This window comes from Vreelandella venusta (assembly GCF_007989605.1).
In the GTDB taxonomy this organism is placed as follows: domain Bacteria; phylum Pseudomonadota; class Gammaproteobacteria; order Pseudomonadales; family Halomonadaceae; genus Vreelandella; species Vreelandella venusta.
Map to the genome: position 1 here is coordinate 170,545 of NZ_BJUL01000006.1, position 57,671 is coordinate 228,215.

Genomic DNA, 57,671 nt, shown 5'->3' on the forward strand with positions numbered 1-57,671 from the left:
CAATGGTGTTATTTCAAGGGAAATCAGCCATTAGCCGATGATGCGAAGCGGCTATTGCTCCTTGTCGGTAAAGGTGCCAACACAACACTAGCACTAACCAAAATAGTGTCGCGCGCAGGCCATTATGGGTAGTGGAATAGATCAAGGGCCCGGCCACACCCGCCCAGACATACAGCGGCGCTCGTCGTAACGCGATAACGATCGTCAATAGGAAAAGCCCTAGCCCGGGTAGTCCATAGGCAAATAACATGTTGACGAAAGAGGAGTGAATTTCATGTCCATCATAGGGAGCAAAACGCTGACGCTCAGTCTCCCCCGCGCCTAAAATGGCGTATTCAGGGAAGTTCGTTAACCGATCAAACTTACGCTCTTCATAGACGCTATCTACTTTGCTTGGCGCTCTGTCCATGCGCGCTTCTAAGTTGCGCAATACTTGCCCATCCGAGCTGATATTGGCAAGCAAGACACCCAACAATAGCAATGGAAATAACACTAACAAGCGCGCAAAGTGCTTAATTTGACGGGCATTAGCCATGGCCCACCCGATCAGGACTAAAACACCGCCCCCCATTGCGGCAAGCGATGACGCAGCTAAAATTCCCAACACGCCGGCAGCTAGCCCAGCCAGCCCCAAAAGCCTCATACGCGGATGAAAATCATCAAGCATCAATAACACCACCACACCGCATAATGAAAAATAAGCGAGCTGGTTAGGGTTATTGAAACTTCCCGTTGTGCGATTAACTCCCATAGCTAACTGCAGTAACGCCTGACTACCCGCGATCACCAGCGCGATTGCTACGCCATTACGGATTATTCCCGTAGCGCGTTCGCCATATACGCTAAGAAAACGTAATAACGCCATACCCACTAGGAAATTAAACAGGAAAAACAGAGCGGGTCTAAAAAAACTGGTCGCTCCCAAGACCAGCGTCCAGCTAAGGCAAACCAGCAACACCCACAGCACCATCATTGCCCAGCATATGGCGAAAGGGGAAACTTTCAGATGTTTGTCGCCTAGGGACATCACTAACATCACACCGACGAAACCTGTTAAGCCAATATCAGTCAGCTGCGGTCCACCACTAGGGAACAAATAAAGGCTGCTTAATGAAAGGCTCAAAAACAGTAGTAGTGCGCCGATTAGGTTCATGGCGATACCCTTTTATCTATCTTGGAAGAGACGCCTGGCTAGAGATTCGCCATCATCTGGAAGGTATGGTTACGGCTGGCCAAGTCGTCGTAAGTGCCAGCATCAATTACCTGCCCATTCTCAAGCATATAAATGATGTCGCACTCCTTAACAGTCGCTAGGCGGTGGGCAATCATGATGACCGTCATTTGGCCGGAAAATCGCTGAATGTCTTCCATGACACGGCGCTCGGTAATGCCATCCAGCGCACTCGTTGCTTCATCAAACACCAGTACTTTAGCTTGCTGATAAAGGGCCCGAGCGATTCCCAGGCGTTGACGCTGCCCCCCGGATATCTGAACACCGCGCTCGCCTATGCGTGTTTCAAGCCCCTCCGGAAACCTATCCAGCAGATCGTCCAGTTGCGCCATACGTAGCGATTCCTTGACTCTCTCAACATCAATATCCTTACGCTCGATAGCAAAGGCGACGTTTTCGAGGATGCTGGCATCGGATAAGAATATCTGCTGAGGCACAAACCCCACCCCCGCCTGCCATTGCCGTAAGTTCTCATGGGTTAATGGCACACCATCAATCAGTACTTGACCTTGCTGGGGCTCAATCAAACCGAGTAATAAATCCACCGCGGTACTCTTGCCACTGCCAGAGGTTCCAACTAGCCCTACCATCTGATTAACTGGGATCGTTAGCGTGAGCCGATCAAGCGCCAAGGCGCGCGCTCCTGGATAGTCGAAAACCACATTCTGGATTTTTATCTCTTGCCGAGGCACCCAGGGCGTTATTGGCGCTGCAGGTTGAGCATCGCTAACAGCGATATCAGCGTTTTTTGTCTCATCACGACTGGCAATTAAGTCATCACGAATGGCGTTATAAGCGGCTAAGTTACCGCGAATTTTTGTCAGCGAGGTGTATATCTTTTGAAAACCTGGCAGCATTTTAAAACCTGCCAGCGCATAGATAGAGAGTGCTGGCAAAATTGCCCCAAGATTACCCTCATAAAGGTTAAGCAGATAAATCACCAACACAATAACCGAACCAAAAGCTACCAGTTCAATGGCATAACGCGGGGCTTCACTTAGCCCCTGTGTCACTCCTTCACCACGCGCGATAGCATTGCAGGCATTATCAAAACGTGTAATAAAACTCGCCTGTCGATGCAGTAAAAGCAGATCTTTAATACCTCCGAATCCTTCACTCATCAATTTAAAACGCTTGGATTGCGCTTTAGAAATTCGTCTTCCGTTCATAATTAAAAAACGTCGAACCGTTTGGTAAAGCAGTAAATAAGTCCCAAAAAAGACCACCACACCCACTATCGCCACCAAAGGGTTGTAGAGAAAAATAGCTAAGGTCATCAGTGATAGCATGATCAACTTAGCATTCAGCTCCATAACAGGGCTGATGATCTTGAGAGACACACGCTGGACTTCCGCAGATACCTTAGTAGTCAGAGCACTGGTATTGTGATTGGAATGAAACAACCAAGGCTGGTGCAGGTAATAACGGTAGAGGCGACTTGACAGCTCGGCCCCCACTCGAGCGCTGTAGAGCGCTAGTCGCCACGACGTATAGATAGACAGCAGGGCCGCTATTAGCAGAACGCCGAGCACCATGGCACCCAGTAAACTTAAGAAAGCCCTGGGACTTTGCATGCCGGTAACGCTATAAGCCATAGCAAGCCAGCCATCCCCCTGGAGCTTGCTCATATCCCCCACAACCGCCATAAAAGGCCCAATAGCGACAACACCTGCAATTTGTGCCAGCGCCATACCGATAATCAACACTTGGAGCCTCAACAGTTGGCGCCGCTGTTGCTGCGTCAATAACGAGTAGAGTTCGCGCAATTGCTTCAGCATCTTGGATCACCGGTAAGCATAGAGGTAACTGCCATAGTAGCCATGACGGCTATTGGTCGTTTTCTTAACACCGTTTAGGATTGCACCTTTAACATTTACACCAGCGCTTTCCAGGCGGCGCTTAGCAGCCTTAATTTCTCCAGGGGGGTGGCTGTCGAAGCGGACTACCATCAAACTGGTTCCCGCTAATTTGCCCACTACCGTTGCATCGGTTACCGCCAGTATCGGTGGTGTGTCTATGATCACTAGGTCATAGCACTGACTCATGGTTTCAAGGAAATCGTGAAAGCTTTGCTGCATCAACAACTCCGATGGATTAGGCGGCACACTGCCCCGGGCAACATAATCCAGTCCATCTAAGTCGCTATGGCGAACAGCTTCTTCTGCATCAATTCGCCGTGCTAGCAACTCTGAAAGGCCTTTAACGCCCTTGCTATGAAATGCATGGTGCAGATGACCACGACGCATATCAGCGTCAATCAGCAAAACCCTTTGTCCCGCCTGGGCACAAACTGCGGCCAGATTAGCGGCGACAAAGCTCTTACCAACTCCAGGGCTCGCACCGGTAATCATCAAACGATTATTGTCCGACTCGAGCATCGCAAAATAGAGGCTAGTTCGCAGGCCGCGTAACGCTTCCACCGCAATCTCAGCGGGTTTTTGAATTGCCAGTAAGCCTCGAAAAACTTCCTGAACCTTTTTAGAGTGACGCGGGCGAATACGCTCGGTAAGCCCTGCTTGCTCGCCGGAATCAGGCAGCGTTGCATAAACAGGTAACCCCAACTCTTCCAGTTGCTCGGGAGACTTAATCGCACGACTCAGTAACAACCGCACCACCACCAGCATCGTGGCCAGCAACGCGCCTATTAGTGCACTGACAGCGGTTATCAATGGAATACGCGGCGCGATAGTGCCCGGATTGAGAATAGCGGCATCAAGGATACGTACGTTACCCACCGTACCGGCTTTAACCAAGCGCATCTCTTGAAGCTGGTTGAGCAATTGAACATATACTTGCTGATTGACCTGACTGTCCCGAGTCAGACGCAGCACTTCTTGCTGGGTTTCAGGTAATTCATTGACCTGGGAATTGAGACGGTCACGCTCCGCCACGAGTTGAGAACGTTGCCTTAGCAAGGTTTGGTAGTTGGGGTGCGAGGGGCGGTACCGCTCAGCTAAGTCGGCCTCTCTCATAGCCAACTCGCTGAGTTGATTTTCTACTTCCACCACACGGGTGAGAAGATTTTGTGTTTCAAACGTTAAGTCGACCGAGTCACGCTGCGCACGATAATCATTGAGCATTCCCTCTGCATTGGATAATTGGTCCCTAACTTGTGGAATTTGCTCGCTAAGAAAAGCGATTTGTTTCTCTGCCTCTTCTGAATGACGCTGTACGTTCTGAGTGAGAAAAACCCCAGTTAAGGTATCAAGCGTCGGCTGGATTTTGCTGCGATCCGCACCACTGAGCATCAGTTCATAGACGCCTGAATCTGTGCCTTGTGGCATAACCTCAAAACGACTTTCAAGGTTTTTTATCGCATTAAGAGAGGACATACGTGTCAAGTTGAATTCAGCACCAGGGTGGGCCACTGCTTGGCTAATAAAGAGACGATAACCTAACTGATCATCCTGAGCGGTTTCGCCAACGGTGCCGCTAAGCACCTGCTCATCTTCTAGCCATAACTCAAAGTTACCCTCTTCCTTTATGCGCAATAGGTGCTCGCTACCGATATGTTCGTCGGGCACAGAAAAGCGTGAAACACGCACAGCCTCGTTAGCCCACACATAAGGATTTTGCCAACGACGCTCTTCTCCCATTGATAACCAATCGCGCATAAAGGATGGGGTTAAACTGTCGATTAAATCCTGACTAACCCCATGATTGACAAGAAAGTCCCCTATAACTGGCAATCGGCGCGGTTCAACCTTAATCGCTAGGTCTTGCCGTTCAGCTGTTTCTCCCAGCACCATACGTGATCGCAATATTTCGAGTTCCGCAGCGGTAGGGTTCCCAGGCTGCTGTTCACCCAATGACTCCATAAACGCCAAGTTGGCCCCTCGACTCTCTATCTGAACTAACGCGTCAGCCTGATAGATACGCGGCTGAGAGCTGGCATAAAAATACCCTGCCAGGAGAAAAAGCCCTGTTATCGTGACGATAAACCAGCGATGGTCAGAGAGTGTGTCGACTAGCTTGCGCAGATTAAGATCATCGCTTTCCTGGGGGCCAGACGGTGATGAAGGTGGATGAGGAAAGTAATTCATGGCCATGCCTCGCTATTCAGAAATACTTTTCAAAATAGTCACTTAAAGCTCGCTGGCATCATTGGCTACCGTTACAACATTACCCGGCAGATTGACGGATGGCAGCAGCAGAGAAATGACCGAGTTCCAACGAGCCAATGGCGCTGACGTCACGTACACCACATCCTGAGGCTGGAGAGGAAAGCGAGTTCCAAGCAATAACCGGGTAGCATCTCGGATATCTAACTGATAAACAGTGGCAAACTTTTCACTCCCTGCTGGGTTACCCCGTACAACAAAAATTCCCGAAGGTTCTGCACGGCTTTCATTCACACCACCTGCCCTGCCTAATGCATCCGTCAAGGTGATCCGCTCATTGCCAATAGCAATGGTACCGGGACGGACTACCTGTCCCATCACTACTACGTTCTGGTTCTCCATTGTAGGAACATGAAGCAAGTCACCATCACGCAGCAAACGATTCTGTGTCATGTCTCCCTGGCGCATCATTGCATAAAGCGATATGCGCTCTTCGCTACCATTACGGCTCAACGTTACGTTGCGCCAGTCGGCATTTTCCCGTGCTCCGCCTACGGCACTGATGGCATCAAGAATTGTCATCGGCACAATGGTGAGTGGTAATGTGCCAGGATTTTCAACAGCACCACTGATATAAACTTTCTGAGAGTTAAACGCCGCAATGCCAACTTCAACTTGCGGCTCGTTGATCACATTAGCTAGACGCCGAGTAATCAGGTCACGCACTTCATCAAGCGTCATTCCTTCAACCCTGACACGCCCCACGTATGGATAAAACATGGTGCCATTGGGGCGTATACGATTACCGGTTTCTGCTGCGGAGCGCTCAGAACCTGCCGGAATAGTCAGCTCCGGATGGTCATAGACAATCACACTTAAAATATCGCCAGGCCCTACTCGGTACTCATACCCTGGCACCACTGGATTCAATGCGGGAGATGGAACCCGAGAAGAAACATCTCTTTCAAACATCGCATTCACTAAATTTGGGGTGATTTGCTCCACGTCCACACGCCCATCTAGTGATTGTTCAAGGTTGTCCTGATCAATGTGGCCACCAGGAGCCATAGCGCAGCCACTTAGGGCTCCCAGCAGCACGATCAATACGAGATAGTGGACTAGCCGAATGAGGCTTCTTGAAGATTCCACTCTTGCTACTTCATTGTAATTATTCATGGTTGCTCCCATTGCTTTTGTCTCGCCACGCTACCGCCCGAGGATTTTAATCAGGCGTTTCCCAGAGCCTTATTAAACACATCCCAGACGACGTTAATTCGCTATCGCCATGAGTCAGAGCTACCTACTTGGTAATTATTTTTAATGTTACATAAAAATACAAAAAGATTGACTTTATTTACATAGCTACCAGAGGGTGAAATAACTACTACTTTTGGGAGCAATACGACGTACATCAGTGGTAGTAAAAACAGCAAAATTTCTAGGCTGCTAAGGCAGAGAGAAAGGGAGAAGTGGCATTATTTCAAATAATTATTTTTTAAAATCAATAGCTTAAATAAAATTATAATATATAAACAATATTGTCATTAGATTTTTACAATACTTATATATGGGAAACAGGTGATATTTTGAAATCAGCTTGCCATGTAACATTAACGTTACAAACATAGGATTAACTTAGAGTGGGCTTTTATGTGCACAAACTCTTAATTAGAAAACAATCTAGAGATTAATAACTGCTCGCTGCATAGCTAAAACTTAGCGAAACAGCTTGGATGGAAAAGCTTCAGAGGGAGAAATATAGAAGGCCTCCTAGCGAAGCTTGGGGCCTGCTTACCAAGGGGCCCTACTCAATATGGCCGGCATCAACGTAACGTTTTTGGGAGCTTGTCTACCCACAAAAAGCTCGCATCCTTTAACAGCGTATGCACATGCTCAAAGACATCTAGCGTCTTTCTATACGGATCAGGGATATCTTGTCCTTCACCGTCATTCAGCCAGCGACCAAGCAATAGCGTCTTACCCAACGCATGTGGTGCTTGCTCGCCTAGAGCACGGCGTTGGCCTTCCGTCATCACTAAAATAAGGTCGGCTTCTTGAATCATTGGCACTGTCAGCTGGCGTGCACGGTGGTGAGTAACCTCCAGACCATCCGATTCAGCCAGTTGCTGCGCAAACGATGATACGGGCTCACCTTGCAAGGCACCTAAACCAGCTGAACTGATTTGGCAGTTAGGGAGCTGCTGTCTGAGGATTGCTTCAGCGACAGGGCTACGGCAAATGTTACCTGTACAAACCACCAAAATATGCTTGAACATAAGCTACTTATTTCCTTAACAAGAAGCGTGATGTCGAGTCTTAAAATAGCGTGCTTAAATGCACAAACCTGATAGCAAACCGACCCTGTATTCGATACCAAGATGATAGTCATCATAGCCATGGGGTATCGCTATTGTTACCGCCATGGCATTAATTAGCGTATCCAAAGCGACTCTTCTGCGGAAGCTCCTCTGGAATCTGAACCCATAAGAAAGCCTGCCAGCTAGCATATACGGCTATACCTGCTGGGTAAGCGAAAAAAGAGTAGCTCAAACCAAAACATATAAAGGCGACTGTCAACAGTACCCCAGCGACAGAAAAGGACTTACACAGCGGATTTTCACTGCGCAAACCGGGTAGAAAATGCCATAAAGGGACAAGATAAAGTCCCAGTACTACTAACATGCCAAACAGCCCTCGCCTCGTCCAAGCATCCAGCAGATCATTATGCGCATGCCAGTAACTACCCAATTTCGGGCTTAATACTCCTTCAACTTCTAGTGCTTGCATTGCGGATTGATAGCCGTCATGTCCGTAGCCTACGAAAGGATGCTCGCGTATTAACCACAAGGCGCCACGATACATTTCCAGGCGTGCTCCGATAGAGCCAACATCCGCTCCTTCAATATAGTGGTGCACATCAGCTATCGCCTTATTCACTCGCCTTTCCACTCCGCTTTGCGGGATGACGTATGCCACCGCCAATACTGCAATTACGCTGCTGATTCCTATCCAGCGCCATGTTGCTCGCCACTGGTGCGCATAACTGTAGTAAAACACACCCATTGCTAATGGCAGGGCTAACCACCCTCCTCGCGTGCCGGACAGTGCCGATGCCATTACGCCTCCTGCGGCGCCCCCCAGTAACAGCAAAAACCAACCCAAACGTGACTTTCTCTGATGCCAAGCCCAGCCCAACCCAGCCAGGCATAACAGCGCACTCAATAACGCAAAATTACCGAAAAAAATGGAGTGTAACGGTGGATGTCCTGTCGCGCGTGTCAACCCAATCCCAAATTTTTGCCATGCAGCCCATCCACCAGCCCCCATCCCGCTTAACGCCAACCCCGCCCACCAGGCTGCTGGCCGTGGCTTGACAGCACCAATCATCAACACAACCAGCGCCGCTAGCCAAGCGGCTCCTGCCAATGGAAGCGCCTGACTCAAGCTGTCATGCCACATACCAATTAGGGTATCGACCACACCCAGCCCGACGATCAACACTAATAAAAGGTGGTCACTACGCCCACTCGTATAGGCTATACAGTGCCAATTGTGTGTTTTTCTCCAAGCAAGGTATCCCCATATAAAAGCAACCGCCAATCCTAGCCAATAGCCTAAAGGCACCAACAGCGGGAATGTGGTGATCGCGATAGCTTGCATAAAGCATCTGCCTTGTCAGTGTCACCGGGAAGCAATCTCTAGCTTGTTTACACAAGCCCGATTACCTTTTAAGTATGCGAACACAGTTTTTATTATTTATCTGATTACCGACATAGATTGTAGAGGAGCTTCCCAATTAAAAGAACACTATTGATCAGCTTAACCTTATCGATAATAAAACAAGCTGATGATAGATTGATAACAATCAGCCGGCCATATTGGCTAATAAAGCTGAGTAATATCAGACATACCTGATTACTAATTTAATTATCTTCAAGAGACATAATTCTAAGCGTGGCGATACTCATCGAATACTTGCTAGCAGCCAGCTAACAACATGACAAAACATGCCTGCGCTTTGGCGACAATTGTTTATGGTTGGGCTCAGCAACCCCAAGGCGATTCTATTTTTCTCCTCGCCGTTGCCACAGTTTATAAGCTCTCAACAGAATTCACACATCGCGATTTTACTTCCACTAATTCTGTTGTTTATATTCATCAAACTAATCGTTTCGAGCGCTTACGCTTTAGCCGCACAAACCATGGCGTCTCCACAACCAGTACGGGTACTCGGTGTGCAAGAAATTCGCTGGTTGCTGGAGCATACATAGCACTTTGATCATCGCCGCTGAGGCCGGACGCATACCCGTGGAATGCTGCAAGGATACTAAAGACCTGTAAGATGTTGAGGCTGAGATCGATAAGAACCTATGCGGTAGCCTACTTGCATATGAATTACAGGCGGATTTTTTAGTTATCACCACCGCCGTATCAGCCGTCTTCCTAGGCTAAGTAAAACCTACCCAGAACGCCCTCGACAAAGTAACGTCCCAGGATTCAAGCCAATACGACTTCGCTGCAGGATCAATGGGACCAAAAGCCGAGGCAGCCTGGAGCACAGGTCTATGCTGCCAGCACAGGAAATGTGATTAGCAGTGCTCGCTTAACGCTTGTTGGAATGAAGCCATATTGCGTTAACTATTCACTTATCTGCCAATCCGGTGCCAAAGAAACGTTCTCAATAAACAGTTTTTTTGCTGCTTATCTTTTTTTAAGCCTGCCATAAGTTGGCTCATTTAAGATGATCCATGTGCCAATCGACAAATATGTCTTGCACAGTCACTCCTCATTGAAAAGAGATATTACTTATGCGAACTCACATCACTAAGATTATAACATCGGCATTGCTACTGACTGCTAGCACGGCTGTACTGGCCGAGACTCATTGTACTGATGCCCCAAGTGACGAATGGATCAGTCAAGCTGATATGGAAGAGCGTATCAGCGAAATGGGTTACGAAATCAAAGAATTTAAGGTCACAGACGGAAACTGCTATGAGATATACGGTTGGGACGAACAGGAACGCCGGGTAGAGATCTATTTCAACCCCGTAGATGCCAGCATCGTAAAGCAGGAAGTCGAAGACTAATCAGGAGGTTACCATGGCCGATAATACCCTTATCCGTGTTTGGGACCCGCTAGTCAGGTTAGTACATTGGGCTTTAGTAGCTGGCATAGCCGTCAACCTATGGCTAACCGAAGAAGGGAGCGATATACATCAATGGATCGGTTATGCCTTGGTGGCATTAATCGCCGTGCGCATCCTTTGGGGGTTTATCGGTCCCTGGAGCGCGCGATGGCGTAGCTTTTGGCCTACCATGAGCCGACTTCAATGCGCGCTGCGCGGTCGGCACAGTAAGATAGAGCAAACCAGCATTACCCACACACCGTTGGGTGCCATCATGATGCTGGTGCTGCTTGGGCTAATACTCGGTCTGGGACTTACGGGCTATATGATGGAAGAAACCGATCGTTTCTGGGGGGTGGACTGGGTTGAAGAAACCCACGAGTTCATGGCCAACGCGATTCTTTTTCTAGTACCACTGCATGTATTGGGTGCCGTGGTAGAAAGCATCAAGCAAAGCGATAATTTGATCGCAAGCATGTTGCATGGCTATCGCCGCCGCCCTACCCCTAACCCCAACGCTAAGGCTCATGATGTCCAGTCTTAAGATGCTGGCAAGACTATGATGGGTCACGCGTTAATTTTGCACGAGTGGCCTTTTCATGACTTTTCACGACAGCAGCAATCTCGTTTGATCCAGATAGGTAGGATCAAAACCAACAAGCGTGGTCAGCGCATGGTATCAATCACAAGCTTCCCCGAGCGCGCCGCTGGACGGGCACTGCATAATAGAACTTTCTCCTTGGGTGCTGATACGCCCTCCGGGTAGGTCACTTCACCCGCTTTCAATGTGCACGCGCACTCTCCACAGCTACCGCTGCGGCACGCATAGGTGGGTTGTAGTCCTGCTTTCTCAGCGGTTTCTAACAGGCTTTCGCCAGGCTGCCATTGGGCAACCACACGTTGATGGGTAAAGCTAACGTCTATTGGCTGTTCGGCGACAGGCGCTGTATATGCCTGCGTTAGCGCCGAAGGGCCGAATGCTTCCGTATAGATCTGTTCGGTCAAAAACCCAAGCTCTAGCGCCTCCTGATGGTAGCGCTGAACAAAAGTGGCTGGGCCACAAAGATACAACTGCAACGTCGACAACTCGTGATCAGCAACAACCTGTTGCAGTGAAACCCGGCCTGGAACCCAGCCATTAGGGGCAGCATCTGACCCCGTCACGTGACGCCGCAAATGTAGTCCTCGCGCCTGTAGGTCGAGCAGTTCCTCGCCGAAAGGAGCCTCAGCAACCTCGCGCACGCTCTGAACCAACGTCACCGGACCACGACCTGCATCGGTTAACTCATGGGCTAGGCTGATTAAAGGCGTAATACCGATACCACCACCCAGCAGCACCCAATGGGCGCGCTTCGAGCCGCTGACCACCGCAGTAAACGCCCCCATTGGTTGACTGACGGCTAGCTCCGATCCCACCTTTAGCGCTTTATGTAAGTAACGCGAGCCTTCACCGTCTGCCTTGACACTGATGCGATAGCTTGCTTGGCCGCTACTGCCTGATAGCGTATAGCTGCGCACTAGCGGGGTTCCATCTAAGTACGGTACATGCAGCGTAATGAATTGCCCCGCGCTAAAGGGTGCCAACGCTTCGCCCTGTAAATAAAAAGAACGAATCTGAGGCGTTTCGCATACCACATCCACCACCTGAACGCGCTGCAGAGAGGAAGGGGCAAGCATCTGCCAAGGCCCAAGAGCGCTCGCTTCAACGGCTACTTCACTGGCATGGCTGCGCCAGCGCATGATGCCCGGCCGCCATACGATATGTCTCGGCGTCAAGCACCAGTAACGCTCAGCACCGGGGTAATGCGCCCCCGCTGCTTCCTCATCCACCAACCGTGCCTCGCCGGAGAGGTGCAGCATATCTCCACTGACGAAATCAGGTATTACCAAGGCAGCACGACCGCTGGCCAATACATTACCCAGCGTGTTGAAGAAGCGGTTGCCCGAAAAGTCTGGCAGGATCAGATCAGCCCCCCGACGACGAATGAAGCCCGCTCGACCACCACGATGGGAAGCATCTACCTGAAGGCCCTGCTCGGTATGCGCGTAGCTGCCTACGAAAGCCGTGAGTGCCCGATCAATATGCGCCAGCACCAGCTCAGGTAACTGATCGAGAGTCGAGTCGCGCATGGCAAGCACGGTGCCCGGCTGAGGCAACACCGGCTGCATTGCTGACCAGTCATGGATGTACTGGGGGCAATTGCCAAAGGCGTGGGTTACCTCAAGATGCCATTGGCCGTTTGAGCCCCGCAATAAGCCGTTTACCCGGTTACGGCGGCGCGTGTGTAGCTCGATACCCAGTAGTCCAAGGCTTGCACCGCTGCTAAGCAAGGGTGCAAGGGGATCCCCCGAAGGCGGCGCTACGTTTAACTCGAGCCGGCCTTCATCAGACGCACCAACAAACCCCGGCGCCCCCTCCAATAGAGTCACCCAAGGCCAGCCCTCAGCATCCACCGCTGCTGCCGCCACAAACGGCAACTGAGGAAAGAAGTGCTGAAGCTGTGGCGTTAAGAAGGGCCGCATCACTTTGCTGCCAATCTCTGCCATTTGTTGCTCCGCCCCGATTAAGCGCTGTAGGGTGAGCTCGCCCGCATGCCATGGGCTATTAGTTTCGAGATTACTCACTCTCGACTCCTGACGGGAAGATAACCCGCTCCGTGCTGAGATGCTGTTTAGGCTGGCTTAGCTAGTTAGTCTGTCTTAGCTAGTTAGCCTGACTTAGTTAAGTAGCCCTACCTTGGTAACGCCCATTGGCACGAAACCTTCCAGCGCTTCGATACGCTGAAGCCAGGCGCGAATATGCGGGTAAGGTTCCAGCGATACATTGCCTTCCGGCGCGTGAGCGATGTAACTGTAAAGAGAAACCTCAGCCAGAGTGGCTTGGTCGCTCGCCAGGAAGGGCTGCTGTGACAAATGCGCATCAACAATTGCAAATAGCTCATGCGCATCGGCAATCAGTGGTGCAGGGTCGAACGGGGCATTAAAGACGGTGACCAAGCGAGCCTTCATGGCCGAATTTGCCAACGGCCCAGCCGCCACGGATAACCAGCGCTGCACTTGAGCTTGTTTCAACGGGTCATTCGGCAGCCAGCGACCAGAACCATAGCGCCGTTCGAGATAGACCAAAATGGCATTGGAATCCGACAGAATGACGCCTTGGTCATCGAGCACCGGTACCTGGGCGAAGGCGTTCAGATTTAAGAAAGGCGCTGCCTTATGCTCGCCTGCTGCGAGATCGACATCGATAAAGGTGGCAGGCAACCCGAGCAGCGAAAGCATTAATTCGATGCGGTGGCAGTGACCGGAAAGTGCGTGACGATAGACCTTAATAGCGTTAGACATGCTTGGCTCCTTAATTAGCATCTTTAAGAACAGGTGAGTTTCAGTGTAGGAAGCGACATCACCTATCCTGAGCCAAAACAGGAGCGGCAAGAATAATGATTTCAATCAATAGAAAATTGCGTGAAATGAAATAATCAATCTAACAACTGTGCCCGCAACCAGGGGGTCGCTAGCTCCAAAAAAGCCATAACGCTGGCGGGAGCCCGCAGGCCAAGAGCGTAGGTTAACGCCAGAGAATCAGCCGCTGGCCAAAGGGGGCCGAGGACAGGCTCAAGCAGACCCTGTGCGCAAGCATGACGCGCTTCTAAGTGATAGCAGCGTACGATGCCAGCTCCCTCAATGGCCGCCCGCAGCGCCGCGGTACTGGTGCTAATACTTAGTCTGGGCTGAAAGCGGAGGGTGTGGCCTTCGGCCAACCGCCAAATCGGTGCCTGCCCCTCTTCCGGACAGTGAATGAGCGCGTGGCGAGCCAAGGCTTGCAGGCTATCAGGCCGCCCTGCTTTATTCAGATAACAGGAGCTGGCAAACAGGCCAGTGCGTAAGTCGCCTAGTGATCTGACGTACACCGTTTCAGGAAGAGATCCCCGCATTAGACGGATGTGGATCGGAGCCGCCGCGTCTACCAGGTGGTGATACTCATCAGCTTGCAGGTATACCTTTAACGCTGGATGTGCCGCTTGCACCCTCAACACCAACGGCAATAGTAGTGGTTCTATTAACGCCTGGGGCGCCTGCAAACGTAACGTGCCGCTGAGTTCAAGGTGCTCCTGGCGGGCGTTGGCTTCAGCGTCGGCAACGGCGTGAATCAGCGCGTCGGCATGTGCGTTCAATCGCTCGCCCGCTGGCGTCAATGAACTGCCTTGAGTTGAGCTAATGACTAAAGCAACCCCCAGACGCTGCTCCTGCGCACGAAGCAAGCGGTGAAGCTTAGGTGCCGAGAAGCCACTCGCGTCAGTTGCGGCCTGAACACTGCCGTGTTTGGCAACAGCAGACAGCGCCATTAATGCCTCAAAATGCAGTGGTGATTGTGGGGAGAACGCCATGGTCAGTCACGATAGCCAAGCGCTGGGTCGGCACGTAGCCGCTCGGCAAGCAAATCAACGAAAGTACGTACACTGGCGGCGCGGCCACGACCCGCTGTTACCCAAATATTAATGGGAATGGCTGGTGGCTCAAAGCGCGTTAACACGCGCCGTACTCTGCCTTCCGCTTCGCTGGCAGCCGCCTGATAGGACAACAGCCGAGTAAGTCCAGCACCCGCCTCAACCGCCGTTAACGCCGCGTGAATGGCGCTGATGCGCAGCCGCGGCGATGGCGAAACTTCAATACGTTTACCGTTCTCCTCAAACCACCAATGGTTGCCGAAATGGCTGCCTTCAGCCACCACCGTGGGCAGCGCCTCCAACTCATGCGGGTGCTGCGGCTCGCCGTGCTTTACTAACCATTCCGGGCTGGCACAGACTACCTGCCGCACTTCGCCGACAGGCACGATTAAGTGCTGGCACTCCTTGGGCACATGCCCGATTCGCACCGCCACATCGATGCCCTCTTCCTGCAAGTTAACCGGCCGATCAATCAGCTCGGCGCGAACCTGCACGTCAGGGTATTGTGCTAAGTAGTTAACGATCTGCGGCGTAACGAAGTACTCGCCGAACAGCACAGGCGCAGTTACGCTTAAAAGCCCACGTGGAGTGAGATAGCTGCCGGTAGCTGAGGCTTCGGCCTCAGAAAGTTGCGCAAGTACCTGTTGAGCATCTTCCAGATAACGACGCCCCGCCTCGGTCACGCGCACCTGTCGCGTAGTACGCTGTAATAACGCAACGCCCAAACGCGACTCTAGTGCTGCGACCGCCCGAGTAACCCTAGGAGGTGACAACTCAAGCTGGCGCGCGGCGACCGAAAAGCTTTCCAACTGCGCCACGGAAGCAAAAATGCGCATTTCTTCGAACCTGTCCAAGGCAGCTCCACGATCGATAGTAGAAATCACTCTCAACATTCTACACACCTGCAAGGTGCCAAGGCAGTTGGTGCATTACTATTTTTATTTAAGCCTTAAGGGCAAACCAATGGTTCCAATGAAACTGTCAGCGACGACTCAGCGATCCACACGTTTTAGCGTTAAGCACCAGAAAAGATAGAGAAGTTTTTTACATAGCGTGACGAAGCTTGCGACTATACCTGACACCCCATTTCGTAGAATTACTTCAGAAATAGGTCATGTCACGAAAAAACCGTAGATATATGATTTTGGTTGGAATTTATGTCAAAAACTTGGCAGCGACAGCAGAAATTTGTCGTTTCCACTTATTAATGACATAAAATAAAATGATCGCTCACTATAGTAATAAAGTTCCGTTATTAAAAAACAGTAACATTAGCCTCCCGTTACATTCATAAACCTCACTACCTGAACCTCGCCATCGGTCGTAAAGTGGTGCCGCTCAGGCTTTTTCGTCATCGCCCCCACAATGGCTGATTTTAGGCGCTGGATCTCCCCCGGATAACGTCGCATTACGGCGCGTAAATCTACCGAATGCTCATTGCCCAAGCAGAGGAGTAGCCGCCCTTCCGCCGTCACTCGAACACGATTACAGGCAGCACAGAAATTGTGGCTATGGGGAGAGATAAAGCCAATCCGCGACTGGCTGTCTGCCATGCGATAATAACGGGACGGCCCTAGGGTGGTCTCGGTGGTGGGTAGGAGTGGGTAATGGTTTTCGATGGTCTCGCGTACCGCATCGGTAGAAAGAAAGGTTTCACCACGGTTATGCTCGCTGATAGCGCCCAGGGGCATTTCCTCAATAAAGCTAATATCCACTTGTTCATCCCGGGCAAAGTTTACCAAGTCGATAATTTCGTCGTCATTACGCCCCTTAAGCAATACAGCGTTGAGCTTAATCGACTGAAAACCAGCGAGGCGTGCGGCACGGATACCCGCGATCACTTGGTTTAAGTCACCTGTTCGGGTTAATGCTTTAAAACGCTCGGGCTTGAGCGAGTCCAGGCTAATATTGAGCCGATGTAGCCCGCCTTGGCGCAAAGCATCGGCATGTTTGACCAGCCCTGAACCATTGGTGGTCATCGCCAGCTCGCGCAGGCCCTGCAATTCAGCGAGTTTTTGCACTAGCGTTAGAACGCCCTGGCGTACCAGTGGCTCACCGCCAGTTAGACGGATTTTTTCCACGCCCAGCTCGACGAATGCCTGGGAAAGGGTGGCTATTTCCTCAAGGGTCAGCAATTGGGCTCGAGGCAGGAAGGTCATCTCCTCGGCCATGCAATACACACAGCGAAAGTCACAACGATCAGTTACCGATATGCGCAGGTAACGCACCGTACGGCCAAACCCATCGACTAGCGCACTCATTTTTCGGGCTCCTCTTGGGAACTGGCATTAACGGGCAGCCGAGCAATGAGTCCTTTTACCTCAGCGGTCACTTCGATGATTGTTTGCTCATCATAAAACTGACCCCGCCGCTTGCGCAGGCCGTTTTCATATAGCTTTACGTGCTCTGTGGGTACCACATCCGCGTTGGCGAGACAGTGGCTGGCACAGTGCATCTGGCACCCATCAATGGCTACGATAGGCCGCCCAGAGCGGGTAATGCGCACCAGGCCGGGCACACCACCACCGACACCGGCAATGCACGACATTTCTGCCTCGCCTGCATGATCAAGTCGAAGAGCAACACTATTGGCAAGTTGCGCAACATCAGAGCAGCCGGAACAAGCATAAATCAGTGCTCGGGGTTTGTGATGTGAAGACATACCCTCTCCTATAAAAAGCTGACGAGGTCAGTGGTCACGACTGAAAAGTGATTCAAGCGGCGAACTGATTGATGGGGTAGTAGTGATACGCATCCCCTTCTGCCACCTCGATTTCGGGGTTAATCATTAAATAACCATCAGCTTGGCTAGCCGCACCAAGCATATGCGAGCCCTGCCCGCCCGCTAACTGCGCCACGGGACTCCCCTGTGACCAATCCAACACTACCCGTAATAGCTCACAGCGCCCTTTGGGCCCACGCTTAGAGAAGCCTGCCTTGACTGGAAAACACTGTAGCGAAGCTAAGTGTCGTCCCTGCATAGCATGAATAAACGGCAGCGCCAGCAGTTGCCAGCCCACCAGGGAGGCCACGGGATTACCCGGCAGCGCCATTAACGGCGTGCAAGTGGAAGGCTCCGCGCCTAGATAACCGAATGCGAAGGGCTTTCCGGGTTTCATCGCAACACCATGAAAATGTAGCCCACCGCGCTGCTCGATCACCGGACGAACGTGATCCTCCTCGCCTACCGAAACGCCACCAGTGCATATCACCACATCTGCAATGGTTTGTGCGTGCTCAAAGGCCTGATGCAATGACTCCGGCGAATCAGCGATGGCACCCAGATCCACTACATCGCACTGCGCTTGTGCTAGCAGTACGTTAAGCATGGCGCGATTGCTGTCGTATACCTGTCCCGGAGATCGTACCGTGCCTGGGGCAATCAGCTCATCGCCGGTTGAAAGCAATGCCACCCGTAGGCGCCGCTTGACGGCAACGATATTGATCCCGTGGCTTGCCAAAAGCGCAATCGACGCTGCGTCAAGAAACTTACCAACAGCGAGTAGCGGGGTTCCCATGCGGGTCTCCTCGCCTTGACGGCGAATATTAGCGCCTAGCACCAAGCTATCCTCAAGGTGTATATGCCCACGCTGATCAAGGGTTACCCGCTCTTGAGGCACCACAATATCCGCCCCTATGGGTACCGGCGCGCCGGTAAAAATACGCGCGCAGCCCCCTTCGGCTAGCAGCATGACACCTGCGCCAGCCGGCACGCGCTGGAGAATGGGCAGGCCGGCACCGCGAGGTGCCGTTTGGTAATCAGCCAGACACAGCGCGTAACCATCCATAGCGCTATTGTCCACACCTGGCATATCGAGAGGTGCCACTACCGTTTCTGCCAGCACTCGCCCCGCCGACTGTTCAAGGGAGACATTTTCTACGCCATTAATCGGCGTGGCTGTGTCGATAACTCGTTGGCGTGCATCAAATAAGCCTAACAACCCAGGCGTGACTATGTCTGCGCAGCGACAGTTCATAAGCACTCCGAAACATGAGAGGTCGTTTCTACTTGACGTCCACTACAAGCAGGCGCAGAAGGCAACACCATTGCGACAAAGTTGCAGGGCCGAGTGCGGGAGTCCAGCTGCAATGAGATGATTTTGTCCCACGCCAATTCACATGCCTTGGGCGAACCGGGCATCGCAAACAACAGTGTCTGGTTGGCAACCCCCGCTACCGCCCGAGATTGAATAGTCGACGTGCCAATCGTTTGCAGAGAGTAGTAGCGAAACAGCTCGCCATACCCCTCAATTGCTTTGTCAAAAAGAGGAACTAGCGCCTCAGGTGTGGTATCGCGAGCAGTGAAGCCCGTACCGCCATTCACCAGGATCGTCTGAATCTCTTTACGCGCAATCCATTCCGACACCACAGCGCGAACCTGATAAATATCATCAGGCACGATGCGCCGCTCCATTAGGTTATGGCCGCTTTCAATAAGATGCGCGGCGAGTAAGTCACCGCTGCCATCTTGATCGAATCCACGCGTATCGGAAACGGTTAACACCGCGATGCCAAGCGGAATGAAAAGAGCATCTACAGGAACATGGGACATCAAGCCTCTCCTATTAGCTTTTCTATTGCATCAAACTATTGCATCAAGCTGCCGCCAGCATCGTCATTCAGCACAATCCCTTCGACACCTATTTCGCTCTCTAACGCCAGCAAATAGTGACGCAGCGCGCGTCGAGTTGCCTGTTCCCGCAGACTATGGCGCACCCGGTCAATCACTTGATCGAAAGGTAACGCCCGCCCTTCTCGTCGTTCGTCAATACTGATCACGTGCCAGCCATAGCGGGACGCCAGGGGGCGCTCATGGAGACCTTCGGGCAGGTGCTGCAAAGCGCGATCCAGCTCTGGAACGGTTTGCCCCGGCACTAACCAACCCAAATCACCATCCAGCTCTTTTGAAGGGCACGCTGAGTGGTGTCGAGCAAATTCGGCAAACCGCTCGGGTATCTGATTAAGCTGTTCGAGTAGCTTCTCACCAAGCTGGTAAGCGTCGTCGCGACCCTGGGAATCATCGGGTGCGGCCGCAAGCAAAATATGTCGAACGCGTAACTGCACCGGTTCACTGAAGCGCTCACGGTGGGTGTCAAAAAAGCGCTGGCAATCGGCTTCCTCCGGTTCCGGCACCTCAAGCTCCTGTTCAAGCAAAGCAGCAATCGCCGCATCTTCCTGCGTTTCGCTAATTTCCTGTTCTCCGCCAGCGTCCTGTGTCGATAGTAGCCCCAGAACGCTTGCGCGCTGGCGAAGCAGCTCTCGAACCACCAACGCACGGGCGGCTTGAAGCTGAGCCTCCTCCGCCGTTTCGGCGGGGTGATACTGCATCTCCAACGCAATCGTTGCTTCATCAATAGGGGTGTCACCGACACGTATCGGAGGCGCTGCAACGCCCCCCGGTAGCTGTTCGATATCAATCATCTGCATGTTATTTCTCCTCTATATAAAACCGAGCGTGCGAAGGCCAGACTAGGCGGAGATCGGAGAAAAAGCGGAGTTTACGAGTTTGTAAATGAGCATTTTGATTGAACTCGCACACGAGCCGATCTCCAACAACGTATGGCCGAGCAGTAGCCAGTTTTTAGCCGCGGCGGCGGACAAGCTGATAACGCCGGGTTACATAACCAAACGGCGCGCTCCACACATGCACCAAGCGCGAAAACGGGAACAGCAGGATGATGGTTAAGCCGATAAAGATATGCAGTTTGTAGATCCACGACACTTCCTGCATGTAATCCGCCGCGCCGCCGCTGAAGAACACAATCGACTGCGCCCAGCTGGAGAGTGTCAGCATCATTTCGCCGTCCATATGGCCCAACGAGAAGATGATAGTCACCATACCCAGGCATGCCTGTAAGACAATCAAGCCCAGGATCAAGGTATCCATCATGCTCGACGACGCCTTTACGCGCGGGTTGGCCAGGCGGCGATAGAGCAACATGGCACCACCCACTACGCACATGGCACCGGCAATACCGCCCACCACGATAGCCACTAGCTGTTTAGTACCGGCGTGCAGGAAAGGTTCATAAACCCAGTGCGGTGTCAGCATGCCCACCAGATGGCCGAAGAAAATCACGATAATACCGATATGAAATAGGTTGCTGCCCAGGCGCATATTCTTTGAAGAGAGCATCTGGCTAGAACCGGTCTTCCAGGTGTACTGGCCATGATCAAAGCGGAGCAGGCTGCCAAGCAGAAACACCGTGCCCGCGAGATAGGGGTAGTAACCGTAGATCAGGTGGGTTAAGTAGTGCGCAATCGCGTCATACATGGTGATTCTCCTGTTAACGATCGACGGAAGGAGCGGAAGAAGCATTTAAAGACGGAGCAGGCATAATGCGTACCGGCTGGCTCTGAACGGTGTGTTTGCGCTCAGCCAAGCGACGCCCTTCAGCAGACTGCAGCGCGCAGTCTTCGTCAGAGGTTGCCGAAAAACGCACCGCCTCTTCTTCCCATACGGCGTCCAAGGCTTCGGGGGTGTTGTCCGGCGCTTCTTTTTTGACCTGGGGCCGATGCTCCTCGACATCTCCCTCGGCGCCGATTAACGCCAATAGTGACAACGGCACCAACGCGTGATCTGCTTCCCGCTCCTCCAGCCGCGCGGTCAGCAGCGCCAGAATATGGCGTATTTCGCCCAGCCAGCGGCCAATCTCGGCTTCATCGCACAGCGAAAGGTACTCAAGAAACACCGGTAGATGATCGGGCAGTTCACGGGCATCCAGCTCGAAACCGGCCGCGCTGTACTCGGCCATGAGATCCACCATGGCCTGGCCACGGTCACGTGATTCACCGTGAACGTGCTCAAATAGCAGCAGCGACGTAGCCCGCCCCTTATCAAACATGGCGACGTACTCGGCCTGCAGCTCAAGCAGGTCGCCCTCTTGGAGGCGCTGACACCATCCCATTAGCGACGATTTGAGAGCCGCCCCCAGGCGGCGCTCGGCATGAAGGATTTCGATGAGTTCGCCGCTGGCATCCTGCAGTTCCTGGGTCGGGTAATCGAGCAGACGAGCCAATACGCGTAGGCTACGCATCCCCTGTGGCGGCTCAAACGATGGCTCTACCGGGGTCGGCGATTGGGTAGCGGCTTCAGTCATGACGAGACTCCTCAAGTTGTGGCTGCGGGTCGAAGACCTCTACCGGTTCCACCAACACGCTGGTCTGCTTACGGCCATTGAACAGGTTGGGCTGGCTCTCACCGTGGCAACCGTCACCAAAGGTAAAGCCGCATCCTCCGCGCTCAGGGAAGGCTTCGGTGGCCATTTCCCGGTGGCTGGTGGGGATCACAAAACGATCCTCGTAGTTGGCAATGGCCAAGTAGCGGTACATCTCCTCTACTTGGGCCACGCTCAGCCCAACGGCATCGAGCACTTCGGCGTTGGGGGCGCCCTCCACGTGCTTACCGCGCATGTAGACACGCATCGCCATCAAGCGCTTGAGTGCCAATACCACGGGCTCCTCTTCACCGGCAGTCAACAGGTTAGCCAGGTACTTCACCGGGATACGCAGTGATTCGATCTTGGGCAGGATGCCGTCAAACTCCACATGCCCCGCCTCAGCGGCGGACTGAATCGGCGACAGCGGCGGCACGTACCACACCATCGGTAGCGTGCGATATTCCGGGTGCAGCGGCAGCGCCAACCCCCAGTCGATCGCCATCTTGTAGACCGGTGAGGCCTGGGCGGCTTTAATGACGTTATCCTGGATGCCATCCCGCTTGGCCTGGGCAATCACTTCCGGATCGTTGGGGTCTAGAAAAATCTCACACTGGCGGTGGTAGAGGTCACGCTCATCCGGCGAGCTTGCCACTTCCTCGATACGATCAGCGTCATACAGCAGAACACCGAGATAGCGAATGCGGCCCACACAGGTCTCGGAGCAGATGGTCGGTTGACCGGCCTCGATACGCGGGTAGCAGAAAATACACTTCTCGGACTTACCGCTTTTCCAGTTGTAGTAGATCTTCTTGTAGGGGCAGCCGGAGATACACATCCGCCAGCCTCGGCACTTGTCCTGGTCGATTAGAACGATGCCGTCCTCTTCACGCTTGTAGATCGCACCGCTAGGGCAGGACGCCACACAGGTGGGGTTCAAGCAGTGCTCGCACAGGCGCGGCAGATACATCATGAAGGTGTTTTCGAACTGGCCGTAAATATCTGCCTGCACCTTGTCAAAGTTCTTGATAAAGTTGGCGTCTTTGCGCCGCTTGGCGAACTCGGTGCCGAGAATCTCTTCCCAGTTGGGGCCCCATTCGATCTTTTTCATGCGCTGACCGGAAATCAGCGAGCGCGGACGCGCCACCGGCTGGTGCTCGCCGATCTTGGCGGTATGCAGGTGTTGGTAGTCGAAAGTGAACGGCTCATAGTAGTCATCCATCTCGGGCAGGTCGGGGTTGGCGAAAATGTTCGCCAGCACCCGCCATTTGCCACCAATACGCGGCTCAATCCGACCGTCGTTACGGCGCATCCAACCGCCCTTCCACTTGGCCTGGTTCTCCCACTCTTTGGGATAGCCGATACCGGGCTTGGTCTCAACATTGTTGAACCAGGCGTACTCCATACCTTCGCGGCTGGTCCAGACATTTTTGCAGGTCACCGAACAGGTGTGGCAACCAATACACTTATCAAGGTTGAGAACCATGCCTACCTGGGAACGAATTTTCATTTCACGGCCTCCTGAACGCTGTCATTGCCTTCACCATCCAGCCAGTCAACGTGTTTCATCTTGCGCACTAACACGAACTCATCGCGGTTTGAGCCGACGGTGCCGTAATAATTAAAACTGTAAGAGAGCTGCGCGTAGCCGCCGATCATATGGGTTGGCTTGGGGCAGACACGGGTGACCGAGTTGTGAATACCCCCTCGCGTGCCGGTGACCTCAGAACCAGGCACGTTCACGTTGCGCTCCTGGGCGTGGTACATCATTACCATGCCCGCCTTGACCCGCTGGCTGACCACTGCCCGCGCGGCAATCGAGCCGTTGGCGTTGTAAACCTCGATCCAGTCGTTGTCCTCAATCTCGATCTCTGCCGCGTCCGCCTCGGAGAGCCACACCACCGGGCCGCCTCGGTTGAGCGTCAACATCAGCAGGTTGTCCGAGTAAGTGGAGTGGATGCCCCACTTCTGGTGCGGCGTGAGGAAGTTCAGCGCCTTGCTCTTGAAGCCGTTGTCAGCGGGAAGCTGGAAGCCTTTGGACGCTTTGGTATCGATGGGCGGACGATAGACCAGCAGGCTTTCACCGAAGGCGCGCATCCAGGCATGATCCTGATAGAACTGCTGACGACCACTCACGGTGCGCCACGGAATCAGCTCGTGAACGTTGGTATAACCGGCGTTATAGGAGACGTGCTCATCCTCGAGGCCGGACCAAGTCGGGCTGGAGATAATCTTGCGCGGCTGAGCGACGATATCGCGGAAGCGAATTTTTTCTTCATGCTTGGGCTTCGCCAGATGGGTGTGGTCGCGCCCGGTAATTTTGGAGAGTGCCTCCCAGGCTTTTACTGCTACGGCGCCGTTGGTTTCCGGTGCCAGGGTCAGAATCATCTCGGCGGCATCGATAGCGCTGTCGATCAGCGGGCGCCCTTTATGCGGGCCATCCAGCTTGCGATGGTTGAGTTTGCCCAGCAGCTCGACTTCAGCATCGGTATTCCAAGCGATGCCCTTGCCGCCGTTACCGATGCTTTCCAGCAGCGGCCCTACGGAGGTGAAGCGCTCATAGGTTTCGGGATAGTTGCGCTTGACCTCAATCAGCGATGGCATGGTCTTGCCGGGAATCGGCGCGCATTCGCCCTTCTTCCAATCCATTACCGCCGGTTGAGCCAATTCGCCTGGCGAGTCGTGCTGCATCGGCAGCGTGACCAAGTCGGTCTCTTCGCCCAGGTGGCCGACACACACCTTGGAGAATGCTTTGGCAATACCCTTATAAATATCCCAGTCGCTGCGCGATTCCCAAGCCGGGTCGGTGGCGGCAGTCAAGGGGTGAATAAAGGGGTGCATGTCAGAAGTGTTAAGGTCGTCCTTCTCATACCAGGTCGCCGTAGGCAGCACGATATCCGAGTAAAGACAGGTGGTGGACATGCGGAAATCCAGCGTCACCAGCAGGTCGAGCTTGCCTTCCGGCGCCTCGTCACGCCATACCACTTCTTCGGGCTTCTGGCCGCCGAAGTCGCCCAGATCTTTACCCTGAATACCGTGGCGAGTACCTAGCAGGTACTTGAGCATGTACTCATGGCCCTTACCGGAGCTGCCCAGCAGATTGGAGCGCCAGATGAACATATTGCGCGGGAAGTTCTCTGCCGCGTCCGGGTCTTCCGCGGCAAAACGCAGCTCGCCACTCTTTAGCTGCTGCACCGCATAGTCAGCGGTGGACATGCCCGCGGCTTCGGCTTTCTTCGCTAGGCGCAGCGGGTTAGTGTCCAGCTGAGGTGCTGACGGCAGCCAGCCCATACGCTCAGCGCGCACGTTAAAGTCGATCAGGCTGCCGGGGTAATCCTCGGCCCTGGCCAACGGCGAAAGAATTTCTTTAATCTCTAGCTTCTCGTAGCGCCACTGGGAGGAGTGACTATAGAAGAAGGAAGTAGAGTTCATGTGGCGCGGCGGGCGCTGCCAGTCAAGGCCAAAGGCCAGCGGCGTCCAGCCAGTCTGCGGGCGCAGTTTTTCCTGCCCCACATAGTGAGCCCAGCCGCCACCGCTCTGACCGATACAACCACACATGACCAGCATGTTAATCAGGCCGCGGTAGTTCATATCCATGTGGTACCAGTGGTTCATACCGGCACCAACGATGATCATGCTACGGCCGTTGGTTTTATTGGCGTTGTCGGCAAATTCACGGGCAATGCGGGTGCACTGCTCTGCTGGGACACCGGTGATTCTCTCCTGCCACGCCGGGGTATAGGGGCGAACCTGATCAAACGAGGTCGCGCCATCATCTTCGCCGTCGCCGACAAAACCACGGTCGATACCGTAGTTGGCACACATCAAGTCAAAAACGCTGACTGCCAGCATGTCGCTGCCGTCGGCTCTCTTTAAACGTTTGGCGGGCAAATTGTGGAACAGTAGGTCATCGGCAGCGCCAACACCGGCCCCTTTTACGTGCTCAAAGTGCTCGTGCTCAATGCCGCCGAAGTAAGGGAACGCCACGCGCACCACGCTATCGTGGTGGTTAGCCAAACTGAGTAGCGGCTTGATCTCGGTGCCTGCAGCGTCCAGCGACTCCAGGTTCCACTTGCCCACTTCGTCAGCGGCTTCGCCCCAGCGGAAACCGATGGAACCGCGTGGTACCACCAGCTGGTCACGGGTTTCGTCCCAGGCGACGGTTTTCCACTCGGGATTGTTTTCCTGGCCCAGGGCAGCATCAAAATCACTGGCTCGCAGTTGGCGACCCGGTGCGAAGCTGCCATCTTCACGCGCTTCCAGTTCCACCAGGAACGGCATGTCGGTATAGCGGCGCACATAGTCCGTGAAGTAAGCACTCGGATTATCGAGGTGAAACTCTTTGAGGATGACATGGCCCATGGCCATCGCCAGTGCAGCATCGGTGCCCTGCTTGGCGGACAGCCACTCGTCGGTGAGTTTGGAAACCTCGGCATAATCCGGGGTGATCGAAACTGTCTTGGTGCCCTTGTAACGTACTTCGGTAAAGAAGTGGGCGTCCGGGGTACGCGTTTGAGGCACGTTAGAGCCCCAAGCGATAATGTAGCCGGAATTGTACCAGTCAGCGGATTCAGGTACGTCGGTCTGTTCGCCCCAGGTCATTGGCGAGGCCGGCGGCAAGTCACAATACCAGTCGTAGAAGCTCATGCAGACGCCGCCAATCAACGACAGGTAGCGGCTACCCGCGGCGTAGCTAACCATCGACATGGCGGGAATAGGCGAAAAGCCAATGATCCGGTCGGGGCCGTACTGCTTGGCGGTGTAAACGTTAGAGGCAGCGACCAACTCGTTAAGCTCGTCCCAGTTACCGCGTACGAAGCCGCCCATGCCGCGAGCACGCTTGTACTTTTTGGTCTTGGTGGGGTCTTCGACAATAGATGCCCAGGCATCTACTGGGTCTGGGTTAGCCTTAAGCGCTTCGCGCCATAGCGCCAGCAGCGGCTTGCGCACTAATGGATACTTCAGGCGGTTGGCGCTGTACAGATACCAGGAGTAGCTGGCGCCACGGGGGCAGCCACGTGGTTCATGATTAGGCAGGTCGGGACGGGTACGCGGGTAATCGGTCTGCTGGGTTTCCCAGGTCACTAAGCCGTTCTTAACGTAGATCTTCCAGCTACAGGAGCCGGTACAGTTCACCCCATGGGTGCTGCGTACAACTTTGTCGTGCTGCCATCGGGCACGATAACTCTCTTCCCACTGGCGGGATTCGCTGCGTAGTTCGCCGTGTTCGTTGGCAAAAGGTTCGCGGGACTTGCGAAAGAAATTCAGCCGATCTATGAAATGACTCATGGTCGATCTCCAGACTCCACGGAAATTTGCGTACCCGCTAGGCGGGCTCCATGGAGAGGATTCTGCGTGATCGACAAGGTAATTACTGCGTGATTACCTCCATATACACCCTATCTACCCCCAAGGTGATAGAGCGACCAACGTAAAGGAATAGACGTATGCTCGCAGGCTTTCAACTACGTTTACATTGCAACTCACTGAACATTCATACAATATACTTTTTATCGCTGAATACTATCCGAGCAAAGCGCACTCCATGCATCTCACCCGATTCACAGATTATTCGATACGCGTCTTGATCTTTCTTGCGGCCAAGGGGGAAGAGCGCTCTACGATTAATGAAATTGCCGAGACCTTTAATATCTCACGCAATCATTTGATGAAAATCGTTCAGGAGCTAAGTCAAAAGAACTACGTTACCGCCATTCGTGGCAAGAATGGCGGCTTACTGCTGACACGGGACCCTGCAACCATTAGGCTAGGCGAGTTAGTTCGCGATATGGAGCATGACATGGGGTTAGTGGAGTGCTTTCATAGCGACAACGCCTGCATCATTACACCGGCATGTCGCCTTCAGCCGATACTTAATGATGCCCTATCAGCATTTCTAAGTGTACTCGACCACTACACATTGGCCGACCTGCTGGGCAGTCAACAGTCTCAACTGGCGCAACTTATGCGCATTCCTACCGTCAGCGCTTAGCACCGCTAGCCATCCTGCCCGTCGACTCGCGGCTGCATCAGCGGCCAAGTATAGTGCGCGAGAAATATTGCGTAGGCCAAGCACCAGAAGATGATGCTCAGCGTATAGGTCCAGTGGGTAATCTGGGGAAATAACGCCAGGACGGGTGAGCGCACTAAGGCGGCTATTAGCATTAAGCCCAACGCCACACCAATACCAGGCAATGTGCGTATGGGGCGGCCCGTATGGCCTAGCGCAACCCTGGCCATCATGGCCAGCATCATGGTGCCCATACCACCAATGGTCAGGGCATGTACGGCAATCTCAACGCGCATCAGCCCCATCAGTGCCAAGCCCCACATGATAAGCCCTAGTGGAATGCAGGCGTAGCTACCGTGGAGCCCCCAAAGTAAAGGCTCGCGCCAACTGTGCAGCCCACCCCAGCGCGCCATGCGAACACTATTAGCCAGCGCCGCTAAGAGCATCGCCCCAGCCATTAATGAAGCAGGTATGGCAACACCTAGCATGATGACAAGCTGCAGCACGACGACGCCAGCCGTACTCACCAGCGTCACTCTTTCGAGTAAAGCAATCGGTTCAGGCTTGGTGCGGCTCAAACGATTGGCAGTAAACATGGCAATCACACGCCCGCCAACGACGGCCATCATCAAGGTAATTAACAGCACGGCTAAGTAGGCAGCTTGGCGGATCAGCTCGGCATCACCTTGCATGACTCCTAAGTGCATCGCCAGATTAGCCGTGGCCAACAGCAACAGCACAGGTACAAAGATCAAGTTGCGCCAACGCTTTGCGGTGATAACTAGACGCGCCATAACCATAGCGACAATTGGCAGAAACGCTAGGTCAACCGCCAGCAGCAGCCACTCCGGCAGCCCCATGGGGAAAGCCATCAGCCCCCTACCCAATAGCCATAGCACCACCAGACCCAATAGCGGCCCGCCGTTTAAACTCGGCAACCCTGTCCAGTTACGCACAGCGGTTAGTAAAAATCCCGCTACCACCGCCGCGGCAAAGCCAAACAACATTTCATGCTGATGCCAGAGCACCAGACCGCCATAAGGTCGCAGCAAAATAGTGCCGTGCCAGAAGGCCAACCACACCAAAAGGGACGCCACACTAAACAGCGCGGCCAGCAGAAAGAAAGGCCTAAAAGCCAAGCGCATTAAGGGTAAATGCTCAAGCTTAGAAGCAGGCTGGGATGAGGTGGTCGTTGGCATGGCGTAATCCCGACTAATTTACTTGGAAATATGAGTGTGCGCCTAGCCATCAACAAAGACCATGACATGTATCAAAAATACATCTTATGGCTAGCATTTAAAGGCCTGCGGATTTAAGATGCATTTTTAATACATCTTAAAGTATCGAGGTAGTAACAGTGCTAACACATGAGCAGGAAAAGCTGATTAACGCGACAGCCCCCATCGTGGCCGAACACCTGAATGCGATTACCCAACGCTTCTATCCACTGATGTTCACCCGCTATCCAGAGGTTAAGCCCCTCTTTAATGAGGTACACCAGCAAAGCGGTGGTCAGCCCCGTGCACTGGCCAACGCCGTGTTGGCCTATGTTCAACTACGTGGTAACCCAGCTCAGGCGCGTGCAACTCTTGATGTTGTCGTAAGCAAACACGTCTCGCTAGGCATTCTTCCCGAGCAGTACCCTATTGTCGGTGAGTGTTTGCTGGCCGCCATTGGCGAGGTACTCGGTGATGCCGTGACACCAGAAATAGCCGATGCCTGGGGCGCTCTGTATAACGAACTTGCCGCCCTGTTGATCGACCTGGAAGATCAGCGCTATCGCGAGTTTGAACAGCGCCCTGGCGGATGGCGTGGCGCACGCCGTTTCAAGATTGCCAGTACCCAGCAGGAAAGCGCTTTAATTCGATCGTTTATCCTTGAACCTGAGGATGGCGGTCGTGTGGCTGACCATGAGCCAGGTCAGTATATCGGCGTACGTTTGACCATTAACGGCGAACTGGTCTATCGACATTACAGCCTTTCGGATATACCCAATGGCCGGAGCTACCGGATCTCGATCAAACGCGAAGAACAGGGCCAAGTCAGCCGCCACTTCCACGATGCCTTACAACCAGGCGATACCTTAGAACTGTTACCGCCAGCAGGCGACCTCACGCTGATTGAAGGCGATGAGCCTCTGTTGCTTGCCAGCGGCGGGGTTGGTCAAACGCCCCTGCTCCCCATGGCAAGACAAGCCTTGTCCCTTGGGCGGCAAGTCACCTATCTACACGCGGCCCTGGATGCCGAACATCAGGCCTTTAAAGATGAATTAGACGCACTGAAGAGCGAGTATCCTCAACGCCTTAAGGCTGTCCGTATTCATGAGCGCGGCAACGAAGCCGAACATATTGGACGTATCGACCGCAGCTTATTAGCTCACTACCTGCCTGATCTTAAGGCACGCTGCTATTTCGTCGGCCCTCAAGGGTTTATGACAGCAATTAATAATGCGTTGTCTGAATTGGGAGTCGACGAGGATCGCCGACACTTCGAGCACTTTGGCCCCTCACGCCCACTCGACGCAGCTTAATAACGCTCAGTTAGAGTTATCATTTCGAGATAAGAGCCAAGCTGCTCAGGCCAACCAGGATAGCGGGCTGTGATGAATAGCAGCCCCCACCATATAGGCAAAGGCAGCCACCGCCACTACCGCTGCCAAGACCCGCACCGTTGGCGTCGCCCCGCGCTTAATCGCAATGGTGCCGACACCAATATAGACCAGCAGTGCTAATAGCTTGGCGCCAAGCCAGGGAAGCTGCCAGGGCCATATGGAAAGCAACACCATCAAAGTCACTCCCAGCCCCAACAAAGCCGTATCAATAAGATGGGGCAATACCTTGACCCAACGAGCGTTGAGTCGCGGGCTTTCCTGCACCGACCACCAAGCGCGCACTACGAAGAGCGTGATGCTCAGCGCAGCGGCCGTCATGTGCAAATGCTTGATGAGGAAATAGTGTTCCATGGTAAGCATCCCTAGCCGACGTTAACCGCATTGCCGTGATGATCGAAGGCAAGATAGGTGGCGATAGTACCCATTTGCAGCGACTCCATCATACGCTGAAGCTGGCGTTCAACCTCGGCGTCATCTTTGGGGTCATCCATGGCAGCTGTGAAGACTAGATCCCATTCGATCTCGGTTCGGCGTGACTCCTCGACCAATGCCGCCATACTGGTCAGTTCCTGCGTCGACTTATCTACGCAGACCACCGGCACCAACACACCCCCTTCCCCCTGTTCGAAGCGACGACGCTGATCAGCATCAGGGAAATCAGGCAACTCTGCGCGCACGAACACAAACAGCAGGCGCTGTGGCTGAGGCTGTTTACGTGCTTCATGCAGTAAGTCGGCAAACGTCACTATAGTCACAGAATCGGTGGTCATAAAATGAGCCTTATCGCTAATAGTTAAGAATCAATCGGCAAGAGTGAACAAGTGAGACTAATAGGCGGCATTACTCGGGTGACGCTACGAAAAGCCACAGCAGCAGCATTACTATAAGCAGAGGGATCAGCAGGCTAAGTGGCGCGGCGCGCCAACCATAGGCTTGGACAACCAAAGGTGCTATTCGTAGGGAAAGCCCGACGCCTGCCGCTAACGCTAGAAAAAGGGCGACACAAAGACACACCCAACGATCAGGCATCCAACCTTTGGCGTGGACGATGCCCGTCGTAATCACCGCGCCTCCTAGTCCAAGCCCGGCCCCCACCAACAAAAACTCCCACGGCTGGCTAGCCATCCCAAATCCGCCCAGCGCCAACGCTAGCCCCAATAGTAGCCACTGCATCAAGCGGCAGGTGTCGCCCCGTTTGGCGATATACCAGGCTGGCCACGCCAATAATGCACCACTCATCAACGGTACCAGCACATAGATAGGCTGCTTTGCGAGCAGGCCATAAAGTGTCCAGCTAGCCACCGCTAAAGCGCTTGCTAACGGCATTAGCAGCATGGCTACCAGCAACTGATAACCATTCACTGGCTGTATTGATGTCTCCAACGTGGGAGGCGGCACAGACGATGGCATAGTGTTTCCCAGCGAAGGTATAAAGACATCGGAAGACGTGCCAGAATTGTCGGTAAATACTAGGCGTCGGTCAAAAGGCATCGGAGGTAGACTGGCTAACCCCAAAGGAATAGCCCTCATATCGAAATGCAGACAGTGCCACACGCCCTTACCTCTTCCGCGCTATCGGAAATGCCATGAAATTACTTCAGCGCTCCTTGGTTGCTCGCATTATCGCATCCCTGCTTGCCATTAGCGGGATGGCCTTTATCAGCATTACTTTGACCATGGCAATGTCTAACAGCAGCCGTGGCGATGCTGCCGCGATTAATGTTGCTGGCTCATTACGCATGAATGCCTACCAGATTATGGGAGCCTTGCAACGCCTGGAGTATGCTCCAAAGAAGACAAGCGAGGAGCAGCTCGAAGCACTCATTTTACGCTTCGATCAGCGTTTGCATGGCACAACGCTACAGCAAACGATCCCCCGTGATGATCGTCATGAGCGCCGCCGTCAGTTGGAAAAACTTCAAAACTACTGGCAGCACTCGCTGCGTCCGGCACTTGAAGCTCCAGCCGCTGCCACGGCTCTTGACCTCGATACCCTAGAGATGATGATCGTTGCGATGGTCAGTGATATTGAAGTGCTAGTGACCTATCTGGAGCAAAGCACCGAGGCCAAGGTGCGGCTATTGGGGATGATGCAACTGCTTTTTCTGGCACTCATCGCTATCGTGGTTTCGATAGCCCTTTACGATGTTCGCCATAACTTGGTAGTGCCGCTACGCCAGCTGATGGTACTTGCCCGCGAGGCGGCACAGCGTAATTTCAAGCCGCGTTCAGAGCTACGCGGCAGCGATGAGCTGGCCTTGCTAGGACATACCTTTAATAAGATGTCAGCCGAGCTGGCAACCAGCTACGCCGCATTGGAAGACAAGGTATCGCGCAAGAAACAGGAACTAGAGCGCAGCAATCAGGCGCTGCGAGTCATGCATGATGCTAGCCGTTCGCTTTATGGCGGCGGTAACGACCTTTGCTCTAGCGCAGCACCTATGCTGCGCGAGCTAGAAAAGCTGCTCGATATCGGGCCAATTCGGCTTTCCCTAAACGATCCTTTCGACCAACGGGAAATGCCGGTTTTGGAAACCCACTCACGTACCCGACCAGAGTATTGCCGTGACCAGGAGTGCCACGCTTGCCTAATTGATCCTCGCCCCTTGGAGATGGTGTCCAATAACCAGTCCCAATGTTTACTGCTACCGATCAGCGTCGGTGACACTCTGCTTGGCACCCTGGAAGTGTGGTATCACCAGGAGCGGCTTAACGACAGCACCCGACGGCTGCTCACCATGTTAGCCGACCAGCTGGCCACGGCGGTTTACCTGCAGCGGCGTATCGAGGAGCAGCAACACGTCACGCTGATCAACGAACGGACCATCATTGCCCGAGAACTTCACGACTCGCTAGCCCAATCGCTCTCTTATCTAAAGATGCAGGTTGCGCGGCTCGAACGTATGCAGCAAAAAGATGCCACGCGTGAGATGCAGGCTGAAGTATTCGACGAGCTGCGCACCGGTTTAAACAGTGCCTATCGTCAACTACGTGAACTGCTGACCACCTTCCGGCTCAAGCTAGAGGGGCCAGGGCTGCAATCTGCCTTGCGTCAAACCATCGAAGAGTTTAGCCAACGCATGGAGATAACAGTTGAGCTTGACTACGATGTGCCGCCTTATCTGCTTAATCCCAATGAAGAAATTCACGTGCTACAGATCATTCGCGAGGCGCTGGCCAATACCCACAAGCATGCCCAGGCCCACTGGGCTGGGGTCACTGTGCATTTCGCTGATGCTCGCCTGCTAGTGCGTATTGAGGATGATGGTATCGGCCTAGAAGACGATAGTTCGCCACCTATGCACTACGGCTTGGTGATCATTCGCGACCGAACCACCACCCTGAACGGGGAGCTGAGTATCACCAATCGCCCCACAGGGGGAGCCAGCATTGAGATAGCCTTCACCCCGTTGACCGCTCGCTTAATTCAGCAGCAGCCTGTGACGGCTGCCTCAGACTTTCACTTAGGTACAGGGGCTCCTTAATGACACTAACCACTGCCAACGATACACCCGCCACGCTGATGATTATTGATGACCACCCGCTACTACGGCGTGGCGTCGTTCAGTTGCTTGAACTAGAGGATGATCTTGAACTGATTGCCGAGACCGGCGCTCCTGAAGAGGGCATTGCACTGGCTCTCGAACGGGAGCCTGACTTGGTGTTACTGGATTTAAACATGCCAGGTGTCAATGGCTTAGAAGCCTTGCGTCGCCTACGAGAAGCCAACTATAGCGGCCGTGTGGTGATGTTCACTGTTTCCGACCATGAGGATGATGTGGTTGCGGCGCTGCGCAACGGTGCCGACGGTTACCTGCTAAAGGATATGGAGCCTGAAGATATGGTGCGCCAGTTGCGCCAAGCTGCTTTGGGACGCATGGTCATCAGCGAAAGCCTAACCGCCCTCCTCGCTGAAGCGCTGCGTAATCAGCGCAATGCCCCCACCACTCCGGATATTCATAGTCTAACCCAGCGTGAACGCGAAATTCTGCAACAGCTGGCTGGCGGGCTCTCCAACAAACTCATCGCACGCAAGCTGGATATTACCGAAGGCACGGTCAAGGTTCACGTCAAGCATCTGCTCAAAAAGCTCAACTTACGCTCGCGTGTCGAAGCCGCCGTCTGGGCAGTCCAGGAAGGTATCGATCACTAGCCGATTCTGTGTGGTTACCTCCAAAGACTTCCAAAGTACTTTTGCTCTAACCCACCTTTACCCCCTGTCGTTTTTTTCTCTTTAAAATCAATCAACCCAGACTTTTCAGCGACTACCTCTCAAGAGGTATGTCGCTGTTTTTCATGTCATTTTCACCTATTTCCCAATTTATTCCCCCAGCGTATCTTGCTGTCTGACTGCTAGATGCAGATAGGTTTGATGCCAAGGGGAAATCGCCATGAGCAAGAGAAACGCCGACATTGAGAAGTGGGATGTCGAAGACGCCCAATTCTGGGAACAGAAAGGCAAGCACATCGCCAACCGCAATCTATGGATATCCATCCCCAGCCTGCTGATGGGATTCGCGGTCTGGATGATGTGGGGAATGATTACCACCCAGATGCAGAACCTGGGTTTTTCGTTCACGGTTAACCAGCTATTTTCGCTAACAGCGCTTGCCGGTCTAGCAGGTGCCACACTACGCATCCCAGCATCATTCATGATCCGCATCGCTGGCGGGCGTAACACTATCTTCCTGACCACCGCGCTATTGATGATCCCCGCTGCTGGCACTGGTATCGCCTTGATGAACCCGGGCACGCCGTTGTGGGTATTCCAGGCGTTGGCGCTACTTTCCGGTATCGGTGGCGGTAACTTCGCTTGTTCAATGAGCAACATTTCCACTTTTTATCCCAGCAAGCAACAAGGTTACGCCCTAGGCATGAATGCAGGCTTGGGTAATTTTGGCGTTACTACCATGCAGATTGTCATCCCACTGGTAATGACCGTCGGCATTTTCGGTGCTATGGCGGGTTCGCCAATGGAATTGCAAAGCGCTAGCGGTACGTTGATTGGCCGGATAGAGGCAGGTACCGATACTTGGATCCAGAATGCAGGCTTCATCTGGCTCGTATTTCTGATCCCATTAGCGTTCGCCGGTTGGTTCGGCATGAATAATCTTCGCACTATTACGCCCAACCCTGGCTCACCGCTTGCTGCTTTCAGCAAAATATTAGGTCTCTACGGCGTCGGCATGGTGACCGCGATCATCGGTATGCTGGCTCTTGGCTGGCTTAATATGTGGATTGCCTTGCCGCTAACCATTGTTCTAACCCTAGTGTTGTTGCGCCTGATTCCTGGCGATATCAAGCCTAATATCCAGAAGCAGTTCGCGATATTTTCCAATAAGCACACCTGGTCAATGACCATTCTCTATATTCTGACCTTCGGCTCCTTTATCGGCTTCTCTGCGGCCCTGCCACTCTCAATCAACGTCATCTTCGGCAACATGATGCAGGCCACTGCCGATGGCACGCTGATTCGCGTGGCCAACCCTGAGGCGCCCAGCGCTTTAACCTGGGCTTGGATAGGCCCGTTCGTGGGTGCGCTGATCCGCCCATTGGGCGGATGGATCTCCGACAAAGCAGGCGGCTCCATCGTTACCCAAATAATTTCAGCGATCATGGTGGTCGTCTCTGTCGCCACTGGCTACGTGATGATGCAGGCCTATAACGCCACCGATCCTAATCAATTCTTTTGGCTATTCCTGCTGCTATTCATCGTGTTATTCGCCGCCAGTGGTATCGGCAACGGCTCTACCTTCCGCAGCATCGGGGTGATTTTCGACCAACAGCAGAAAGGCCCGGTTCTTGGCTGGACCTCTGCCGTCGCAGCCTATGGCGCCTTCATCGCCCCGCGGGTAATGGGCGAGCAAATCCAAGCCGGCACACCAGAACTTGCCATGTATGGCTTTGCGGTCTTCTACGCCATCTGCCTGGTCATTAACTGGTGGTTCTACCTCCGCAAGAGTGCCTACGTTAAGAACCCGTGACCCGGATTAACAACGCCTAAATATAGCTTGCTTCTTTGCGCCCGGAGCCAAGCTCCGGGTCTTTACCCCCTACCCCAGTGCGGGAGGACACTATGAAAATCATGATCGCCTATGACGGTTCGCGAAACGCCAAGCTGGCTCTTGCTCAAGTCGTCAATATGTTCCGCTGTAATCAGCCTCTTTTGGTACTGGTCGGCGTAGTGGAAAACCCGCTCGACGCTACCGATAGCAACGAAGTGCTGTTTCAGCAGGAACACAATGAGCTGAAACAGCACCTTCAGGAGGGTGTGGCGTTCGCTATCGGAGAAGGTTTTCAAGCCGAGCAGCTTCTCGCCGAGGGTGACGCACGCAAGATGCTGCTTCAGGCCACTCGTAAACTCACGCCAGATCTACTGGTGATTGCCCGCCATAGCCATCAGCCGGACGGCGGCATCATCGCCAAGTCGTTGACTTATTTTGTTGATGAACTCGACTACATGACGTTTGGCAGCGTCAGCTCGTTCCTAGCCAGACGCGCCGAGTGTCCCTTACTGATCCTACTCAGCCCTTAAGTAGCCTCTACCCCCTGCTTTGGCATAAACCACATTTGGGACACAGGACGATACGACCATGAAAGTTTCCGCTGTATTCAAGTTTCGCAGCCCCGAGATTCGGGCCTTGCACCTGACCTGGATTGCCTTCTTTATTACCTTTTACGTGTGGTTCAACATGGCGCCGCTTGCATCGAGCATGCTCAAGAGCGTCGACTGGCTGACCACGGATGATCTCAAGCTGTTCGCTATCTGCAACGTCGCCTTAACGATTCCCGCGCGCATCATCGTTGGCATGGCACTGGATCGGTTCGGCCCACGACGGGTGTTCTCGGTGCTTATGGTAACGATGTCGCTACCGGCGCTGGCGTTTGCTTTCGGGAATAGCATGACGCAACTGCTAGTGGCACGCCTAGTACTGAGTTCGATTGGCGCCAGCTTCGTGGTCGGTATCCACATGACAGCGCTGTGGTTCAAGCCAAAGGATATCGGCTTCGCCGAAGGCTTCTACGCTGGCTGGGGTAACTTCGGCTCCGCCGTCGCGGCCATGTCGCTGCCGACCATTGCCCTGAGCATGTATGGCGGCGCCGATGGCTGGCGTTGGGCAATCGCCCAGAGTGCTATTGTTATGGCCGCTTACGGTGTTTACTACTGGTTCGCGATTACCGATGGCCCGGATGCTCAGGCGCACCGTAAGCCACGCAAATCCGCCGCCATGGAAGTGAGCTCTTGGGGCGATATGATCAAGCTGATCATCTGGACGATCCCTCTGGTTGGCGTACTCGCCATCCTGGTCTGGCGTATTCAGTATATGGGCTATTTATCAGTTACCGGTGCGACCATCGCTTATCTAGCCATTACTGCCATCGTTATCTATCAAATTGTCCAGATCCTGAGAGTCAACCTACCGATCCTGCGTAAGGGTGTACCGGAAGATGATAGATACTCGTTCAACAGTGTGGCGGCGCTTAACAGCACCTATTTTGCCAACTTCGGCGCTGAACTAGCGGTAGTATCGATGCTGCCCATGTTCTTTGAGGAGACCTGGGGCCTAAATGCCGCTACGGCCGGCCTGATCGCTGCATCGTTCGCGTTCGTCAACTTGGTGGCGCGCCCCATGGGCGGCATGGTTTCTGATCGCATGGGTAACCGGCGTTTTGTGATGCTGTGCTACATGTTTGGCATTAGCGTTGGGTTCTTGCTGATGGCCATGCTCAATGCGAGTTGGCAGCTCATTCTGGCCATTGCGGTGACCATTGGCACCTCGATTTTCGTGCAAGGGGCTGAGGGGGCAACCTTCGGTATCATTCCCTCCATCAAGCGCCGCATCACAGGACAAATCTCCGGTATGGCCGGCGCCTACGGCAATGTTGGCGCGGTGGTTTACCTCACCATCTTTACCTTTGTCACGCCATCGCAGTTCTTCTACATCATCGCGACAGGCGCCTTTATCAGTTGGCTTATCTGCTTGGTGTGGCTCAAGGAGCCAGAAGGTGCTTTCGATGACGAGTACTACGTCTCATCTGTTGATAGAGACATCGAAGAACAGTCTTTACAGAGTGCCAAGCACTAAACGTTAGCATCATCTGTAGCATCACGGCACTGTTCGCGTCGATTGGATTCGGACAGTGCCTCTATTGTGCGGCAACTAACCGAAATGCCATACAGCACACTTAATTTTTTTAGTCATTTTCTCAACTCTGTTGACCACATACTCAACTATGGCTAACTCGCTAATTTAGAACACCTAATCATTGAAATTACACTTCCAAGGGAGTCCTGAAGTGCGAGCACTCACTTTTCTCAAATTACCCTTCAACCATCGTGAAGGCTGGAAAGAGTTACAGACTTCCTGCCCCTCCATTCCTTTACTAGCATGGCGGGTAGTTGTACCTATGTCGCTCTTGCCGCCAATACTGCTCTATTATGCAGGTAGCCATTACAGCGATCCATTTATGACGGGATTTGCTGACCGAGAGTGGCGTTTTATCACCACCATTATTTTCCTTGCAGAGATAGTGAGTTTTTTCGTTATTGGCTGGGTAATCTACGCTGTAGTCAATGGAACAGAAGAGCTATCTATTAGCTATCAAGACGCCTATTTACTTGCCGGGCTTTCACCACTGCCTTTATTTGCCTCGTCGTTGGCACTCCTGGTACCCAACTTATTTTTTAATGTCGTGATTATACTTAGCGGGCTGGGCATCTCTTGCAGCTTGATTTACCACGGCTTACAAGCACTCTGCTCGCAGCAAGAAGTTGATGTTGCAACTATCTCAGCCACTTACACAATTATGGCTACCAGTGCTCTGGGATGGGGTATTTTATTTGCTGTTATCTGGGCTTATTAAGCTATTGCCATTTGCATGCGTGTTAAGGCAAACGGCCTAACGCTGGGAAGTGGGTAACGTGTGCGCTAGGCAAGGAGAGGAGCAAAATTCACGATCACTCGCGTCTTCCTCTGCAAGCGCTAATAGCGTCAGTTCTTTTATTACCGAAAGGTGGGAATCGCCAATTTGACGAGCGGCAGTGAGTAGGGTCACTCGCCCCACTCGTGCGCATCTCATTAAAGGCAGCAGCTTATCAGGGCACGCCTTCAGATCACTTCTGTAGCGCTCAAGAAAGAGCGATTTACTGATTCGTTGCTGACGGTACTGGCGACATAGTTGAAATGTAGGTGCTATCTCAGGGTACCATTCATTCAGTGCAAGGAAACAGGGAGACAGTCCACCAGGATATAACCGATCAACCAACACGCGAATGCCGTCACAATCACCTATCGGCGCATAAATACGTTTAAGCGTTATTTCATAGGACATTGATCACCTGCCTCTGCCAACGTGCTCATGGCTTCAGAAAGTAACTTATATAAATAACAGCCTAGCAGCGATGCCCGACAAATTAACTAAGAGAAAATTAAGTAGATAGTGAGGAATATAGCTTTGCAACAATATAGAGAGCGTCCAGACTGCGTTTCGAAAAACACAACAGCATCTGAATACTTAAAATAAAAACCAGTATCAAACTACGACGACAACAATCAGTACGCTAATAGCCTTTTTGCGCTAACAAGTTTGCAGCGATTTTTGACGCGGGAACGATGGGCATTACTTCCATGAATGGCATCACTATTTCTATAGCAATGTTACCAAGAAATAATCGATATCAGTGGTTTCAGGTAAAAGCAGCACTAGAAATGGAGGCAGCCCCAAAAGCCACATCCCGGCACACGCAGCCACCACTACCGTTGCTCCCTTCCGGGCCTGGCGGGGTTTGCAGTTTAGCGTTGCGGGAGGACCTAAGGGGCCACCATAACGGCACACTCTGTTACTTCTAGGTGAGTGTACTAATGCTGATGTGGTGGCTACGCCCTGATTTGAACAGGGGACCCCATCATTATGAGTGATGTGCTCTAACCAGCTGAGCTACGTAGCCTTTCCCTCATCAACGGGTGCAGATTATGCCTATCTTAACTATGAAAGGCAAGCCAAAAACGACTTGCCCATCATTCAATTGCCCTATTACTTATCTAGTGTGCTTATAAGGCTGCTTGGACTGCTGGCAGTGCTTCTTCACCTGCTCGAGTAGTCACCCCTTCTAGCCATGCTGCTAGCACATCATCGTTTTCATTGAGGTAACTACGCGCTGCCTCTCGAGGGTCTACCCCATCGTCCATAATGGCGCTCATCAATTGGTTTTCCATTTCCAGGGTGAACGTCATATTCTTTAGCAATTCACCGATATTAGGACATGCTTCCACAAACCCTGCCCGAGTATTGGTATGCACGGTTGCGCCCCCCAGGTTGTGACCAAAATAGTCGCCAGCATCAGATAAATACGCCATATCAAAATTAGTATTCATTGGATGCGGTTCCCAGCCTAAAAACACCATCCATTTCTCATTGGGCACCCTCGCGCGCAGTTCAGCCAGCATCCCCGCCTCGCTCGAATCGACGACTTGCCAATCACCTAGCCCATAGGCGTTATCATCAATCATTTGCTCAATCAGCTCGTTACCATCATTACCAGCTTCAATGCCGTGTAAACGCTGCTCAAACTGATCAGTATGCTCTGCCAAATCATTAACAGAGGTCACGCCCGCATCATAGACATACTGGGGCACTGCCAGGGTGTACTTGGCTCCCTCAAGGTTGACCACTAAGCGCTCAACCTCGCCGCGCTCCACATAAGGATCGCTGATAGAGGCCATCGACGGCATCCAGTTGCCTAAGAAGACGTCAAAATCGTTATTACTCATGCCCGCATAAGCAATCGGTACCGAGACAGTATCGACGCGCGTTTCGTAACCAAGCGCTTCCAATACCTCACTGGCCAGTGCTGTCGTTGCCGTGATGTCAGTCCAGCCCACTTCAGCAAAGCGAACACTACTGCACTCATTGGCATAGGCAGCTACCGGTAAACAGGCAGTCAGCAGCAATGTACTTAGGCTTCGTGTATATGTCCGGTTCATATTGATCTTCTCCATTATCGGTTTTGTATGAGTGCGCCCTGTATGCAACATTCGTTCAGCTGTAAAAGCGAGAAAACAGCGCAGACTTTTATTGATTGAACGTTCAATAAAAAAATGCCATCATGATCAGGTAATCATGCCTACTCCTAGTTTTCAAGGACAGGAGCCAATGGGCATTCAACGTCAGTAGGAGATAGCTGTGCCTAAGGTGGGAATGGAACCGATACGCCGCCAGCAGTTAATTAAGGCTACCATGGCGGCCATTGATGAAGTTGGTTTAGCAGAAGCAACCGTCATGCGAATCGCCCGTCATGCTGGCGTTTCGGCGGGCATTATTAGTCACTACTTTGGCGGCAAGGATGGCCTGCTGGAAGCAACAATGCGGCAGATTTTGACCGATCTTAGTGAGGCCGTTGCAGCACGCCGCCGTGCGTTAGAAGACGACTCCCCCCGGGCGCACATTGGCGCCATCATCGAAGGTAACTTTGATCGCACCCAGGTGACCGGCCCCGCCGCCAAAACATGGCTCGCCTTTTGGGCTAGCAGCATGCACAAGCCCGTGCTTCAGCGGCTGCAGAATGTCAACGATCGCCGCCTTTACGCCAATTTATGTCATCAATTCCAGCGCGTCATGCCCCGCGCAGACGCCCGCAATGCCGCCCGCGGTTTGGCCGCGATGATTGATGGTCTATGGCTGCGTGGCGCACTGACACCAGAAGGGCTCGACGCCGCTGAAGCGCGACATCTTGCGCACACCTATCTCGACCAACTGCTTATTCATCATGGGTGTCAGAACCGTGCATCCACTGCAGAGACACAGTAAGGAGACCAACATGGCCGCTCAAGACATTCAGCCACTTTATATTGATGGTCGCCCGGTAGACGCCACTTCAGGCGAGACATTTACCGTTTCAAACCCCTACGATGGCAGCCTGCTTGCCACGATTGGCCAGGCAAGCCAAGCTGATGTTGATAGCGCTGTCGAAGCCGCCCAACGCGGACAGCGTCAATGGGCTTCGATGACGGGCATGGAACGCTCACGCGTTCTGCTGCGCGCTGTTGCACTGTTAAGAGAACGCAACGATGAGCTTGCCGAGCTAGAAACTCACAATACCGGCAAGCCTATTAGCGAAACCGCCAGTGTTGATATTGTGACGGGAGCCGATGCCTTGGAGTATTACGCAGGCCTTGCCCCCGCTATCGAAGGCAGCCAGATTCCGCTGCGCGACAGCTCCTTTGTATATACCCGTCGCGAGCCACTCGGTGTCATTGGTGCCATTGGCGCCTGGAACTATCCCATTCAAATCGCTTGCTGGAAAGCCGCACCTGCGTTGGCAGCGGGCAACGCCATTGTCTTCAAACCTAGTGAAGTTACACCGCTAACCGCCATCAAACTGGCTGAAATCTTCACTGAAGCAGGCCTACCTAACGGTGTTTTCAATGTCGTTCAAGGCGATGGCCGCGTTGGCGCGATGCTGACTGAGCATCCAGGTATCGCCAAGGTATCGTTTACTGGCGAAGTCGGCACGGGAAAAAAAGTAATGGCCGCTGCGGGTGGCTCTACGCTGAAAGATGTCACCATGGAACTAGGCGGCAAGTCCCCGCTGATCGTGTTTGCCGATGCTGATTTAGATCGTGCCGCCGATGCCGCTATGATGGCCAACTTCTACTCCAGCGGCCAGATTTGCACCAACGGCACTCGCGTATTCGTGGAGCGCAGCGTCAAAGATACCTTTGAGGCGAAGCTGGTTGAGCGCGTTCAGCGTATCAAAGCGGGTAACCCGATGGACCCCAGCGTTAACTTCGGCCCGCTAGTAAGTTTTGAACATCAGCAAAAAGTGCTTTCCTATATTGCCTTGGGTAAAGAGCAAGGCGCGCGAGTATTGGCAGGTGGCGATGCGTGGAATAGCGGCGATTGGGCGAAAGGCGCCTGGGCAGCCCCCACCATCTTCACCGATTGCACTGACGATATGCGCATCGTAAGAGAAGAGATTTTTGGCCCAGTGATGTCCGTACTCGCCTTTGAAGACGAAGACGATGTTATTCGTCGCGCCAATGACACCAAGTACGGCCTGGCGGCGGGTGTGTTCAGTGAAAGCTTAAGCCGTGCTCACCGGGTTATTCATCAGTTGGAAGCTGGCATTTGCTGGATCAACACCTGGGGCGAGTCACCTTCTGAAATGCCGGTAGGTGGCTACAAAGAGTCAGGCATCGGCCGCGAGAACGGTGTCGAGACGCTCAATCACTACACCCAGACCAAGTCGGTACAGATCGAGATGGGGCCATTTGAGTCGGTGTTTTAGGCGAAGTAATGGACGTTCCCGGTAGGTATATCGAAGAGAAACATCCCTTTTATACCTACCGGCTAATTCCCCATCATTCGGCTCTTCCAAGGTAAAAGCATGTCTCAACCACGCGAATTTGATTACATCATTATCGGTGCAGGCTCGGCCGGCAATGTACTGGCTACCCGCCTCACCGAAGACAGTGACGTCAGCGTTTTGCTGCTTGAAGCAGGCGGCCCTGATTACCGTTTCGATTTTCGCACCCAAATGCCCGCCGCGCTGGCCTACCCGCTACAAGGCAAACGCTATAACTGGGCATTTGAAACCGACCCCGAACCCTATATGGATGGCCGTCGCATGGAGTGCGGCCGTGGCAAAGGCCTGGGCGGCTCTTCACTGATCAACGGCATGTGCTATATCCGCGGCAACGCTCTGGATTACGATAACTGGGCCAAGCAACCCGGCTTAGAGGAGTGGGATTACCTCAGTTGCCTGCCCTATTTCAAAAAATGCGAAACCCGCGATATTGGCCCTAATGAGTACCACGGCGGCGACGGCCCGGTCAGCGTGACCACGCCGAAAGCTGGCAATAATCCGCTTTACCGCACGTTTATCGAAGCGGGGAAGCAAGCAGGCTACCCTGAAACCGAGGATGTTAACGGCTACCAGCAAGAGGGCTTTGGCCCCATGGACCGCTTCGTCACACCCAAGGGGCGCCGTGCGTCGACTGCACGCGGCTACCTGGACACTGCCAAGCAGCGCAGCAACCTGACCATTGAAACCCACGCAGTCACCGATGTGATTGAATTTGACGGCAAACGTGCCGTTGGCGTGCGTTACGAGCAGAAAGGTCAGCTACACAAGGCCCGCGCTCGCCGGGAAGTGCTGCTGTGTGGCGGTGCCATTGCCTCACCACAGATTCTTCAGCGCTCTGGAGTAGGCAACCCCGAATGGCTTCGGGAATTAGGCATTTCAGTCATCCATGAGTTACCCGGCGTAGGCGAGAATCTCCAGGACCACCTTGAGATGTACATTCAGTACGAATGCAAAGAGCCTATTTCGCTGTATCCGGCGCTGAAATGGTACAACCAGCCGAAAATTGGTGCCGAGTGGTTATTTAAGGGCACTGGCGTCGGCGCCAGCAACCAGTTTGAATCCTGCGGTTTTATTCGTAGCAATGATGCGGAAGAGTGGCCAAACCTGCAGTACCACTTCCTGCCCATCGCGATCAGTTACAACGGCAAAAGCGCCGTCCAAGCACATGGCTTCCAGGCTCACGTTGGCTCGATGCGTTCGGAAAGCCGGGGACGAATTCGATTAACCTCGAAAGACCCACACGCGGCACCTAGCATCTTGTTTAACTACATGGCCAAAGAGAAAGATTGGCAAGAGTTCCGCGATGCGATTCGCTTAACCCGCGATATCATCGCGCAACCAGCGTTTGATAAGTACCGTGGCCGTGAAATTTCCCCTGGCCCTAGCGTGCAAAGTGATGAAGAACTCGATAACTTCGTCAAGCAACACGCTGAAACGGCTTATCACCCGTGTGGCAGTTGCCGCATGGGCGAAGGTGAGATGGCAGTAACCGATAGCCAAGGCCGCGTACATGGGCTCGAAGGCCTGCGCGTCGTCGACGCCTCGCTGTTCCCGGTGATCCCTACCGGCAACCTAAACGCGCCTACTATTATGCTGGCGGAGAAAATTGCTGATCGCATCCGTGGACGTGAACCTTTGCCACGCGCCAAGGTGGATTATTACGTCGCTCACGGCGCACCCGCCAAACAGGCTTCGTAGCTCACTCACACCTGCATGCAACACGCTCAACGCCATGGCCACTCGCCATGGCGTTTTTTTATGGCCTATTTACGCTACAGTAAAGAGACTATAGCGAATGTATAAGAGTGAAATGCTTGCACTGATATAGGTGACTCTGACAATATTCAAACATACGTTTAAATACGTCCACAATTAACCACCCACGGAGAAACATCCATGCTCACCTTACTACTCATTGTGCTTGCCGTTGCAGGCTTGCTCGTGGTGATGCGCCGCGAAGCAGGCGCTACGCCAGCACTCGCCCTGCTTGGCGTACTGGGCTTAGTAGGCTTAGTGCTTGGCGCGAGCGTTATTGGCACGCTGCTATTGATTGCGGCTGCCGCCGTTGCCATTGCTGGTCTACCCGTATTACGCAGCAAGTGGCTGACGCCGCGCATTTTCGCCACCTTCAAAAAGGTAGCGCCGAAAGTGTCCGATACGGAGCGCACGGCATTAGAAGCGGGCAGCGTCTCCTGGGATGGTGAGCTTTTCTCAGGCAACCCCCAATGGGAGTCGTTACTTAACTATAAAGACGACGGGCTGAGCGAAGCAGAACAAGCATTCTTGGATAACCAGTGTGCAACAGCAGCAGGCATGTGTAACGCCTGGGATATCGCCCAAGAACGCGCTGACCTACCCCAACAGCTTTGGGATTACCTAAAGAAAGAAGGCTTCTTCGGCATGATTATTCCGAAGGAGTACGGCGGCCTCGGATTCTCAGCTAAAGCCCAGTCCATGGTACTGCAGAAGCTCTCCGCCAATGAGACGCTGATGGTCACCGTTGGCGTACCAAACTCACTCGGCCCAGGCGAACTGCTGCTTAAATACGGCACTCAACAACAGAAAGACCACTACTTGCCCCGTCTTGCTGATGGTCGCGAAATCCCCTGCTTCGGCCTAACCGGCCCGCGTGCTGGCTCTGATGCCACGTCGTTACCGGATACAGGCGTTGTCTGTAAGCAAGTTATCAATGGCGAAGAAGTGCTTGGTTTACGCCTTAACTTCGAAAAACGCTGGATTACCCTGGCTCCCATTGCCACCGTGGTAGGTCTAGCCTTCCGTCTTTTTGATCCAGAAAAATTGCTCGGTGATGAAGAAGATCGCGGCATCACCCTTGCACTCGTTCCCCGGGATACTCAGGGCATGGATATCGGTCGCCGTCACCATCCTATCGGCAGCCCGTTTATGAACGGTCCGATTAAAGGTAACGACGTGTTTGTGCCGCTGGATACCATTATTGGTGGCCCAGATATGATCGGCCAAGGCTGGCGCATGCTGGTCGAGTGCCTGTCGATTGGACGTTGCATTACCTTGCCTTCTGGTGCGACCGGTACCGCCCGCTACGCGCTAGGCTGGAGCGGTGGTTTTACCCGCGTACGTCGTCAGTTCAACGTACCCGTCGCTGAAATGGAAGGCGTACAGGAGCCGTTAGCACGCATGGCCTCGCTGGCTTACATCTCTGCTGCTACGGTTTACCAAACCGCTAACCTGATCGACCATGGCGAAAAACCCGCCGTTCCTTCAGCCATCTTGAAGAGCCAACTAACCGAGTTCCAGCGTGTGCTGCTTAGCGACGCAATGGATGTTCACGGTGGTAAAGCCGTTACCCTTGGTCCACGCAACTATCTGGGCATTGGCTACAGTGCTAACCCGGTGGCCATCACCGTGGAAGGCGCCAACATTATGACTCGCAACCTGATGATCTTTGGTCAAGGTGCGATTCGCTGCCATCCCTATGTACTGGACGAGCTAGCGGCTAAAGATGCCAACGACGTTAAAGCCTTCGACAAAGCCTTCTTTGGCCACGCAGGGCTGATTTTCGGCAATGCTGCTCGTGCCTTTACGCTTGGGTTTGGCCTGGGCAAAGCCAATGTACCTTTTAGTGGCCCTGCGGCTATCTACGCCCAGGATATTGCACGCATTTCAGCAGGCTTTGGCCTATGTGCCGACGCCGCCATGGCCAGCCTTGGCTCTGAACTCAAGAAGCGCGAAATGCTCTCAGCACGCTTGGGTGATGTTCTGTCTAATCTGTATCTAGCTTCCATGGTACTGAAACAGTGGCACACCGGTGACCAAGTAGAGGGTGAAGAAGCGCTGCTGCACTACAGCCTGAGGTTCCTGCTAAACCGTGCCGAACAGGCGTTCGTTGAAATTTTCGATAACCTACCGAACCGCGCGCTAGGCAAAGTATTGAAAGTCGTTGTAATGCCAACCGGCCGCCGCTGGAATAAACCGCATGACGACTTGGCTCGCGATATCGCACAGCGCGTATCCACACATAGCGCCCTGCGCAGCAAGCTACTTTCCAATACCTGGGATAAAGATGATGGCGCAGAGTCTAACCCGCTGGCGCGCTATAACGCGCTGCTGGTGGATTATGACCGCGCCGAAACGCTCTATCGCACGGTGAACAAAGCCTATGCCAAAGGTGAGCTGCCACAAACGGCACTACACCCTGAAGCACGCATTGAGGCCGCACTGGACAAAGGCATTATCCAAGAAGACGACGCGCAGTTTATGCGCACTTTTGAGGCGGAAGTACTCGAGATGTTAACGGTTGATGACTTCGCCTATGACGCGTTTGCCAATGATAAATCGACCTTGATTAATCACAATGCAGCGCCTGTGGCCGCGCCGCAGCAAGAAGAAACCAGCGTTAAGTAGTTCTATCTCGCTTTAACTAGCCCTGTAACCGGCCTCTCCAGGCCGGTTTTTTTTGCGCATTTTCAAAAACGAAACAAACGAACATTCATATATCTCAATCATCGGCTGCCTTGCTGCTCGGAACGCCCCGTTTTACTGCCAATCTCTCACAAAAATAGCGGCCATTAGATACTCTTAATCGCAGAAGCAGCAAAGATGTACGCCTAAAAGCGAATACCAACAGCTACAAAAGTCGTTGCAAGTTCGCAAATGATCAACTAGCCTTTCGTTATTGAAAATAAAGTGAATAAAAATCCGCTTGATGGTTGACTGACAATAAAGTGCAAACAGCCCAGGCTAACATCTCGAATAAGTGAGTATTGCTTCACTTTTATCAATAGCGATCAACGCCACACCTCTACCAATAACATCAATCTATAACAATGACGTTAGCGAGATCGGCATGTCCTTACATCTGCAAAATATCGACCACATTGTCGGTGGTGAATCCCATATCAGTGGGGTGAACCTCGAGCTGGAGCCGGGTTCCTTCAATGTGCTGCTAGGGCGAACCCTGGCAGGTAAAACAACGCTCATGCGATTAATGGCGGGGTTGGAGCAACCTACCCGGGGGCGAATCTACATGGATGGCAAGGATGTCACGGGCGTATCCGTCCGCAAACGCAATGTCTCCATGGTCTATCAGCAGTTCATTAATTACCCAAGCCTTAACGTTTACGACAATATCGCGTCGCCACTGAAATTGGCTAAGGCATCCAAGCAGGAAATCGACAAGCGTGTGCGCGAAACCGCCGCCATGCTGGGGATTGACCACTTACTGGACCGCTTGCCGCTTGAGCTTTCAGGCGGGCAACAGCAGCGTACCGCCATGGGCCGCGCTTTGGTTAAGGATGCGGACCTGATCCTGTTTGATGAACCGTTGGTCAATCTTGACTACAAACTGCGTGAAGCACTACGCGATGAACTTCGCGGGCTATTTAAGGCGCGAAACTGCATTGCCGTTTATGCCACCACAGAGCCCAACGAAGCGCTAGCGTTAGGCGGCAACACTGCCGTATTGCATGAAGGCAAGCTGCTGCAATATGGCCCAACCGAGCAAATTTATCGCGAGCCTAACGGTATCCTGAGCGCTGAGATGTTTTCAGAACCGCCTATCAATATTGTGCCGGGACATCTTACTGCTAATGAAATCACCTTCGACCAGGATATCCATTTCCCCTGCGATGCGGCGCTGCGCAACCTACCTGCGGGAGCTTACCGATTCGGAGTCCGTGCTTCTCACGTCAGCCTACAGCCGAATGCAGCGGATGATTTAGAGCTTGAAGTTGAAGTTGAAGTGGCTGAAATCAGCGGCTCGGAAACCTTCCTCCACGTGCGACACAGCTTGTTTCCTTTAGTACTCCATTTGCTTGGCATCCATACCCCTAAAGTCAATCAGCGCATAAAGATCTACTTCCCTACCCACAAGCTGTTTGTCTTCGATCAGCAGGGTTCTATTGTTCATACGCCGGAAACACGGGGAGTGAATCAGCATGGCTGAGATCATATTAAAGGCTCTTGCGCATACTTATAGCGCTAACCCGAAATCACCTGAAGATTACGCAATTCGCCAGATGGAGCATATCTGGCACCAAGGCGGCGCTTATGCCCTCCTGGGGCCATCAGGGTGTGGCAAATCCACCCTGCTGAACATTATTTCCGGGCTGCTCGAACCTTCCGAAGGGGATGTGCTATTTGATGGCCAGCGAGTTAACGAACTGCCGCCTGAGGAGCGCAACATCGCTCAGGTTTTTCAGTTTCCGGTGATTTACGACACCATGACGGTGTTTGATAACCTCGCCTTTCCATTGCGTAACATCAACATTCCAGGTCACCGCATCACGCCAAAGGTAGAGGAAGTTGCGGAGATTCTAGAGTTAACTCCTCTGCTAAAGCGTAAAGCCAAAGGGCTAACCGCTGATGAGAAACAGAAGGTTTCAATGGGGCGCGGCTTGGTGCGCGATGATGTCTCGGCAATTCTGTTTGACGAGCCGTTAACGGTTATCGATCCACAGCTCAAGTGGAAATTACGCCGCAAGCTGAAGGAGATTCACCAGCGCTTCAATATCACCATGATTTACGTCACCCATGACCAGTTGGAAGCGGCAACGTTTGCCGACAAAATCGCTGTGATGTATGAAGGTCAGGTGGTTCAGTTCGGCACTCCTCAAGAACTCTTTGAAACCCCCGCGCATACCTTTGTTGGCTATTTTATCGGCAGCCCTGGTATGAACATTCTGGATGTACGCCACCATGCGGGGGAAATCATCTTTGCTGATATACCGCTCCCCATACCGCAGGCGTTTGTTGACGCCATTGCCAATACCAACAGCTCGAATATAAAAATCGGCATTCGCCCCGAGTTTGTAACCGTGCATGCCAGCAAACGTGAAGGTGCCCTGCCCGCTCGTAAACGGCAGGTGCAAGATCTAGGCACCTATTCAATTGTTACCTTTGAGTTGGGTGGTCAGGCGTTTAAGGCACGCTTGCCGGAAGGTCATCCTGAATTCGGAGACGATATTTATCTCACCTTTGACCACGATCAGTTAGGGCTGTTTGTGGACGAATATCGGGTGGAGGTTACCTCATGAATAATAAAGTCTATAACAACCGCGCTTGGCTATTAGTGCTACCAATGCTAGTGCTCGTGGCATTTTCCGCCATCATCCCCTTAATGACAGTGGTCAACTACTCGGTACAGGACGTGCTAGGCCCCAACGCCAGCTTCTTTACCGGTACCGAGTGGTTTCGCACTATGCTCAACGACTCGGAGCTGCAAGCGGCATTTGGTCGGCAAATACTGTTTTCATTGATTATTTTGGCTATCCAGATCCCGTTGGGGATAGGAATAGCGCTGATTATGCCAAAGCAGGGCTGGCAGGCGTCCGCCGTACTAATTCTGATTACCCTGCCCCTGCTCATTCCTTGGAACGTCGTTGGCAGTATCTGGCAGATCTTTACCCGTGGCGATATTGGGCTAATGGGCTGGGGGCTGCGCGAGCTAGGTATTAATTACAATATTACCCGTAATGCCGGTGACGCCTGGGCGACCATTATTTTAATGGATGTTTGGCACTGGACGCCGCTTGTCGCAATGCTTTGCTATAGCGGGCTGCGTTCTATTCCAGAAGCCTACTACCAAGCGGCAAGGATTGACCGTGCTTCTAAATGGGCAGTGTTTCGCTATATTCAGCTACCGAAGCTAACCAACGTTCTGGTCATCGCCGTACTGCTGCGCTTCATGCACTCCTTCATGATCTACGCCGAGCCCTTTGTGTTAACCGGAGGTGGGCCTGGCAGCTCAACTACCTTCCTAACCCAATCGCTTGCCACTATGGCTATCGGCCAGCAGGATCTAGGGCCTTCTGCCGCCTTCTCGATCATTTACTTCCTCGTCATTCTGCTAGTCAGCTGGGTGTTCTATACCACCATCATGCATCTGCAGAAAGACAAGAATTCACAGGGAGGCGCGTGAGATGTCTTACCAACTTGAAAACACCCAGCAGGGTGAAAAATACAACACTATTTTCAGTAAGGTGCCAGCAGCTGAGCGACGCAAGCGCCACTCACGCTCTCGGCTGAGAAAGCGGCTTCTGCTTGGCACCTATATCGTGCTGCTGATACTGCCCCTTTATTGGCTGCTCAATATGTCGCTGCAGACTAACAGCGAAATTCTCGGGTCGATGACGCTGTGGCCGCAGAACCTGACCTTTGATAACTACATCGGCATCTTCACTAACCCAAGCTGGTACATGGGGTACGTCAACTCCATCATGTATGTGGTGATGAATATGATCATCACCATGTTAGTGGCACTTCCGGCCGCCTATGCCTTCAGTCGTTACAAGTTCATCGGTGATAAGCACTTGTTCTTCTGGCTACTAACCAACTTGATGGCGCCACCCGCGGTATTTTTGCTGCCCTACTTCCAGCTTTATTACTCGGTCGGCTTATTCGATACGCACATCGCCGTCGCGCTAGCTCACTGCCTATTCAATATTCCGTTGGCCATCTGGATTCTGGAAGGCTTTATGAGCAGCGTGCCTAAAGAAATCGACGAAACTGCCTATATCGATGGTTACAGCTTTCCCAGGTTTTTCATCAAAATCTTCATTCCCATGATCAGTTCTGGCATTGGCGTGGTGCTGTTCTTCCTGTTCATGTTTTCCTGGGTTGAACTGCTGCTGGCGCGCACTCTGACATCTACAGACGCACAGCCGATCGGCATGATCATGACCAGGACCTCGACAGCATCAGGTATCGACTGGGGCACCCTCGCCGCCGCCGGCATGTTGACCATTGTCCCCGGCATTCTGGTGGTTTACTTCGTACGCAACCATATCGCCAAGGGCTTTGCCCTGGGCCGCACCTGAGTAGGAGGAAACCTCATGTCCTGGATGGTATGGACTTTACCAACGGCTATTTTCTTTTCTTCCATTGCGGCCATGCTCGCTGGCATGACGATCTGGGAACTGCGCTCGCCAAGCATTGAAAGAAAGGGATTTTTGCCCATTAGTACCACCCGTGGTGATCGGCTGTTTATCGGCTTGCTGTCTGCCGCGTTTATTCACTTGGGTTTCATTGGGTTCACGTCACTTTCAATTTGGATTGCACTAGCACTTTCAGCGGTATGGCTGCTGGTGTTAATGCGTTGGGGTTAGCCAACAGTAATTCCAGGAAAACCCTGGCGTTAAGTACGGCAGTATCAAGGACGCTCAAGAGATCAGGGAAGAGCACAACAAAACGAGGTCAACATGCGCAACAACCAGTTCAAACTTACCACCCTCGCCGCCAGCCTCATGCTCGCATCGGGGACACTGATGGCCGACGACCACGATGCGCGGGCAATCGCAGAGCGCTTGGTCGACGAGCACTTCCAAAACTCTACCTTGAGTCGTGAAGAGCAAATCGAAGAACTGCTTTGGTTTGCAAAAGCAGCTGAGCCTTTCCGCGGCATGGACATTCAAACTGTCGCCGAAGGCTTGACCACTCACGTCTATGAAAGCGAAGTGCTGGCAGAAGCGTTCAGTGAGCTAACAGGAATCAATATTACTCACAATATTATCGGTGAAGGCGACGTCGTCGATACGATGCAAAACCAAATGCAATCAGGTAATAGCATCTACGACGGTTTTGTAAATGACACCGACTCTATTGGCACGCACATTCGTTACGGCACCACCATTAACCTCACCGAGGCGATGGAAAACGAATGGGCTGACTACACTCTTCCTACGCTGGACCTAGACGATTTCATCGGCTTGCAGTACGGCACCGGCCCAGACGGCAGCCTCTATCAGCTCCCCACCCAGCAGTTCGCCAACCTCTACTGGTTCCGCTATGACTGGTTCCAGCGTGAAGACCTGCAGGCGCAGTTCCGTGAGATTTACGGCTATGACCTAGGCGTGCCCACCAACTGGACTGCCTACGAAGATATCGCCGAGTTCTTCAGTAAGCATGTTGGTGAAATCGACGGTACTACCGTTTATGGCCACATGGACTACGGCCGTCGTGATCCGTCGCTGGGCTGGCGTTTCCATGACTCCTGGCTCTCAATGGCCGGTATGGGTAGCCCGGGCGTGCCATCAGGCAATCCGGTCGACGACTGGGGCATTCGCGTTAACGAAGATAGTCAGCCGGTAGGTGCCAGCGTTAGTCGTGGCGGTGCAACCAACTCGCCAGCGTCTGTCTTTGCCATGCAAAAAGCCGTTGATTGGCTACGTGACTTCGCACCGCCTGAAGCACAGGGCATGACCTTTGGGGAAGCGGGTCCTGTGCCTGCTCAAGGTCATATTGCTCAGCAAATTTTCTGGTACACCGCCTTCACAGCAGACATGACCGACCCTGCGGTGGCTGTGACCGACGATGAAGGTAACCCACTTTGGCGTATGGCACCTTCCCCTACCGGCCCTTACTGGGAAGAAGGTATGAAAGTCGGTTATCAGGACGTAGGGGCATGGACGTTCTTTGACTCCACTCCAGAGGACCGCCGAACCGCCGCGTGGCTATTTGCCCAGTTTACGGTAGCCAAAACGACCTCTCTTGAAAAACTAATGGCTGGCCTAACGCCGATTCGTGAATCTGACATTTTCTCTGAGCAGATGACCGAAATGGCGCCCAAGCTTGGTGGTTTGGTCGAGTTCTACCGCAGCCCCAACGAATCCAACTGGACGCCTACCGGCACCAACGTACCCGATTATCCACGCATGGCTCCGCTATGGTGGCAAAACCTAGCGCCGGTAATGAGTGGCGAAGTTACCCCTCAAGAGGGCTTGGATAAGCTGGCAGCAGATATGGATAACACCATGTACCGCTTAGCTCGCGCAAACGTCTTCGATAGCTACGCCCCGGCGCTTAACGAAGAGCGCGACCCACAATACTGGCTGGATCAAGAAGGCTCACCTAAGCAAAAGCTTGATGATGAAATGCCCCAAGGAACGACCGTTCCTTACGATGAAATGATGGAAGCCTGGATGGAAGCGGGTACCCGCTAATCCAGTAAGGGCGGGCCGAAGCCCGCCCTATCAAGGCTCAAAAACTAGGTTTCATCAGCGGCGAGCAAATAACAGCAGGGCTCGCTGGTCTACATAGGCTTATTGCTTTGTTGTCATGTTGAAACCGCTACCTAAACACGGGGCTTTTTCTTTGTTAATTGGAACCGCTATGAAACTGCGTAACCGGAATATCGAGAAATTGCACACTGACGACTTTGACGCATTAATCATCGGTGGCGGCATTAACGGCGCAGCAACAGCAGCCGCGCTTGCAGGCAAAGGTGCTAAAGTCGCCTTAATAGACCGCGGTGATTTTGCGGGAAGCACCAGTATGCACTCCTCCAACTTAGTTTGGGGAGGCATTAAGTATATGGAAAGCAAGGATTTTGCACTAGTACGCAAACTGTGCAAAAGCCGTAATCATTTGATTAAAAGTTACCCTTCTACCGTTCAGGAAATTCGCTTTCTTACTACTATCAGTAAAGGTTTCCGCCATTCACCCTGGTATTTATGGGCAGGCACCTGGCTCTACTGGCTAATGGGAAACGGGTTTACTAAGCGTCCCCGTCTACTATCTCCTAAGAACATTAAGCAAGAAGAACCCATTATTGATACTGCAGGCTCAGTCGGTGGGTTTGAATACTCAGACGCCTACTTACACGATAACGATGCCCGATTTGTATTTAATTTTGTTCGCCATTCGCTTAACTATGGGGCAATTGCAGCCAATTATGTTGAGTCGCTTGGTGCTGAGCGCGAAGGTCAGCACTGGGTAACGAAAGCACGCAATGTTATGGATGGCAGCACGTTCAATATCCGCTCCAAGGTATTAATTAATGCGGCCGGCCCCTGGGTAGACCAGCACAACGCACTTACCGGCGAGAAGACCACCCATCAACATCTTTACTCAAAAGGCATCCACTTGATTGTTCCACAATTGACGGAAACTAAACGGGTACTGGCGTTTTTTGCCGACGATGGACGGCTATTTTTTGTCATTCCCATGGGGAATCGCACCTGTATCGGCACGACTGATACACATATGGAACATCCAGAGGTGGATGTTACCGCTGAAGATATTGAGTTTGTATTGGAAAATATCAATAAGCGCCTAACGTTAGAAAAGCCGCTTAGCCAAGACGACATTATCTCAACACGCTGCGGCGTTCGACCGCTGGCCATTAAAGCAGATCAGAGTGGCGGCGATCGCGATTTCCTCCAGCTGTCGCGTAAACATGTCATCGATACCAATGCGGATAGCGCGCATATTAGTATTTTCGGGGGCAAATTAACCGACTGCTTGAATGTCGGTGATGAAATCGCAGAAGAAGTGGTCCGCCTCGGTGTCAATCTCAGCGATATCAACTATCGTTGGTACGGCGAGCCGCCAGAGCCTGTTAAACAGCAGTTTATGGATCAAGCAAAACGAATGGATCTAGATGCGATGACCGCACCAACGTCTACCGAGCCGCTCTCTTCCCGGTTGTGGCGACGTTATGCAGAGCAGGCCATGCAAATGCTAGAAAAGATTCGTCAGGATCCTGCGGAAGCCGAGATTCTCATTGAAGGTACCGAATATATTCGCTGCGAACTAGAGCATGCCCGAGACCACGAGATGATTACGCAGCTGGAGGACTTCCTGCGTCGAAGAGCCAAAGTGTCACTGGTTGTTCACCATGAACAGCTGCGTCACTCTAAGGGGCTGAAAGAAGCTTGTCGGGTCCTATTTGGAGACCAAGCGGAAGAGCGTTTTGCTACCTACTTTGCTGAAAATCGTGACACCTCGCAGCCCTTTGTGGCACCAGTAGAGCCACAGAACACTCACTGATTAACCATCAACAAGATTAAAAAGCCGCTATCATCGATAGCGGCTTTTGCCTATTGAAAGTCAATAAACGCTTGTTAATTACAACGCACGCGATTCACAGCATCTAACCACCCCTGGTACAACGCTTCACGAGTCGATTCTGGCATTTCAGGGGTGAAGCTCTTTTCGCAACGCCAGAGCTGCTCAATCTCTTCAAGCGTGTCATACCAGCCCAAACGTAAGCCTGCCAAATAAGCGGCCCCAAGCGCTGTTGTTTCAAGAATAGTCGGCCTATCCACCTGAACATCGAGCATATCGGCTAAAAACTGCATCACCCAGCTGTTTTTCACCATGCCACCATCGACACGCAGGTTGCCAGGCGTGGCTTCCATATCGTCGTTCATACAATGCTGAAGATCACGGGTCTGATAACACACTGCCTGGAGCCCCGCCGCAACGATTTCAGCGATACCGGTATCCCGAGTGAGGCCAAAAATCGCCCCTCGCGCTTTAGGGTCCCAATGGGGCGCGCCCAAGCCAGTAAAGGCCGGTACCAAGTAAACGCTATGTCCGCTGCGGGTTTCTTTGGCAAGCGCTTCTGTTTCTGATGCATCCGCAAACAGGTTCAAGCCATCGCGTAGCCACTGCACAGTCGCTCCAGCGACGAAAATACTGCCTTCCACGGCATAAGTCGGCTTGCCATTAATTCGGTAACCAATGGTGGTGAGCAGGCGATTTCGTGATACCGAGGGTGTATCCCCGGTGTTTACGATCATAAAACAGCCGGTGCCATAGGTGCTTTTACCCATTCCTGGCTGAAAACACGCTTGCCCTACTAGCGCGGCCTGCTGATCCCCGGCCACACCTGCAATAGGAATGGGCGCTCCTAACCACTGCGCATCAGTGGTGCCAAAATCATCGCTGGAATCTTTTACTTC

The 57,671-nt window shown here is 52.9% G+C and carries 48 protein-coding genes, 1 tRNA gene and 1 other RNA gene (1 of these 50 running past the window's edge); 22 read left to right on the forward strand and 28 right to left on the reverse strand.

Going from position 1 to position 57,671, the window contains the following annotated elements; translation table 11 throughout:
• Positions 1-13: 13 nt before the first annotated feature.
• The 6 genes from HVE01_RS08855 to HVE01_RS08880 form a co-directional block, all read right to left on the reverse strand.
• Positions 14-1,153, reverse strand: a complete 1,140-nt coding sequence (locus tag HVE01_RS08855; RefSeq protein ID WP_125748478.1) for a hypothetical protein — start codon at positions 1,151-1,153, stop codon at positions 14-16.
• Positions 1,154-1,191: 38 nt separating this feature from the next.
• Positions 1,192-3,009, reverse strand: coding sequence for an ABC transporter ATP-binding protein (locus HVE01_RS08860; protein ID WP_146943613.1), 1,818 nt, complete (start codon positions 3,007-3,009; stop codon positions 1,192-1,194).
• Between the two features lie 6 nt (positions 3,010-3,015).
• Positions 3,016-5,274 (reverse strand): polysaccharide biosynthesis tyrosine autokinase, encoded by a 2,259-nt coding sequence (locus HVE01_RS08865; protein WP_146943615.1) that lies wholly within the window; start codon positions 5,272-5,274, stop codon positions 3,016-3,018.
• 42 nt (positions 5,275-5,316) lie between these two features.
• Positions 5,317-6,468 carry a polysaccharide export protein gene (locus HVE01_RS08870; protein ID WP_125748487.1) on the reverse strand — a complete coding sequence of 384 codons (1,152 nt, stop codon included), beginning with the start codon at positions 6,466-6,468 and terminating at the stop codon, positions 5,317-5,319.
• Positions 6,469-7,115: 647 nt separating this feature from the next.
• The gene (locus tag HVE01_RS08875; RefSeq protein ID WP_125748490.1) at positions 7,116-7,568 is read right to left on the reverse strand and encodes a low molecular weight protein-tyrosine-phosphatase; all 453 of its coding nucleotides are present in this window, start codon (positions 7,566-7,568) and stop codon (positions 7,116-7,118) included.
• 151 nt (positions 7,569-7,719) lie between these two features.
• Positions 7,720-8,952, reverse strand: a complete 1,233-nt coding sequence (locus tag HVE01_RS08880; protein ID WP_146943617.1) for an O-antigen ligase family protein — start codon at positions 8,950-8,952, stop codon at positions 7,720-7,722.
• A 374-nt stretch (positions 8,953-9,326) separates the two neighbouring features.
• Between HVE01_RS08880 and HVE01_RS20110 the strand changes: the two genes are divergently transcribed.
• The 3 genes from HVE01_RS20110 (at position 9,327) to HVE01_RS08895 (ending at position 10,965) form a co-directional block, all read left to right on the forward strand.
• Complete coding sequence (locus HVE01_RS20110; protein ID WP_241006839.1) at positions 9,327-9,563, forward strand: LysE family transporter; 237 nt, start codon at positions 9,327-9,329, stop codon at positions 9,561-9,563.
• A gap of 537 nt (positions 9,564-10,100) precedes the next feature.
• Entirely contained in the window at positions 10,101-10,382 is a 282-nt protein-coding gene (locus tag HVE01_RS08890; RefSeq protein ID WP_125748497.1) for a PepSY domain-containing protein, read from the forward strand.
• Between the two features lie 13 nt (positions 10,383-10,395).
• A complete protein-coding gene (locus tag HVE01_RS08895) occupies positions 10,396-10,965 on the forward strand; it encodes a cytochrome b/b6 domain-containing protein (RefSeq protein ID WP_125748500.1) in 570 nt (189 codons plus the stop codon).
• Between the two features lie 122 nt (positions 10,966-11,087).
• Here the strand turns inward: HVE01_RS08895 and HVE01_RS08900 are convergent, their stop codons facing one another.
• The 13 genes from HVE01_RS08900 to HVE01_RS08960 form a co-directional block, all read right to left on the reverse strand.
• Positions 11,088-13,046 (reverse strand): 2Fe-2S iron-sulfur cluster-binding protein, encoded by a 1,959-nt coding sequence (locus tag HVE01_RS08900; protein WP_146943619.1) that lies wholly within the window; start codon positions 13,044-13,046, stop codon positions 11,088-11,090.
• Positions 13,047-13,139: 93 nt separating this feature from the next.
• Positions 13,140-13,763: a glutathione S-transferase family protein gene (locus tag HVE01_RS08905; protein WP_146943621.1), complete on the reverse strand. Its 624-nt coding sequence runs from the start codon at positions 13,761-13,763 to the stop codon at positions 13,140-13,142.
• Between the two features lie 134 nt (positions 13,764-13,897).
• Positions 13,898-14,806, reverse strand: coding sequence for a LysR family transcriptional regulator (locus tag HVE01_RS08910; RefSeq protein WP_146943623.1), 909 nt, complete (start codon positions 14,804-14,806; stop codon positions 13,898-13,900).
• Between the two features lie 2 nt (positions 14,807-14,808).
• The gene (locus tag HVE01_RS08915) at positions 14,809-15,759 is read right to left on the reverse strand and encodes a LysR substrate-binding domain-containing protein (RefSeq protein WP_240645066.1); all 951 of its coding nucleotides are present in this window, start codon (positions 15,757-15,759) and stop codon (positions 14,809-14,811) included.
• 378 nt (positions 15,760-16,137) lie between these two features.
• Entirely contained in the window at positions 16,138-17,127 is a 990-nt protein-coding gene (moaA, locus tag HVE01_RS08920; protein WP_146943625.1) for a GTP 3',8-cyclase MoaA, read from the reverse strand.
• Positions 17,124-17,528 (reverse strand): putative zinc-binding protein, encoded by a 405-nt coding sequence (locus HVE01_RS08925; RefSeq protein ID WP_146943627.1) that lies wholly within the window; start codon positions 17,526-17,528, stop codon positions 17,124-17,126. Before HVE01_RS08925 ends, moaA begins: the two co-directional genes overlap by 4 nt.
• Before the next feature lie 52 nt (positions 17,529-17,580).
• Positions 17,581-18,843: a molybdopterin molybdotransferase MoeA gene (locus tag HVE01_RS08930; RefSeq protein WP_146943629.1), complete on the reverse strand. Its 1,263-nt coding sequence runs from the start codon at positions 18,841-18,843 to the stop codon at positions 17,581-17,583.
• On the reverse strand, positions 18,840-19,418 hold the full coding sequence (gene moaB / locus HVE01_RS08935; RefSeq protein ID WP_125748521.1) for a molybdenum cofactor biosynthesis protein B: 579 nt from the start codon (positions 19,416-19,418) through the stop codon (positions 18,840-18,842). The genes HVE01_RS08930 and moaB overlap by 4 nt, the downstream gene beginning before the upstream one ends.
• Before the next feature lie 35 nt (positions 19,419-19,453).
• Positions 19,454-20,293 (reverse strand): peptidylprolyl isomerase, encoded by an 840-nt coding sequence (locus HVE01_RS08940; protein ID WP_146943631.1) that lies wholly within the window; start codon positions 20,291-20,293, stop codon positions 19,454-19,456.
• 154 nt (positions 20,294-20,447) lie between these two features.
• The gene (narI, locus tag HVE01_RS08945) at positions 20,448-21,140 is read right to left on the reverse strand and encodes a respiratory nitrate reductase subunit gamma (protein ID WP_039858452.1); all 693 of its coding nucleotides are present in this window, start codon (positions 21,138-21,140) and stop codon (positions 20,448-20,450) included.
• Between the two features lie 13 nt (positions 21,141-21,153).
• Positions 21,154-21,966 (reverse strand): nitrate reductase molybdenum cofactor assembly chaperone, encoded by an 813-nt coding sequence (gene narJ / locus HVE01_RS08950; RefSeq protein WP_125748531.1) that lies wholly within the window; start codon positions 21,964-21,966, stop codon positions 21,154-21,156.
• On the reverse strand, positions 21,959-23,533 hold the full coding sequence (gene narH, locus HVE01_RS08955) for a nitrate reductase subunit beta (protein ID WP_146943633.1): 1,575 nt from the start codon (positions 23,531-23,533) through the stop codon (positions 21,959-21,961). Before narH ends, narJ begins: the two co-directional genes overlap by 8 nt.
• Positions 23,530-27,312 carry a nitrate reductase subunit alpha gene (locus HVE01_RS08960; RefSeq protein ID WP_146943635.1) on the reverse strand — a complete coding sequence of 1,261 codons (3,783 nt, stop codon included), beginning with the start codon at positions 27,310-27,312 and terminating at the stop codon, positions 23,530-23,532. Before HVE01_RS08960 ends, narH begins: the two co-directional genes overlap by 4 nt.
• 256 nt (positions 27,313-27,568) lie before the next feature.
• On the opposite strand from HVE01_RS08960, the gene HVE01_RS08965 reads away from it, so the two are divergent.
• Complete coding sequence (locus HVE01_RS08965) at positions 27,569-28,015, forward strand: Rrf2 family transcriptional regulator (RefSeq protein ID WP_125748540.1); 447 nt, start codon at positions 27,569-27,571, stop codon at positions 28,013-28,015.
• 5 nt (positions 28,016-28,020) lie between these two features.
• Here HVE01_RS08965 and HVE01_RS08970 read toward each other — a convergent pair whose 3' ends face one another.
• Positions 28,021-29,232, reverse strand: a complete 1,212-nt coding sequence (locus HVE01_RS08970; RefSeq protein WP_146943637.1) for an NnrS family protein — start codon at positions 29,230-29,232, stop codon at positions 28,021-28,023.
• Positions 29,233-29,390: 158 nt separating this feature from the next.
• Between HVE01_RS08970 and hmpA the strand changes: the two genes are divergently transcribed.
• Positions 29,391-30,563 carry an NO-inducible flavohemoprotein gene (hmpA, locus tag HVE01_RS08975; RefSeq protein ID WP_146943639.1) on the forward strand — a complete coding sequence of 391 codons (1,173 nt, stop codon included), beginning with the start codon at positions 29,391-29,393 and terminating at the stop codon, positions 30,561-30,563.
• Between the two features lie 45 nt (positions 30,564-30,608).
• Here hmpA and HVE01_RS08980 read toward each other — a convergent pair whose 3' ends face one another.
• The 3 genes from HVE01_RS08980 to HVE01_RS08990 all read right to left on the reverse strand — a co-directional run bounded on the left by HVE01_RS08980 (position 30,609) and on the right by HVE01_RS08990 (position 32,054).
• The gene (locus HVE01_RS08980) at positions 30,609-30,995 is read right to left on the reverse strand and encodes a SirB2 family protein (protein ID WP_146943641.1); all 387 of its coding nucleotides are present in this window, start codon (positions 30,993-30,995) and stop codon (positions 30,609-30,611) included.
• Between the two features lie 11 nt (positions 30,996-31,006).
• Complete coding sequence (locus tag HVE01_RS08985; RefSeq protein ID WP_213017437.1) at positions 31,007-31,414, reverse strand: ribonucleotide reductase subunit alpha; 408 nt, start codon at positions 31,412-31,414, stop codon at positions 31,007-31,009.
• Positions 31,415-31,484: 70 nt separating this feature from the next.
• Positions 31,485-32,054 carry a hypothetical protein gene (locus HVE01_RS08990; RefSeq protein ID WP_240645068.1) on the reverse strand — a complete coding sequence of 190 codons (570 nt, stop codon included), beginning with the start codon at positions 32,052-32,054 and terminating at the stop codon, positions 31,485-31,487.
• Between the two features lie 176 nt (positions 32,055-32,230).
• Between HVE01_RS08990 and HVE01_RS08995 the strand changes: the two genes are divergently transcribed.
• The 6 genes from HVE01_RS08995 (at position 32,231) to HVE01_RS09020 (ending at position 39,509) form a co-directional block, all read left to right on the forward strand.
• Positions 32,231-34,129, forward strand: coding sequence for a type IV pili methyl-accepting chemotaxis transducer N-terminal domain-containing protein (locus HVE01_RS08995; RefSeq protein ID WP_125748555.1), 1,899 nt, complete (start codon positions 32,231-32,233; stop codon positions 34,127-34,129).
• On the forward strand, positions 34,129-34,797 hold the full coding sequence (gene narL, locus HVE01_RS09000; protein ID WP_125748558.1) for a two-component system response regulator NarL: 669 nt from the start codon (positions 34,129-34,131) through the stop codon (positions 34,795-34,797). The genes HVE01_RS08995 and narL overlap by 1 nt, the downstream gene beginning before the upstream one ends.
• A gap of 238 nt (positions 34,798-35,035) precedes the next feature.
• Positions 35,036-36,628 carry an MFS transporter gene (locus HVE01_RS09005; protein ID WP_146943645.1) on the forward strand — a complete coding sequence of 531 codons (1,593 nt, stop codon included), beginning with the start codon at positions 35,036-35,038 and terminating at the stop codon, positions 36,626-36,628.
• Positions 36,629-36,720: 92 nt separating this feature from the next.
• Positions 36,721-37,179 (forward strand): universal stress protein, encoded by a 459-nt coding sequence (locus HVE01_RS09010; protein WP_146943646.1) that lies wholly within the window; start codon positions 36,721-36,723, stop codon positions 37,177-37,179.
• 58 nt (positions 37,180-37,237) lie between these two features.
• Complete coding sequence (locus HVE01_RS09015; RefSeq protein ID WP_146943649.1) at positions 37,238-38,731, forward strand: MFS transporter; 1,494 nt, start codon at positions 37,238-37,240, stop codon at positions 38,729-38,731.
• A 211-nt stretch (positions 38,732-38,942) separates the two neighbouring features.
• Positions 38,943-39,509 carry a YIP1 family protein gene (locus tag HVE01_RS09020; RefSeq protein WP_244973727.1) on the forward strand — a complete coding sequence of 189 codons (567 nt, stop codon included), beginning with the start codon at positions 38,943-38,945 and terminating at the stop codon, positions 39,507-39,509.
• Positions 39,510-39,545: 36 nt separating this feature from the next.
• Here the strand turns inward: HVE01_RS09020 and HVE01_RS09025 are convergent, their stop codons facing one another.
• From HVE01_RS09025 to HVE01_RS09040, 4 genes are all read right to left on the reverse strand, one after another.
• Complete coding sequence (locus HVE01_RS09025) at positions 39,546-39,977, reverse strand: DUF488 domain-containing protein (protein WP_146943653.1); 432 nt, start codon at positions 39,975-39,977, stop codon at positions 39,546-39,548.
• Between the two features lie 387 nt (positions 39,978-40,364).
• An RNA gene (ffs, locus tag HVE01_RS09030) (signal recognition particle sRNA small type) lies at positions 40,365-40,461 on the reverse strand.
• Between the two features lie 55 nt (positions 40,462-40,516).
• Positions 40,517-40,593: transfer RNA gene (locus HVE01_RS09035), tRNA-Met, on the reverse strand.
• A 103-nt stretch (positions 40,594-40,696) separates the two neighbouring features.
• Positions 40,697-41,629 carry a choline ABC transporter substrate-binding protein gene (locus tag HVE01_RS09040; protein WP_146943655.1) on the reverse strand — a complete coding sequence of 311 codons (933 nt, stop codon included), beginning with the start codon at positions 41,627-41,629 and terminating at the stop codon, positions 40,697-40,699.
• A gap of 199 nt (positions 41,630-41,828) precedes the next feature.
• Between HVE01_RS09040 and betI the strand changes: the two genes are divergently transcribed.
• The 11 genes from betI (at position 41,829) to HVE01_RS09095 (ending at position 56,754) form a co-directional block, all read left to right on the forward strand.
• The gene (gene betI / locus HVE01_RS09045; RefSeq protein WP_186808824.1) at positions 41,829-42,452 is read left to right on the forward strand and encodes a transcriptional regulator BetI; all 624 of its coding nucleotides are present in this window, start codon (positions 41,829-41,831) and stop codon (positions 42,450-42,452) included.
• A 10-nt stretch (positions 42,453-42,462) separates the two neighbouring features.
• Positions 42,463-43,932, forward strand: coding sequence for a betaine-aldehyde dehydrogenase (gene betB, locus HVE01_RS09050; protein WP_146943657.1), 1,470 nt, complete (start codon positions 42,463-42,465; stop codon positions 43,930-43,932).
• Positions 43,933-44,031: 99 nt separating this feature from the next.
• Positions 44,032-45,708 carry a choline dehydrogenase gene (gene betA, locus HVE01_RS09055; RefSeq protein ID WP_146943659.1) on the forward strand — a complete coding sequence of 559 codons (1,677 nt, stop codon included), beginning with the start codon at positions 44,032-44,034 and terminating at the stop codon, positions 45,706-45,708.
• Between the two features lie 198 nt (positions 45,709-45,906).
• Complete coding sequence (locus HVE01_RS09060) at positions 45,907-48,393, forward strand: acyl-CoA dehydrogenase (RefSeq protein ID WP_146943661.1); 2,487 nt, start codon at positions 45,907-45,909, stop codon at positions 48,391-48,393.
• A gap of 442 nt (positions 48,394-48,835) precedes the next feature.
• The gene (locus HVE01_RS09065) at positions 48,836-49,933 is read left to right on the forward strand and encodes an ABC transporter ATP-binding protein (protein WP_125748610.1); all 1,098 of its coding nucleotides are present in this window, start codon (positions 48,836-48,838) and stop codon (positions 49,931-49,933) included.
• On the forward strand, positions 49,926-51,023 hold the full coding sequence (locus HVE01_RS09070; RefSeq protein ID WP_146943663.1) for an ABC transporter ATP-binding protein: 1,098 nt from the start codon (positions 49,926-49,928) through the stop codon (positions 51,021-51,023). Before HVE01_RS09065 ends, HVE01_RS09070 begins: the two co-directional genes overlap by 8 nt.
• The gene (locus tag HVE01_RS09075; RefSeq protein ID WP_125748616.1) at positions 51,020-51,907 is read left to right on the forward strand and encodes a carbohydrate ABC transporter permease; all 888 of its coding nucleotides are present in this window, start codon (positions 51,020-51,022) and stop codon (positions 51,905-51,907) included. The genes HVE01_RS09070 and HVE01_RS09075 overlap by 4 nt, the downstream gene beginning before the upstream one ends.
• 1 nt (position 51,908) lies before the next feature.
• Complete coding sequence (locus tag HVE01_RS09080) at positions 51,909-52,805, forward strand: carbohydrate ABC transporter permease (RefSeq protein WP_125748619.1); 897 nt, start codon at positions 51,909-51,911, stop codon at positions 52,803-52,805.
• A gap of 15 nt (positions 52,806-52,820) precedes the next feature.
• The gene (locus HVE01_RS09085) at positions 52,821-53,093 is read left to right on the forward strand and encodes a DUF2160 domain-containing protein (protein ID WP_038484947.1); all 273 of its coding nucleotides are present in this window, start codon (positions 52,821-52,823) and stop codon (positions 53,091-53,093) included.
• 93 nt (positions 53,094-53,186) lie between these two features.
• The gene (locus tag HVE01_RS09090; RefSeq protein ID WP_146943665.1) at positions 53,187-54,926 is read left to right on the forward strand and encodes an ABC transporter substrate-binding protein; all 1,740 of its coding nucleotides are present in this window, start codon (positions 53,187-53,189) and stop codon (positions 54,924-54,926) included.
• A gap of 169 nt (positions 54,927-55,095) precedes the next feature.
• Positions 55,096-56,754, forward strand: coding sequence for a glycerol-3-phosphate dehydrogenase/oxidase (locus HVE01_RS09095; RefSeq protein ID WP_125748624.1), 1,659 nt, complete (start codon positions 55,096-55,098; stop codon positions 56,752-56,754).
• Between the two features lie 74 nt (positions 56,755-56,828).
• Here HVE01_RS09095 and glpK read toward each other — a convergent pair whose 3' ends face one another.
• Positions 56,829-57,671: the 3' portion of a glycerol kinase GlpK gene (gene glpK, locus HVE01_RS09100; protein ID WP_125748626.1), read on the reverse strand. Its footprint extends 642 nt past the window's final position; 843 of the gene's 1,485 nt are visible here — the last part of the coding sequence; the start codon falls outside the window, past its right edge; the stop codon is at positions 56,829-56,831.

Excerpts from the sequence above, each read along its gene's own strand:
- HVE01_RS08905 (WP_146943621.1), bottom strand. The coding sequence starts at position 13,763 with ATGTCTAACGCTATTAAGGTCTATCGTCACGCACTTTCCGGTCACTGC.
- HVE01_RS09075 (WP_125748616.1), top strand. The coding sequence starts at position 51,020 with ATGAATAATAAAGTCTATAACAACCGCGCTTGGCTATTAGTGCTACCA.
- narI (WP_039858452.1), bottom strand. The coding sequence starts at position 21,140 with ATGTATGACGCGATTGCGCACTACTTAACCCACCTGATCTACGGTTAC.
- HVE01_RS09010 (WP_146943646.1), top strand. The coding sequence starts at position 36,721 with ATGAAAATCATGATCGCCTATGACGGTTCGCGAAACGCCAAGCTGGCT.
- HVE01_RS09065 (WP_125748610.1), top strand. The coding sequence starts at position 48,836 with ATGTCCTTACATCTGCAAAATATCGACCACATTGTCGGTGGTGAATCC.
- HVE01_RS08875 (WP_125748490.1), bottom strand. The coding sequence starts at position 7,568 with ATGTTCAAGCATATTTTGGTGGTTTGTACAGGTAACATTTGCCGTAGC.
- HVE01_RS08965 (WP_125748540.1), top strand. The coding sequence starts at position 27,569 with ATGCATCTCACCCGATTCACAGATTATTCGATACGCGTCTTGATCTTT.
- HVE01_RS09095 (WP_125748624.1), top strand. The coding sequence starts at position 55,096 with ATGAAACTGCGTAACCGGAATATCGAGAAATTGCACACTGACGACTTT.
- HVE01_RS09040 (WP_146943655.1), bottom strand. The coding sequence starts at position 41,629 with ATGAACCGGACATATACACGAAGCCTAAGTACATTGCTGCTGACTGCC.
- HVE01_RS08925 (WP_146943627.1), bottom strand. The coding sequence starts at position 17,528 with ATGTCTTCACATCACAAACCCCGAGCACTGATTTATGCTTGTTCCGGC.
- HVE01_RS08940 (WP_146943631.1), bottom strand. The coding sequence starts at position 20,293 with ATGCAGATGATTGATATCGAACAGCTACCGGGGGGCGTTGCAGCGCCT.
- HVE01_RS08970 (WP_146943637.1), bottom strand. The coding sequence starts at position 29,232 with ATGCCAACGACCACCTCATCCCAGCCTGCTTCTAAGCTTGAGCATTTA.
- HVE01_RS08865 (WP_146943615.1), bottom strand. The coding sequence starts at position 5,274 with ATGAATTACTTTCCTCATCCACCTTCATCACCGTCTGGCCCCCAGGAA.
- HVE01_RS08855 (WP_125748478.1), bottom strand. The coding sequence starts at position 1,153 with ATGAACCTAATCGGCGCACTACTACTGTTTTTGAGCCTTTCATTAAGC.
- HVE01_RS09025 (WP_146943653.1), bottom strand. The coding sequence starts at position 39,977 with ATGTCCTATGAAATAACGCTTAAACGTATTTATGCGCCGATAGGTGAT.
- HVE01_RS08960 (WP_146943635.1), bottom strand. The coding sequence starts at position 27,312 with ATGAGTCATTTCATAGATCGGCTGAATTTCTTTCGCAAGTCCCGCGAA.
- HVE01_RS08860 (WP_146943613.1), bottom strand. The coding sequence starts at position 3,009 with ATGCTGAAGCAATTGCGCGAACTCTACTCGTTATTGACGCAGCAACAG.
- HVE01_RS09070 (WP_146943663.1), top strand. The coding sequence starts at position 49,926 with ATGGCTGAGATCATATTAAAGGCTCTTGCGCATACTTATAGCGCTAAC.
- narL (WP_125748558.1), top strand. The coding sequence starts at position 34,129 with ATGACACTAACCACTGCCAACGATACACCCGCCACGCTGATGATTATT.
- HVE01_RS08910 (WP_146943623.1), bottom strand. The coding sequence starts at position 14,806 with ATGGCGTTCTCCCCACAATCACCACTGCATTTTGAGGCATTAATGGCG.
- HVE01_RS08915 (WP_240645066.1), bottom strand. The coding sequence starts at position 15,759 with ATGTTGAGAGTGATTTCTACTATCGATCGTGGAGCTGCCTTGGACAGG.
- HVE01_RS08985 (WP_213017437.1), bottom strand. The coding sequence starts at position 31,414 with ATGACCACCGATTCTGTGACTATAGTGACGTTTGCCGACTTACTGCAT.
- HVE01_RS08995 (WP_125748555.1), top strand. The coding sequence starts at position 32,231 with ATGAAATTACTTCAGCGCTCCTTGGTTGCTCGCATTATCGCATCCCTG.
- HVE01_RS09015 (WP_146943649.1), top strand. The coding sequence starts at position 37,238 with ATGAAAGTTTCCGCTGTATTCAAGTTTCGCAGCCCCGAGATTCGGGCC.
- HVE01_RS08990 (WP_240645068.1), bottom strand. The coding sequence starts at position 32,054 with ATGCCATCGTCTGTGCCGCCTCCCACGTTGGAGACATCAATACAGCCA.
- HVE01_RS09080 (WP_125748619.1), top strand. The coding sequence starts at position 51,909 with ATGTCTTACCAACTTGAAAACACCCAGCAGGGTGAAAAATACAACACT.
- moaA (WP_146943625.1), bottom strand. The coding sequence starts at position 17,127 with ATGAGTGCGCTAGTCGATGGGTTTGGCCGTACGGTGCGTTACCTGCGC.
- HVE01_RS08870 (WP_125748487.1), bottom strand. The coding sequence starts at position 6,468 with ATGAATAATTACAATGAAGTAGCAAGAGTGGAATCTTCAAGAAGCCTC.
- betB (WP_146943657.1), top strand. The coding sequence starts at position 42,463 with ATGGCCGCTCAAGACATTCAGCCACTTTATATTGATGGTCGCCCGGTA.
- HVE01_RS08890 (WP_125748497.1), top strand. The coding sequence starts at position 10,101 with ATGCGAACTCACATCACTAAGATTATAACATCGGCATTGCTACTGACT.
- HVE01_RS09085 (WP_038484947.1), top strand. The coding sequence starts at position 52,821 with ATGTCCTGGATGGTATGGACTTTACCAACGGCTATTTTCTTTTCTTCC.
- HVE01_RS09090 (WP_146943665.1), top strand. The coding sequence starts at position 53,187 with ATGCGCAACAACCAGTTCAAACTTACCACCCTCGCCGCCAGCCTCATG.
- moaB (WP_125748521.1), bottom strand. The coding sequence starts at position 19,418 with ATGTCCCATGTTCCTGTAGATGCTCTTTTCATTCCGCTTGGCATCGCG.
- narJ (WP_125748531.1), bottom strand. The coding sequence starts at position 21,966 with ATGACTGAAGCCGCTACCCAATCGCCGACCCCGGTAGAGCCATCGTTT.
- HVE01_RS08980 (WP_146943641.1), bottom strand. The coding sequence starts at position 30,995 with ATGGAACACTATTTCCTCATCAAGCATTTGCACATGACGGCCGCTGCG.
- HVE01_RS08880 (WP_146943617.1), bottom strand. The coding sequence starts at position 8,952 with ATGCAAGCTATCGCGATCACCACATTCCCGCTGTTGGTGCCTTTAGGC.
- HVE01_RS09005 (WP_146943645.1), top strand. The coding sequence starts at position 35,036 with ATGAGCAAGAGAAACGCCGACATTGAGAAGTGGGATGTCGAAGACGCC.
- HVE01_RS20110 (WP_241006839.1), top strand. The coding sequence starts at position 9,327 with ATGGTTGGGCTCAGCAACCCCAAGGCGATTCTATTTTTCTCCTCGCCG.
- betA (WP_146943659.1), top strand. The coding sequence starts at position 44,032 with ATGTCTCAACCACGCGAATTTGATTACATCATTATCGGTGCAGGCTCG.
- narH (WP_146943633.1), bottom strand. The coding sequence starts at position 23,533 with ATGAAAATTCGTTCCCAGGTAGGCATGGTTCTCAACCTTGATAAGTGT.
- HVE01_RS08895 (WP_125748500.1), top strand. The coding sequence starts at position 10,396 with ATGGCCGATAATACCCTTATCCGTGTTTGGGACCCGCTAGTCAGGTTA.
- HVE01_RS08930 (WP_146943629.1), bottom strand. The coding sequence starts at position 18,843 with ATGAACTGTCGCTGCGCAGACATAGTCACGCCTGGGTTGTTAGGCTTA.
- HVE01_RS09060 (WP_146943661.1), top strand. The coding sequence starts at position 45,907 with ATGCTCACCTTACTACTCATTGTGCTTGCCGTTGCAGGCTTGCTCGTG.